General features: G+C 35.2%; 60 protein-coding genes, 1 tRNA gene and 1 pseudogene (1 of these 62 running past the window's edge). 37 read left to right on the forward strand and 25 right to left on the reverse strand.

Annotated elements, in window-relative coordinates; genetic code table 11:
- Together ACQUQZ_RS22080 and ACQUQZ_RS22085 are read left to right on the forward strand one after the other, a co-directional pair.
- Positions 1–5, forward strand: partial view of a BamA/TamA family outer membrane protein gene (locus tag ACQUQZ_RS22080; protein WP_435357264.1) — the 3' portion only. It extends 1132 nt beyond the left edge of the window; 5 of the gene's 1137 nt are visible here — the last part of the coding sequence; its start codon lies beyond the left edge, outside the window; it ends in the stop codon at positions 3–5.
- A 425-nt stretch (positions 6–430) separates the two neighbouring features.
- Positions 431–1336: a prohibitin family protein gene (locus ACQUQZ_RS22085; RefSeq protein WP_435357265.1), complete on the forward strand. Its 906-nt coding sequence runs from the start codon at positions 431–433 to the stop codon at positions 1334–1336.
- Between the two features lie 78 nt (positions 1337–1414).
- Here ACQUQZ_RS22085 and ACQUQZ_RS22090 read toward each other — a convergent pair whose 3' ends face one another.
- The 4 genes from ACQUQZ_RS22090 to ACQUQZ_RS22105 form a co-directional block, all read right to left on the reverse strand.
- Positions 1415–2431, reverse strand: coding sequence for a WD40/YVTN/BNR-like repeat-containing protein (locus ACQUQZ_RS22090; protein ID WP_435357266.1), 1017 nt, complete (start codon positions 2429–2431; stop codon positions 1415–1417).
- 233 nt (positions 2432–2664) lie between these two features.
- Positions 2665–3408, reverse strand: coding sequence for a ribonuclease III (rnc, locus tag ACQUQZ_RS22095; protein WP_435357267.1), 744 nt, complete (start codon positions 3406–3408; stop codon positions 2665–2667).
- Positions 3409–3417: 9 nt separating this feature from the next.
- Complete coding sequence (gene fabF / locus ACQUQZ_RS22100) at positions 3418–4665, reverse strand: beta-ketoacyl-ACP synthase II (RefSeq protein WP_435357268.1); 1248 nt, start codon at positions 4663–4665, stop codon at positions 3418–3420.
- Between the two features lie 139 nt (positions 4666–4804).
- Positions 4805–5041 (reverse strand): acyl carrier protein, encoded by a 237-nt coding sequence (locus ACQUQZ_RS22105; RefSeq protein WP_394990996.1) that lies wholly within the window; start codon positions 5039–5041, stop codon positions 4805–4807.
- Between the two features lie 240 nt (positions 5042–5281).
- Between ACQUQZ_RS22105 and kdsA the strand changes: the two genes are divergently transcribed.
- Entirely contained in the window at positions 5282–6091 is an 810-nt protein-coding gene (gene kdsA, locus ACQUQZ_RS22110) for a 3-deoxy-8-phosphooctulonate synthase (protein WP_435357674.1), read from the forward strand.
- A gap of 196 nt (positions 6092–6287) precedes the next feature.
- On the forward strand, positions 6288–6617 hold the full coding sequence (locus tag ACQUQZ_RS22115; RefSeq protein WP_435357675.1) for a DUF3467 domain-containing protein: 330 nt from the start codon (positions 6288–6290) through the stop codon (positions 6615–6617).
- Between the two features lie 96 nt (positions 6618–6713).
- Here ACQUQZ_RS22115 and ACQUQZ_RS22120 read toward each other — a convergent pair whose 3' ends face one another.
- Positions 6714–7214 carry a dihydrofolate reductase gene (locus tag ACQUQZ_RS22120; RefSeq protein WP_435357269.1) on the reverse strand — a complete coding sequence of 167 codons (501 nt, stop codon included), beginning with the start codon at positions 7212–7214 and terminating at the stop codon, positions 6714–6716.
- Between the two features lie 312 nt (positions 7215–7526).
- On the opposite strand from ACQUQZ_RS22120, the gene ACQUQZ_RS22125 reads away from it, so the two are divergent.
- The 9 genes and pseudogenes from ACQUQZ_RS22125 to ACQUQZ_RS22165 all read left to right on the forward strand — a co-directional run bounded on the left by ACQUQZ_RS22125 (position 7527) and on the right by ACQUQZ_RS22165 (position 13487).
- Positions 7527–7715, forward strand: coding sequence for a hypothetical protein (locus tag ACQUQZ_RS22125; RefSeq protein WP_435357270.1), 189 nt, complete (start codon positions 7527–7529; stop codon positions 7713–7715).
- Between the two features lie 16 nt (positions 7716–7731).
- On the forward strand, positions 7732–8811 hold the full coding sequence (locus ACQUQZ_RS22130) for a hypothetical protein (RefSeq protein WP_435357271.1): 1080 nt from the start codon (positions 7732–7734) through the stop codon (positions 8809–8811).
- Positions 8811–8969 (forward strand): annotated as a pseudogene (locus tag ACQUQZ_RS22135) (pentapeptide repeat-containing protein); the annotation flags it as partial. The gene ACQUQZ_RS22130 and the pseudogene ACQUQZ_RS22135, both read left to right, overlap by 1 nt.
- 162 nt (positions 8970–9131) lie before the next feature.
- The gene (locus ACQUQZ_RS22140) at positions 9132–9383 is read left to right on the forward strand and encodes a pentapeptide repeat-containing protein (RefSeq protein WP_435357676.1); all 252 of its coding nucleotides are present in this window, start codon (positions 9132–9134) and stop codon (positions 9381–9383) included.
- A 78-nt stretch (positions 9384–9461) separates the two neighbouring features.
- Positions 9462–10859: a hypothetical protein gene (locus ACQUQZ_RS22145; protein WP_435357272.1), complete on the forward strand. Its 1398-nt coding sequence runs from the start codon at positions 9462–9464 to the stop codon at positions 10857–10859.
- Positions 10860–11042: 183 nt separating this feature from the next.
- Positions 11043–11480 (forward strand): isoamylase early set domain-containing protein, encoded by a 438-nt coding sequence (locus tag ACQUQZ_RS22150; protein WP_435357273.1) that lies wholly within the window; start codon positions 11043–11045, stop codon positions 11478–11480.
- A 196-nt stretch (positions 11481–11676) separates the two neighbouring features.
- The gene (locus ACQUQZ_RS22155; protein ID WP_435357274.1) at positions 11677–12147 is read left to right on the forward strand and encodes a hypothetical protein; all 471 of its coding nucleotides are present in this window, start codon (positions 11677–11679) and stop codon (positions 12145–12147) included.
- Complete coding sequence (locus ACQUQZ_RS22160) at positions 12140–12763, forward strand: hypothetical protein (RefSeq protein WP_435357275.1); 624 nt, start codon at positions 12140–12142, stop codon at positions 12761–12763. The genes ACQUQZ_RS22155 and ACQUQZ_RS22160 overlap by 8 nt, the downstream gene beginning before the upstream one ends.
- 49 nt (positions 12764–12812) lie before the next feature.
- Positions 12813–13487, forward strand: a complete 675-nt coding sequence (locus ACQUQZ_RS22165; RefSeq protein WP_435357276.1) for a TVP38/TMEM64 family protein — start codon at positions 12813–12815, stop codon at positions 13485–13487.
- Positions 13488–13561: 74 nt separating this feature from the next.
- Here ACQUQZ_RS22165 and tpiA read toward each other — a convergent pair whose 3' ends face one another.
- The 5 genes from tpiA to ACQUQZ_RS22190 all read right to left on the reverse strand — a co-directional run bounded on the left by tpiA (position 13562) and on the right by ACQUQZ_RS22190 (position 17513).
- A complete protein-coding gene (tpiA, locus tag ACQUQZ_RS22170; protein WP_435357277.1) occupies positions 13562–14323 on the reverse strand; it encodes a triose-phosphate isomerase in 762 nt (253 codons plus the stop codon).
- Between the two features lie 128 nt (positions 14324–14451).
- Positions 14452–14922 carry a GNAT family N-acetyltransferase gene (locus ACQUQZ_RS22175; protein WP_435357278.1) on the reverse strand — a complete coding sequence of 157 codons (471 nt, stop codon included), beginning with the start codon at positions 14920–14922 and terminating at the stop codon, positions 14452–14454.
- 126 nt (positions 14923–15048) lie between these two features.
- The gene (locus ACQUQZ_RS22180) at positions 15049–16491 is read right to left on the reverse strand and encodes a pyridoxal phosphate-dependent decarboxylase family protein (protein ID WP_435357279.1); all 1443 of its coding nucleotides are present in this window, start codon (positions 16489–16491) and stop codon (positions 15049–15051) included.
- 7 nt (positions 16492–16498) lie between these two features.
- Positions 16499–16990, reverse strand: coding sequence for a GNAT family N-acetyltransferase (locus ACQUQZ_RS22185; protein WP_435357280.1), 492 nt, complete (start codon positions 16988–16990; stop codon positions 16499–16501).
- 31 nt (positions 16991–17021) lie between these two features.
- Positions 17022–17513 (reverse strand): MarR family winged helix-turn-helix transcriptional regulator, encoded by a 492-nt coding sequence (locus ACQUQZ_RS22190; protein ID WP_435357281.1) that lies wholly within the window; start codon positions 17511–17513, stop codon positions 17022–17024.
- Positions 17514–17684: 171 nt separating this feature from the next.
- Between ACQUQZ_RS22190 and ACQUQZ_RS22195 the strand changes: the two genes are divergently transcribed.
- Entirely contained in the window at positions 17685–18377 is a 693-nt protein-coding gene (locus ACQUQZ_RS22195) for a 2OG-Fe(II) oxygenase (protein ID WP_435357282.1), read from the forward strand.
- Positions 18378–18392: 15 nt separating this feature from the next.
- Here the strand turns inward: ACQUQZ_RS22195 and ACQUQZ_RS22200 are convergent, their stop codons facing one another.
- The 9 genes from ACQUQZ_RS22200 to ACQUQZ_RS22240 form a co-directional block, all read right to left on the reverse strand.
- Complete coding sequence (locus ACQUQZ_RS22200; protein ID WP_435357283.1) at positions 18393–18935, reverse strand: hypothetical protein; 543 nt, start codon at positions 18933–18935, stop codon at positions 18393–18395.
- A 12-nt stretch (positions 18936–18947) separates the two neighbouring features.
- Positions 18948–19793: a hypothetical protein gene (locus ACQUQZ_RS22205; protein ID WP_435357284.1), complete on the reverse strand. Its 846-nt coding sequence runs from the start codon at positions 19791–19793 to the stop codon at positions 18948–18950.
- A 4-nt stretch (positions 19794–19797) separates the two neighbouring features.
- Complete coding sequence (locus tag ACQUQZ_RS22210; RefSeq protein WP_435357285.1) at positions 19798–21495, reverse strand: hypothetical protein; 1698 nt, start codon at positions 21493–21495, stop codon at positions 19798–19800.
- Positions 21496–21666: 171 nt separating this feature from the next.
- Positions 21667–22077 carry a hypothetical protein gene (locus tag ACQUQZ_RS22215; RefSeq protein WP_435357286.1) on the reverse strand — a complete coding sequence of 137 codons (411 nt, stop codon included), beginning with the start codon at positions 22075–22077 and terminating at the stop codon, positions 21667–21669.
- 39 nt (positions 22078–22116) lie between these two features.
- A complete protein-coding gene (locus tag ACQUQZ_RS22220) occupies positions 22117–22548 on the reverse strand; it encodes a hypothetical protein (protein ID WP_435357287.1) in 432 nt (143 codons plus the stop codon).
- A gap of 63 nt (positions 22549–22611) precedes the next feature.
- Positions 22612–23049, reverse strand: a complete 438-nt coding sequence (locus tag ACQUQZ_RS22225) for a hypothetical protein (RefSeq protein ID WP_435357288.1) — start codon at positions 23047–23049, stop codon at positions 22612–22614.
- 58 nt (positions 23050–23107) lie between these two features.
- Complete coding sequence (locus tag ACQUQZ_RS22230) at positions 23108–23536, reverse strand: hypothetical protein (RefSeq protein ID WP_435357289.1); 429 nt, start codon at positions 23534–23536, stop codon at positions 23108–23110.
- 67 nt (positions 23537–23603) lie between these two features.
- The gene (locus tag ACQUQZ_RS22235) at positions 23604–24014 is read right to left on the reverse strand and encodes a hypothetical protein (protein ID WP_435357290.1); all 411 of its coding nucleotides are present in this window, start codon (positions 24012–24014) and stop codon (positions 23604–23606) included.
- Positions 24015–24112: 98 nt separating this feature from the next.
- A complete protein-coding gene (locus tag ACQUQZ_RS22240; RefSeq protein ID WP_435357291.1) occupies positions 24113–24493 on the reverse strand; it encodes a hypothetical protein in 381 nt (126 codons plus the stop codon).
- Between the two features lie 240 nt (positions 24494–24733).
- On the opposite strand from ACQUQZ_RS22240, the gene ACQUQZ_RS22245 reads away from it, so the two are divergent.
- The 13 genes from ACQUQZ_RS22245 to ACQUQZ_RS22305 all read left to right on the forward strand — a co-directional run bounded on the left by ACQUQZ_RS22245 (position 24734) and on the right by ACQUQZ_RS22305 (position 40075).
- The gene (locus ACQUQZ_RS22245) at positions 24734–26632 is read left to right on the forward strand and encodes a sensor histidine kinase (RefSeq protein WP_435357292.1); all 1899 of its coding nucleotides are present in this window, start codon (positions 24734–24736) and stop codon (positions 26630–26632) included.
- Positions 26629–28488, forward strand: a complete 1860-nt coding sequence (locus ACQUQZ_RS22250; RefSeq protein WP_435357293.1) for a sensor histidine kinase — start codon at positions 26629–26631, stop codon at positions 28486–28488. The genes ACQUQZ_RS22245 and ACQUQZ_RS22250 overlap by 4 nt, the downstream gene beginning before the upstream one ends.
- Positions 28489–28625: 137 nt before the next feature.
- The gene (locus ACQUQZ_RS22255; RefSeq protein ID WP_435357294.1) at positions 28626–30401 is read left to right on the forward strand and encodes a sensor histidine kinase; all 1776 of its coding nucleotides are present in this window, start codon (positions 28626–28628) and stop codon (positions 30399–30401) included.
- A 124-nt stretch (positions 30402–30525) separates the two neighbouring features.
- Positions 30526–31155: a response regulator gene (locus tag ACQUQZ_RS22260; RefSeq protein WP_435357295.1), complete on the forward strand. Its 630-nt coding sequence runs from the start codon at positions 30526–30528 to the stop codon at positions 31153–31155.
- 38 nt (positions 31156–31193) lie between these two features.
- The gene (locus ACQUQZ_RS22265) at positions 31194–32147 is read left to right on the forward strand and encodes a D-2-hydroxyacid dehydrogenase (protein ID WP_435357296.1); all 954 of its coding nucleotides are present in this window, start codon (positions 31194–31196) and stop codon (positions 32145–32147) included.
- A gap of 76 nt (positions 32148–32223) precedes the next feature.
- On the forward strand, positions 32224–34560 hold the full coding sequence (locus tag ACQUQZ_RS22270; RefSeq protein ID WP_435357297.1) for a DUF5916 domain-containing protein: 2337 nt from the start codon (positions 32224–32226) through the stop codon (positions 34558–34560).
- A 111-nt stretch (positions 34561–34671) separates the two neighbouring features.
- A complete protein-coding gene (locus ACQUQZ_RS22275) occupies positions 34672–35205 on the forward strand; it encodes a hypothetical protein (RefSeq protein ID WP_435357298.1) in 534 nt (177 codons plus the stop codon).
- 288 nt (positions 35206–35493) lie between these two features.
- The gene (gene typA / locus ACQUQZ_RS22280; RefSeq protein ID WP_435357299.1) at positions 35494–37314 is read left to right on the forward strand and encodes a translational GTPase TypA; all 1821 of its coding nucleotides are present in this window, start codon (positions 35494–35496) and stop codon (positions 37312–37314) included.
- 99 nt (positions 37315–37413) lie between these two features.
- On the forward strand, positions 37414–37719 hold the full coding sequence (locus ACQUQZ_RS22285) for a hypothetical protein (RefSeq protein WP_435357300.1): 306 nt from the start codon (positions 37414–37416) through the stop codon (positions 37717–37719).
- Between the two features lie 63 nt (positions 37720–37782).
- Positions 37783–38052 (forward strand): toxin-antitoxin system TumE family protein, encoded by a 270-nt coding sequence (locus ACQUQZ_RS22290; RefSeq protein ID WP_435357677.1) that lies wholly within the window; start codon positions 37783–37785, stop codon positions 38050–38052.
- An 84-nt stretch (positions 38053–38136) separates the two neighbouring features.
- Complete coding sequence (gene proB / locus ACQUQZ_RS22295) at positions 38137–39174, forward strand: glutamate 5-kinase (protein ID WP_435357301.1); 1038 nt, start codon at positions 38137–38139, stop codon at positions 39172–39174.
- Between the two features lie 32 nt (positions 39175–39206).
- Complete coding sequence (locus ACQUQZ_RS22300; protein WP_435357302.1) at positions 39207–39584, forward strand: hypothetical protein; 378 nt, start codon at positions 39207–39209, stop codon at positions 39582–39584.
- Between the two features lie 44 nt (positions 39585–39628).
- Positions 39629–40075 (forward strand): GlcG/HbpS family heme-binding protein, encoded by a 447-nt coding sequence (locus ACQUQZ_RS22305; protein WP_435357303.1) that lies wholly within the window; start codon positions 39629–39631, stop codon positions 40073–40075.
- Positions 40076–40156: 81 nt separating this feature from the next.
- Here ACQUQZ_RS22305 and rpsA read toward each other — a convergent pair whose 3' ends face one another.
- Positions 40157–41992: a 30S ribosomal protein S1 gene (gene rpsA, locus ACQUQZ_RS22310; RefSeq protein ID WP_435357304.1), complete on the reverse strand. Its 1836-nt coding sequence runs from the start codon at positions 41990–41992 to the stop codon at positions 40157–40159.
- A gap of 372 nt (positions 41993–42364) precedes the next feature.
- Between rpsA and ACQUQZ_RS22315 the strand changes: the two genes are divergently transcribed.
- From ACQUQZ_RS22315 to ACQUQZ_RS22325, 3 genes are all read left to right on the forward strand, one after another.
- Positions 42365–42823, forward strand: a complete 459-nt coding sequence (locus tag ACQUQZ_RS22315; protein ID WP_435357305.1) for a RidA family protein — start codon at positions 42365–42367, stop codon at positions 42821–42823.
- Positions 42824–43014: 191 nt separating this feature from the next.
- Positions 43015–45429, forward strand: coding sequence for a M1 family metallopeptidase (locus ACQUQZ_RS22320; RefSeq protein WP_435357306.1), 2415 nt, complete (start codon positions 43015–43017; stop codon positions 45427–45429).
- 400 nt (positions 45430–45829) lie between these two features.
- The gene (locus ACQUQZ_RS22325) at positions 45830–46753 is read left to right on the forward strand and encodes a helix-turn-helix domain-containing protein (protein ID WP_435357307.1); all 924 of its coding nucleotides are present in this window, start codon (positions 45830–45832) and stop codon (positions 46751–46753) included.
- A 65-nt stretch (positions 46754–46818) separates the two neighbouring features.
- Here ACQUQZ_RS22325 and ACQUQZ_RS22330 read toward each other — a convergent pair whose 3' ends face one another.
- From ACQUQZ_RS22330 to ACQUQZ_RS22340, 3 genes are all read right to left on the reverse strand, one after another.
- Positions 46819–47634, reverse strand: coding sequence for a sterol desaturase family protein (locus ACQUQZ_RS22330; RefSeq protein WP_435357308.1), 816 nt, complete (start codon positions 47632–47634; stop codon positions 46819–46821).
- A 23-nt stretch (positions 47635–47657) separates the two neighbouring features.
- On the reverse strand, positions 47658–48116 hold the full coding sequence (locus ACQUQZ_RS22335; protein ID WP_435357309.1) for a DUF2147 domain-containing protein: 459 nt from the start codon (positions 48114–48116) through the stop codon (positions 47658–47660).
- Between the two features lie 102 nt (positions 48117–48218).
- Positions 48219–49424 carry a hypothetical protein gene (locus tag ACQUQZ_RS22340; protein ID WP_435357310.1) on the reverse strand — a complete coding sequence of 402 codons (1206 nt, stop codon included), beginning with the start codon at positions 49422–49424 and terminating at the stop codon, positions 48219–48221.
- A 220-nt stretch (positions 49425–49644) separates the two neighbouring features.
- On the opposite strand from ACQUQZ_RS22340, the gene ACQUQZ_RS22345 reads away from it, so the two are divergent.
- The 7 genes from ACQUQZ_RS22345 (at position 49645) to ACQUQZ_RS22375 (ending at position 56856) form a co-directional block, all read left to right on the forward strand.
- Complete coding sequence (locus tag ACQUQZ_RS22345) at positions 49645–50460, forward strand: exonuclease domain-containing protein (RefSeq protein ID WP_435357311.1); 816 nt, start codon at positions 49645–49647, stop codon at positions 50458–50460.
- Between the two features lie 139 nt (positions 50461–50599).
- Positions 50600–50932, forward strand: coding sequence for an NADH-quinone oxidoreductase subunit NuoK (gene nuoK / locus ACQUQZ_RS22350; RefSeq protein WP_435357312.1), 333 nt, complete (start codon positions 50600–50602; stop codon positions 50930–50932).
- Positions 50933–51030: 98 nt separating this feature from the next.
- The gene (nuoL, locus tag ACQUQZ_RS22355) at positions 51031–52983 is read left to right on the forward strand and encodes an NADH-quinone oxidoreductase subunit L (RefSeq protein WP_435357313.1); all 1953 of its coding nucleotides are present in this window, start codon (positions 51031–51033) and stop codon (positions 52981–52983) included.
- Positions 52984–53046: 63 nt separating this feature from the next.
- Positions 53047–54498, forward strand: coding sequence for a complex I subunit 4 family protein (locus tag ACQUQZ_RS22360; RefSeq protein ID WP_435357314.1), 1452 nt, complete (start codon positions 53047–53049; stop codon positions 54496–54498).
- A 73-nt stretch (positions 54499–54571) separates the two neighbouring features.
- Positions 54572–55966 carry an NADH-quinone oxidoreductase subunit N gene (locus ACQUQZ_RS22365; protein WP_435357315.1) on the forward strand — a complete coding sequence of 465 codons (1395 nt, stop codon included), beginning with the start codon at positions 54572–54574 and terminating at the stop codon, positions 55964–55966.
- A gap of 28 nt (positions 55967–55994) precedes the next feature.
- Positions 55995–56531 (forward strand): GtrA family protein, encoded by a 537-nt coding sequence (locus ACQUQZ_RS22370; RefSeq protein WP_435357316.1) that lies wholly within the window; start codon positions 55995–55997, stop codon positions 56529–56531.
- A 145-nt stretch (positions 56532–56676) separates the two neighbouring features.
- Entirely contained in the window at positions 56677–56856 is a 180-nt protein-coding gene (locus tag ACQUQZ_RS22375) for a hypothetical protein (RefSeq protein WP_435357317.1), read from the forward strand.
- Between the two features lie 64 nt (positions 56857–56920).
- Here the strand turns inward: ACQUQZ_RS22375 and ACQUQZ_RS22380 are convergent, their stop codons facing one another.
- Both ACQUQZ_RS22380 and ACQUQZ_RS22385 read right to left on the reverse strand, forming a co-directional pair.
- Positions 56921–57451 (reverse strand): NADPH-dependent FMN reductase, encoded by a 531-nt coding sequence (locus tag ACQUQZ_RS22380; RefSeq protein ID WP_435357318.1) that lies wholly within the window; start codon positions 57449–57451, stop codon positions 56921–56923.
- An 83-nt stretch (positions 57452–57534) separates the two neighbouring features.
- Positions 57535–57605 (reverse strand) — tRNA-Gln (locus tag ACQUQZ_RS22385).
- Positions 57606–57671: the final 66 nt, after the last annotated feature.

Genomic DNA, 57671 nt, shown 5'->3' on the forward strand with positions numbered 1-57671 from the left:
TTTAGCTTATATGAGGTTATTTTCTGAAGATTTAGGCAAAAAAAAGACCGAGCTATCTAAAGATTGATAGCTCGGTACTTGCTATTCATTGAAAACAAGAAAGCACGATATTTTTTGGAATATGAAAAAATATACTAAATCAATATATTCTAAAAAATGTACCAGTTTTGAGATAAAACACGTTTTCAACATCAAAAAATTATCAAATGGATACATTTGTGGATAAGTAAAAAACCTCTTCAAAAAAGGTTCAATATTTAACAATTCCATTTCGGAAATTCATCACTAAAAATCCCCTATATAAACTTAAAAAAAAACCTTTTATGTAAATATTGGATAATTACTCGCACCTTGCTGTACGTTTGCTCCGCTTTTGAACCAATACCTATTTTGTTAAGAAGCTAAACAATATCTAAACCAATATAAAACCATGTTTTTTTTAACAATCGGTGTTATCATCTTGATAGTTGGATTTGCTATCAACACCCCTTCTTTACAGTTTTCTCGTTTTTCTCGCCCGCTCAAAGTAGTGGGTATTATTTTGATTGCTATTGGACTTGCATTTTCTACTGTCAAACAAATTGATGCTGGTCGAGTAGGTGTTCAGTCGCTTTTTGGTAATGTCCAAGAAGGTACACTTACAAGTGGACTTAACTTTGTAAACCCATTAGTTGAAGTCACAGAGTTTGATACTCGTACCCAAAACTACACCATGTCGGGTGTACATGACGAGGGTAAACAAGCAGGTGATGATGCCATTCGTGTTCTTTCTTCTGATGGGTTGGAGGTTGTCATTGACCTAACAGTTCTTTACAGAGTACAACCAGATCAAGCTCCCACAATTTTGAAAAAAATCGGAGCAAATTATGAAGATGTAATTGTTCGTCCGATTACCCGCACTCGTATTCGTGATATTGCTGCTTATTATGAAGCTGTAGCCTTATATTCAACAAAAAGAGATGAATTTCAAGGAAAAATATTCAAAGCCATCGAAGTTGATTTTAAAACAAGAGGCTTGGTTTTAGAGCAATTATTGGTCAGAAACATCAATTTACCAGAATCGGTTAAGAAAACCATTGAGTCGAAAATCAATGCGGAGCAAGAGGCACAAAAGATGCAGTTTGTCTTACAAAAAGAAAAACAAGAAGCCGAACGCAAGCGTGTTGAAGCTCAAGGTATTTCGGACTATCAAAGAATCATTACCACAACTTTGACAGATAAACAATTACAATATGAGATGATTAAAGCTCAAAAAGAAATTGCAACCTCGCCTAATACGAAGATAATTATTATGGGTGGAAAAGGAAATACTCCAATGATTTTAAACGATAAGTAGGGTATTAATTGAAAATGTATAATGATAAAGTTTCACTGAGGTTTTCCTTATCGGACTGCCTAGTGAAACTTTTCAATTTCAAGGACGCTCTAATTGAGCAAAATTACTTTCAGTGATGATTTTTATGAGTAGAATAGTTCTTGCACTTCCAATAGCAATGGCGGTAGTAGGCGAAGTAAAAACGGTTTCATAGATATTAAAAGCCTTATTGAGTTTTTCTCCAAATACTTTATAATTTCCTGATTTATCTCCCAGTACAATTTTTCCATCACAAGCAGAATAAATATCATACTGACCATTGGAAACCCTTCCCCAAATTAAACCTGATTTGGGAATTGTTAGTTTTTGATTATTGTGGTGAATGCGGCCATTCTTTCCCATCCATCCACCCATTGTTACAAAATCTTTTTCGTTTTCAAATTGTATTTCATGAAAAATACTGTTGCCAAGTTTTTGCTCCTTTTGCCATTTTTCTTGACTAAAGCTATACAAATGTGTTCTATTGGGGGTGTACATCAGTGCATAAACCTTTTTGTTGAAAGGATTATATTTTACGCACCAAACCATTTTGAATGCATTATGATAAACTCGCTTCCATGTAAGTCCCCTATCTACCGTTTTCAAAATAAAACCAAAAGGAACAGTTTTCTCAGAGTGAGCAATAGAAGATTTTCCACCACAAATAAATGCTGTTGAATCATTAACAACAGTCAAATTATAAAAACAAGCTTTTTCATAGCCTTTTATCTTGATTGTTTCCCACGTTTTACTAATTAAATTGTGCTTGTAGATAACACCTTTATCTCCACCAAGTATTAAGGTTTGCTCATCAAGATGATCAATCTTATAAATATCAACATTTTCACTTGGGTAAGATATATTTGAGAGAGAACCAACCGAATCAATCAATTTTAGTGTGCCATATTTGCCACCAATCCAAAATTTATCACCAACGGGTACAATATCATAATAGGACGAATCCGAGTAGGATGTTCCTTGTTGTAAAACTTGGATAGCTACTTTTTGGGAGTAGGATATCCCACAGCTTAGTAATACTAAAATTCCGAATACTATTTTAGGTAAAAGTTTCAACAAATGGCAGTGTAATAGGTGTTGAGTCGAACTATATCATTTTACAAAAATAGATACTTGGCACTATTATACAAATTTTTTTGAATCATTTTACTAAAATTGCAGTAAGCTATCGATTTTTCGATCGTTGATATTTATAAAAAAAAGGTTTCTAAGAAACCTTTCATAAGTATCAAATAAATGAAAAATGTAGAAAGAAGGAAACCACTAACTAAAAACCCATAGTTGGAAGTTTTTTACTTTATTTCTAAAGCTTCACACGCACGTCGGGCTGCTTCTTGCTCAGCTTTTTTCTTGTTCCAACCACCACCTTTGCTTACAGCTTCGCCATTGACCGAAACTTGAGCAACAAATTCTTTGTGGTGGTGTTTGCCATTTTCTTGTACTATCTCGAAGGTCACTCGTTTACCTTCTTGCTGCGACCAGCTTAATAGAATACTTTTGTAGTTTGTATTTGTTTGAATGACTGTATCAAGGTCAAAGTAGTTGGCAATTAATTTTTTCAGAATAAATTTTCTTGTAAAACGAAAACCCTTATCTAAATAAATCGCACCTATAAGAGCTTCCATTGCATCACCGTACATAGATGTTCGGTTATGGGCAATTCGCTGACCATCAAACTCAATGAGGCGTTCTAAGCCAATCTTACGAGCAAGAATATTCAATGATTCTCGATTAACAATTCGAGAACGAATTTCTGTAAGAAAACCTTCGTCTTTAAATGGATATTTTTTGAAGAGATACTCGGCCACAATCATACCAAGCACCGAATCTCCAAGATACTCTAACCTTTCATTAGATTCTCGGAAGCCACCAATACTGGTTTCTTTCGATGCAGAGGTATGCCTAAAAGCCAACTGGTAGAGCAAAGGATTACTCGGTTTTTCTCCGATAATCTGCTCTACTGATTTTCTAAAACTGCGTTCCTTGGAATCAGATTTGAAAAACCCCCAAAAAGAATTGCTAACTACCGACAACACGTTTCGAAATTAAATTTTCTTAAATATCAATGTAGCATTATGACCGCCAAACCCAAAACAATTACTCAAAACTACATCTATTTTTCGAGCTTTCGCTACATTTGGTGTTAAATCTATTCGAGGATCGATGCTTTCATCAATATTAAAGAGATTGATGGTTGGTGGAACAACTTGGTGTTGAATTGCAAGGACAGCGGCAACTGACTCTACAGCACCTGCTGCACCGAGTAAATGCCCAGTCATAGATTTAGTTGAGCTAATACTCATTTTGTAGGTATGCTCACCAAATAATCTCTCGATTGCCTTAATTTCTTGTGGATCACCCAATGGTGTTGAAGTGCCGTGTGTATTGATATAATCAATTTCTTCTGGCTTCATTCCTGCATCATCAAGAGCATCGACCATAGATAAATAAGCACCTTCGCCTTCTGGGTGTGGGGCAGTAATATGGTAAGCATCTGACGAAAATCCACCACCCACTATTTCGCAATATATTTTTGCTCCACGAGCTACTGCGTGTTCGTATTCCTCTAAAATAAGGGCAGCACCACCATCTCCTAAAATAAATCCATCTCTGTCTTTATCATAAGGACGAGAAGCTGTTGCTGGGTCATCGTTACGTTCTGACATGGCACGTAAGCCATTAAACCCACCGATGCCTGCTTGTGTAATCGCAGCTTCAGAGCCTCCTGAAATACAAAGATTGATTCTACCTAAACGAATATAATTGAAGGCATCAATAATTGCATTGTTGGTAGAAGCACATGCCGAAACAGTAATGTAGTTAGGTCCTCGGAAACCATATTTTATAGAAATTTGCCCCGAAGCACTATCAGCAATCATTTTAGGAATGAAAAAAGGGTTAAACTTTGGTGTTCCGTCGCCACCAGCAAAATTAATAACCTCCTCTTCAAAAGTTTTTAATCCGCCAATACCCGAACCCCAAATAACCCCTGCTTTATTTTTATTGATACTTTCTAAATCAAGCCCAGAATCTTTTATTGCCTCATCAGCAACAACCATTGCATACTGGGTGAATAAGTCCATCTTACGGGCGTCTTGGCGAGGAATAAACTGCGTAACGTCAAAGTTTTTTACTTCACAGGCAAACTTCGTGCGAAATTTGCTGGCATCGAACTTGGTAATGGTCGCTGCACCGCTTACGCCGTTCGACAGCCCATGCCAATATTCTTCCACTGTGTTTCCGATGGGCGTTAATGCCCCTAATCCTGTTACAACTACTCGTTTGAATGCCATAAAGTGTAATTTTGTTCAAAGTAAAATACTTAATTAAATATTTTAAGTGTCGAGTTCTGAGTGGTATAAATAAGATTTTAAGAAAACTTTTTAAAGTTTTACTTCTTAAATTATTACTCTGAACTCGACAAAAAAATACTTATTTAGAATTTTCTTCCAAGTAAGTGATAGCCTGACCTACGGTCTGGATATTTTCTGCTTGGTCATCTGGAATAGAGACGTTAAATTCTTTTTCAAATTCCATTATCAATTCTACGGTGTCTAATGAATCCGCTCCTAAATCATTTGTGAATGATGCTTCTGGAGTTACTTCTGACTCATCTACTCCGAGTTTCTCTACGATAATTTTCGTTACTTTTGTTGCAATTGCTGACATTTTGAACTGTAGTTTGGTGAAAAACGACTGCAAAGAAAACGCTTTTAAACGAAAACAACAAAATACAGGAAATTTTTTTGATGTCAGATTTGTTTCCACCTTTGCATGGTTTTCTCCTGAATGGCTCATTAACTCTAATTTTTAGCCAAAAAAGGCTCAAAAAGGCCATTCTAAGGAGAAAAAAATAAAATATTTAGTAATAAAATAATTATTATAAAAACTTTAAAAACTGATAAAGTGCTGAAAATCAATCGTTTAAAAAATCAAAATTCTGGGAATTTTGTACTCATTGCTGGCCCTTGTGTGGTTGAAGGACGAGATATGGCTTTAGAAATTGCCGAAAAGGTAAAAGCTATCACCGACCGTTTACAGATTCCTTATATTTTTAAAGCTTCTTATCGAAAAGCTAATCGTACAAAATTAGACTCTTTTACAGGTATCGGTGATGAACTCGCTTTGGGTATTCTGAAAGAAGTTGGCGAAACTTTTGATTTACCAACTGTCACTGATATTCATGAGTCACATGAAGCTGCATTGGCTGCACAATACGTAGATGTTTTACAAATTCCAGCATTTTTATGCCGCCAAACCGAGCTCTTGGTAGCTGCGGCTCAAACAGGTAAAGCCGTAAATGTAAAAAAAGGGCAATTCATGCACGGTTCAGGAATGGGCTTTGCTGTTGAGAAAGTAAAAGCGATTAATCCTAATGCAGAAGTGATGTTGACTGACAGAGGCAATTCATTTGGCTATTCTGATATTGTTGTAGATTATCGAAATATCATCGAAATGAAAGCGTTTGATGTACCAGTAATCATGGATTGCACACATTCGCTGCAACAACCCAATCAATCTTCAGGTGTAACAGGCGGCAAACCTGCTTTGATAGAAACCATTGCTAAAGCTGCTATTGCAGTAGGTGCTGATGGAATTTTTATTGAAACGCATCCAAATCCTTCGGTAGCCAAATCTGACGGAGCAAATATGCTTGCTTTAGATAAGTTAGAGGGGCTTTTAGAAAAATTATTAAGAATTAGAGAAGCTATTGTTTAATTCAACGTTAGTATGTTCAATAGCTTGAAATGTAATGCAATTTTCCAAATTGCCAACAATTCGGAAAATTGTTTTACAGTTATTTTTGCCGTAAAATAACAAATCAAGCAGGTATTTCTTTTTTTCAAAAAAGCTATTTACCTTTGGCTAATTTACTACGACGATGACTCCCAACCACCAAACAGTTTTTGTACACATGGCAAAAAGAAAAGACATTCAGGAAGAACCTGAACAACAAATCAATATCGAATTATCAGAAGAAATGGCGGAAGGTGTTTATGCAAATTTAGCTATGATTGCACATTCAAATACCGAATTTGTCATTGACTTCATTCGTTTAATGCCTGGCGTACCGAAGGCAAAAGTAAAATCTCGGGTAATTTTAACACCTGAACACGCTCAACGTTTGTTGACAGCCTTGCAGGATAATATTTCAAAATATGAAGATAATTTTGGCACAATTCGACAGACGAGCGAGCCAATGCCATTTCCAATGAACTTTGGTGGCCCAATGGGCGAAGCATAATTTTTGAAAAATGACGAGTTACGAATGACGATTTACGAATATAAGGTTGATAAATAAGCATTTATTCTTTTTTAAGAATTCGTCATTCGTAACTCATCATTCGTAAATTCTTTCCAGTTCTACAAACTCAAAATCGTACTCATTTTTTTCGTCTTTGTTGTGCGAAACTCTTGAAATTTCTTTCCATTTTTTTTTATCTAACTCAGGAAAAAAAGCATCTCCTCCCATATTTGCTTGTACTTCTGTCAAGTAAATTTTATCAGTAATGTCCAAAGCTTGTTGATAGACATTGCCACCACCAATAATAAAAATTTCTTCATTCCCTTCCGCATTTTTAGCCATTTCAATTGCTTTTTCTAAAGATTCTGCTTGAAAAACTCCTATAGGTAAATCCAAGTTTTTTTGTCGAGAAATAACAATGTTTGTTCTGTTGGGCAAAGCCTTTCCTATCGACTCAAAAGTTTTTCGACCCATAATAACAGCGTGACCTGTAGTCAAAATCCTGAATTGCTTCAAGTCTGCCGAAAGTCGCCAAAGCAATTGATTGTCTTTTCCTATCACACTATTTGAGGTCTTTGCTACTATTATTGAAATCATTTTATTTAGGATTTAGAGATTAAGAATTAGGTGTTAGGAATTAGAAATTTTGGGTAAAATTAAGAAAGTTTTTTTTGATTTTAAACCAATTAAACCTCTCCCATCCCCTACCTACATTTCACTAACCCCTAATTTCTAAATCCTAAATCCTAAAACCTAACCCCTAAATCCTATAAAGCTACCTCCTAACTCCAAAAAAAGCCCTTTCTCACTTTTATTTTTTTTTAATCAAAATATTTTTCCCAATTTCGAGTTAATATGGCATTGTGGTTGCATAAGTGATAAGCAAACACTAAACAACCTCAACCATATATGAAGATTCGTAACCACCGAGAGTACACTATTGCGTATGAAAAAGCAGCTATTATGATAGATGCTGGTTTTGGAGGAAGTTTTGAGCGTGAAAAATGTTTTCGTGAAATAATCAATGCAATTATTGCGTACGAAAATGAAACGCCAACACTTGTATTGCAATCCAAAACAGTAGGCATAAGTGCTTAAAAATAAGCTTTAACCCATGTCTTTTTTTGACCGAGTAAAAAATTTATTTAGTTCAAAACCAACAAGTGTTTTGCAAACATCGCCTGACGATGACGCATTGGTTTTGTCTAATGAAAACACCATTGCCTCGAATGAGGCGAGTGGTGTTCCTACCACTGAAGTAAGCCATTTCTCTTCCGAAATGGACAATATCCCATTTTGGCTTGAAAATGAAGATGCTTTGCGAGATGAAGGCGTAATTTTCGGTCTTTCAGAGTCAAAAGCTGAAGAAAAAATAGGTGCAATTCGCAATTATTTTGCCCATCAAACTGCTGAATTAGAAAAAACCGTTGAATATCACTCTGAAAAAATTGGAGAGTTAAATCTTTTTATTGAACAAAAAGAAAGCCGCATTAACGAACTTACAGAAAAGTCTCTTTCACTCGAAAATCGTGAACGTTCTGAGCATCAACTACCTAGAACTTTTATCGGAATCGTTCTTTCGCTGGCCATGTGTATAGGGAATTATTACCTTATTGATGAATCTATCTTGCCAAATTTCCCACAAAATCACTTTGTAATTGCATTAGGAATCTTCTTGGCTGGAATGTTCAATTTGTTTAATCCAAAGTCACTTTTTCATGAAAAAGACTCTTCAATTTCGTGGAGACAATTGCTCGAAGAAATAGGAATGCCTTTGGCTGCTTCGATTTTTGTTTTTGTACAATCAATTGATAATCAATCACTTATTCGCTCATTTGCTTTATTTCTCTTTGTATTTTTCTTGTTTCTTTTCGCAGGAAAATTACTTTTGAGCAATCTGACTGTACTAAAAACCGATTCAAGTTTGTGGTATGATAACCTCCGTTTACAAAAAGAAAAAGTAAATAAAACCCAAGCATGGGAAGAAGAAGTGGCAAAACTCAAAGCCGAAATAGACGGACATAGGATTGAAAAATGGAAAATTATTGATATCTTAAAATCACCAGAAGCCGAACTCAAACGCCTCAATGAAAGACGAGAAATGCTTGTAAAATTATTTGAAAGTGAATTTAATTTGGCAAGAAGCTACCGTGAAAAATTGACAGGTAAACAAATAAGCGAGATTTTGAAATAATGCTTAAACCAATAATAGAAGAACAAAATTTTCATGGAATAACCTTCACCAATGACAGTTTTATCAAAGGGGAATATGAAAATTGTCATTTTAGCAATTGTATTTTCTCGGATGTCAATTTGTCAAACGTTGATTTTGTCGAATGCACTTTTGATAATTGCAATTTGAGCTTGGTAAAAGTTCGCAATTCTTCCATGAAAACAGTGAAGTTTAAGCATTGCAAACTTTTAGGTTTAAATTTCAGTGAATGTAACCCTTTTTTGTTTTCAGTGAGTTTTGAAGATTGTTTTCTAAATTTAGCAACTTTCTATAAACTCAAAATGAAAGCTACAAAATTCAAAAATTGTAAGCTTCATGAGGCTGATTTTAATGAAACAGACTTGACGGCTGCCATTTTTGAAAATTGTGATTTGGCAGGAGCAATTTTTGAAAAAACAATCTTGGAAAAGGCTGATTTCAGAACAGCATTCAATTTTTCTATCGACCCAGAATTGAATCGTATAAAAAAAGCAAAGTTCTCATTGACAAGTATCAAAGGACTTTTAGATAAATATAATCTTGAAATAACATAGTAATACGCATTAGGCTGTAAGCAATACGCTTTTCAAAAAAGCATACAGCCTAATGCCTACCGCTTAAAGCAGAAATATATGGAAAATCCAGAAAATTATTATAATTCTGACTTTCAGCACGGTTATTTAATCGGCGTTGAAAATATCAGAAAAGACAAAGACAAAGAAGAAGATCCTTATGAAGGATATTTGTCGAGTCATATTTCTTATGAATGGTATCAAGAACGAATTGGCGAAAAAAAACTGGAAGTTGCCAAGATTGATACCCAAATTGCCGAAACGAAAGAAAAACAAAAAACGTCTTTCGATAAGCTACAGGAGCATGTGATGGGTGTAAGTACACACTCAAGAAAAGCTAATTTTATACAACAACAAATTGACGATAACGCATTAAATATCAAGAGATTAGAAGGCAAAAGAAATCGAAATGAATCGCCATACTCTTTATTGGCAGGTATCTTATATTTATTTGCTGGAATCGCTTTTGTAACGGGTGATTTGATTATTTCGCATGAAATTGTAGCGTATGCTCTCAATATCCGAAATAATTATGAAGCGTGGGCATTCGCAATTGGCTTGGCGATGCTCTCAGTGCTTTTGAAACCTGCTTATGACCGTTTAGTTGAACAACCATATTTGACCGAGTATTCTCCAAAAACAAAAAAAACTTATGCTATTTTCCAAGGTTTTTTGTTAGTTTTTTCGGTAGCTACTATGTTTATTTTGGGTTGGTTTCGCTATGAAGCCTACAAGACCGACAAACTAAAGGAAAGTATCAATAAGCAAATCAAATCAATGCAGTTGAATAGTCAACCGATTGATCCGACGGCAATTCAAGCGACTGATAATCAAGCGATTATTCAGAAAATGGATGAGCAGTTGAAGGCTTATGATAAATTGAATGTTGATTTGGTAAATAGTCCTTGGGCATTGATGTCATTTGTTTTGAGTGGAATTTTATTTGCGATTGCAGGTGCAATTTGTTTGGGAATTGCCTTTCCGATTCTACAAGCCTATTGGCATAACTGGCTACAAGCAGGGCCAACGATGAGGCGAATCAAAAAGCGAAACTTAAAGTTAATTGAAGAACTAAAGTTAGCTGAAGGTGATGTAGCTCAACAGATTGTTCAGAAAAGTATTTTGGAGAATGATTTGGCATTATTGCCAAATTTAGAAGAATTAAAAGCGGAAAGAAAAGAAATTTTAGCTGAAATCGCCGATTTACTTGAACGCTCACGTATAGCAGATCAAGACCGTCGCATCAATACATTTGACGATGGTTTAGAAAAAGGGAAAGCCAATCGTGAGGACATGACTGATGATGAATATGAAGAATTTAGAAGCACTTCTGTTCGACAAATGCGTAATGCACAAGATACAAAAACCGATGCTGGACCGAAAGTTTATCGCAATAATGGATTGCGTCCACACCAAGCCCTTCGCAAGGTAATTACTGAGCAATTTAACCAAAATTAAGGCCTCGTAAGTGATTGATAATAAGCGATTTAAGTTAAAAATTTAGCTTAAATCGCTTTCTTTTTTATACCATTCTGTCAAAAAATTGTATTTTATAAAGAATTTTTGCACTTTTCTGTGATTTTCTTGCAAAAGCTGCATTTTTATTAAGAAATTTGCATCGTAATCAAACGAAAATACATTATGTCAAGTAAAAAAATTGATTTTCTTATTCCTGCTGAAGTAGCTGCTGGTGCAACTTCTGGTATCCTTTTGGGTGAGTTTAATAACTGGGACTCGAGCAAAGGAGTAGCGTTAAAGCAACAAAAAGATGGCTCATTGAAAGCATCACTTAGCTTACAAGCGGGTTCGTACGAATATCGTTATTTGTTGAACGATGGCCGTTGGGTAAATGACACACAAGCTTCAAAATATAGTTATAATCCAGAATTCGCAATCGAAAACTGTGTAATCGAAGTAGTAGCAGAAGTAGCTCCAGCTAAAGCTGTTAAAGCAAAAGCAACTGTTGAGCCAGTAGCTGAAAAAACAAAAGCTCCAGCAAAAACTACAAAAGCGAAAACAGTAGCTGAACCAAAAGTTGAAGCAAAAGCAACAAAAACTGTAAAAGCTAAAAAAGCATAATTTCATTACTGAAATTAGCTTAAAAAATATTAAATAAAAGGTCTCTTGAGTTTTTCAAGAGACCTTTTTGTGTAAATTTGTTTAATAAAATAAAAAATCAGAACAAAATTATTCAAATAAAGGTTAAATGTGAAGAATCATTCATTCTAAATTCTTAATCGCACGGGCGACCCCGTCTACATTCTACATTTGAAAAATGGCACAAGCAAAAATTGAAGTTATCGAAGCTCTTCGTCGTACTGCAAAAAAATTAGATGCTGGTACTCAATATATGTGGGGACACATGGGTAGTTGTAATTGCGGAAACCTTGCTCAGGAGGTTACTAAGCGAACAAAAGCCGAAATCCATGCTTATGCTATGCAAGGTCATGGGGACTGGAATGAGCAACTAAATGACTATTGTGAAACAAGCGTAATGCCTATTGATTTAATCATTTTTGAATTGCTAACATCTGGTTTTAGTTTAGAAGATTTACAAAATTTAGAAAAATTATCAGATAAGAAAATTTTAATGCGATTGCCTGTCGAAAATCGCTACCTTCGCCACAATGTTAGAGCCGATGTTGTCGTTTATCTAACAGAGTGGGCAAATATGCTCGAAGAACAACTCTTAGAGAGCATCAAGCTGCCCAATTTTTTACAGGAAAAAGTATTAGAATATGCGTAAGATTATTTTAAGTATTGCTTTGATTATTAGCACATTTAGTGTTTTTGCACAAGAACAAATCCCAACTTCGGGTGATAGTGATAAGCCAACCCAAGTTTATTTTGAAAAACCAAGACCTGAGTGGAAAGATAAAATTCGCTATGGCGGAAATTTTTGGTTGGGTTTTTTCGGGGCTTTTTATATTGATGCCTCACCAATGGTCGGGTATGAATTAAATGAAAAAGGAACTGTTGCTGGAGTCGGCAGTACTTTTATTTTTCAAGGCACATTCAATAGAAATAGTACTACAAATACCAATAATTTTGTTTATGGGCCTAAAATTTTTGTAAGACAGCAGGTTTTTAAAAGGTTTTTTGCTCATGCCGAGTACGAATTTATCAATGCTCGTGCCGACCAGTTTTATTCATACATTGATACAAACACCGATCCTTCAAAAAAACACTGGGGAAGTTCACCACTCATTGGTGCTGGCTTTTATCAAGGTGGTGATGGCCAAAGAGGTAGCTTTATTTCATTGATGTATAATTTAGGCTTTCCAAATAGAGGTTTTATTAGTCCGCAAAGCTTGCTCGGAAGTCAGACACCAATAACCCTCCGTTATGGTTTTTTCTTTTAAAAATTCTTCACTCAAGCTCTCTAAAGAAGAGGTAGATAATTAAAATTTATTGAAAAGTCTAAATAAATACTCATATACCCTCATTTCTTCTATTTTTCTGACAGTTGTCCCGCTGATTTTTAGCTCGGTTCTTACAGTTACTGTTATTTCACATGAAAAAGAAGTTGCATTATTTAATTGGCAAGATTGGTTTTTAATTACGTTTATTAGTTGTTTCACCTCCACTTTCGCCTTTACACCACCCACCCTTTTGGCTATGATTTTTGGCTATTTCATCGGTTGGCATGCTATTTTACCAGTTTTTGCCATGAATATGGCAGCTATTTTTTTGGTAAATATCATTACCAAAATGCTTAATGGTGAACAATTCAGAAGCTATTTATCTGATAATAAGAATGTTAGTTTGATTTTAGAAAATATTCGAAAGCAAGAATTAAAGTTTATTTTCTTTACAAAACTTTCCCCGATAATGCCATTTGCTTTGACCAATTTTGTATTTGCATTGTCAGGAGCTAAGTTAAAAAATATTCTTATCGGAGGCTTTTTCGGGATGATTCCACGCACATTATTAGCTATTTGGACTGGCTCACAAGCAAAAGAAATCAAGCGATTATTGGAAAATCCGAATGAAGGAAACTTACAGAAAATTTTGATAATTATATTAATTATAATATCTGTAGGAGGAATTTTATATTTTATTCTGCCTAAAAAAGTTAATCCATAAAAAAACCTTACAGGAATAAAACGAGTGTGATGACTCGCTATCCTGCAAGGTTTTGACCTTCAATCTAGATCTGATTAAAATGATTTTGCAATATTTGTAAATTCTCTTGATTTCAATGAAGCTCCACCAACTAAACCACCATCTACATCAGGACAAGCGAAAAGTTCTTGAGCATTGGCTCCGTTGACGCTTCCACCGTAAAGAATAGAAATCTCGTCTGCAACTTCTTGACCGTATTTTGTTGCCAAATGGTCTCTCAAAACTTTGTGCATTTCTTGTGCTTGGTCATTTGACGCTGTTACGCCTGTGCCGATTGCCCAAATTGGCTCATAAGCAATGACCGTTTTTTGTAATTCCTCTGCTGAAAGATGAAAAAGACTGTTAGTGATTTGGCCACGAACAAAATCGAAGTGAATGCCTTCGTTGCGTTGTTCTAAAGTTTCGCCACAACAGAAGATTGGTGTTAAACCACCCGCTAAAGTTGCATCAACTTTTTCTGCCAAAAATGCATCTGATTCGTTGAAATACTGGCGACGTTCGCTATGTCCGATAATTACATGACCAACACCTACTGATTTCAACATCGGAATCGAAACTTCTCCCGTATATGCACCAGAAGCTTTTGGATAACAGTTTTGAGCTCCTAAAGAAACTTTATCGGTGTCTATTAATTTTCCGAATGTACTTAAATATGGGAATGGTACACAAAGCACAACCTGCACATTAGGGTTTACAACTTCGTCTTTAACCATATTTACAACTTCTGAAAGTAGGATTAAACCTTCTTCAAAAGTTTTGTTCATTTTCCAGTTACCAGCGGCAATTTTTTTTCTCATTTTTCTTAGAATCTTTGTTTTAAAAGCCTAAAGGTACGAGTTTTTCTGTACTCTGACAATTGGTATTGTAGAACAATTTTCCAAATTGTTCTATATAGATAAGTATAATTTGGAAAATTGTTCTACATTTAAAACCACATTTCCATAGCCACATCGGCACGTTGATAAGAAGATGAGAAATTTTCTATACGCCTGAAACCTAATTTTTCATAAAGAGTAAGTGCAGGCGTAAGGCTTGAATTTGTTTCTAAATATAACCTTTTTGCTCCTAACTCTTTGGCTTTTTCGACGGCTGCTTCGCCAATTAACCCGCCAATGCCTAAGCCACGTGCCGATTCAGTGACACCCATTTTACAAAGCTCATAAGCATCATTGCCTATTGGTTTGAGTGCAGAAGTTCCTAAATACTCTTCTCCCCGGCGAGCTAATAAAACGGCTCCACCAGTTGCCAAAAAGTATTTTTCAGGATTTTCGAGTGAATCTAAATCGCCTTTTTCTACTTTGAAGTATTTATTAATCCACTCATAATTGATTTGCTTAAAAGCCAATTTTTGAGCTTCATTTTGTGGGTCGAGGTCGATGATTTCTATTTTTTGCATATTTTAAAATATTTAAATCGTCTGTAAGGCTAAAATTGTCCTTAAATTGTCTGTGAGGACACAGACAATGGCTCTTTTTGATGTGTCGTTGTGCCGTGCTGTTGTCTGTGTCCTCACAGACAACGACTACAAACCCGAAGCCACATCTCGAATCGTATCCAGCAAATACTCAGTCGAAGTTTCGGTTTTTCGATGATTAATGAGACATGCTCGCAATACAAACTCACCATTTAACTTAGTGCTTGTAATAAATACTCTTCCATCAGCTTCGAGAGCGGGTATAAGCTTTTGATTCAGATCAGCAATTGCTTCATCATCGCTTAAATTTCCCTTGTAACGAAAACACGCCACTGCCAACTCAGCTTTTGATTTCAGTTCAAAATCACTTGATTTTTCAATGAGTTGTATCAAATAGTTGGTCAAATCTATGTCTTTTTGAATCATAGCCCTAATTCGGTCAAAACCATAAGCCTTTACCGAGAGCCAAACTTTGAAGGCTTTTGCATTACGAGACAATTGAAAATAATGTTCATTAAATTCCAAGCGAGCATTGACATTTACTTGTAATTCAGTTGCCAAGTAATCAGCCCCTTTGAAATACGTTTCTTTCATTTTCCCCCAATCTTGCACCAAAACACAACCAATCTCAAAAGGTTGGTAAAGCCATTTATGAAAATCCAAAGCAATCGAATCGGCTTTTTCTAAACCTGCATATTTATGCTTCAATGAAGGCAAAGCCGAAGCTAATCCTCCATAAGCACCATCAACGTGAAACCACATCTCATATTTCTTAGCAATTGCCGAAAGTGCTAACAAATCATCAATAGCCCCAGTGTTTACTGTTCCTGCATTACCAACCACACAAAATGGCATAAAACCATAGGCAATATCCACTTGAATTTGTTCTTCTAAAGCCCCTATATTAATGGTTAAATCATCATTTGTGCCAATTTTTCGAAGCTGATTTGTACCTATTCCTAACAAAGACAAACTCTTATCAGTACAATTATGCGTTTCTTTTGAGCAATAAACTGTAAATGGCTTCAAACCAAAAAGTCCATTTTGTTTAACATCAAATTTCTTGAAAAATATATTCCGTGCAACTGTCAAACCAGCCAAATTTGCTTCCGAACCACCACTAACCATCGCACCACCCGCATTTGGTGTATAATCAATCATCTCGGCAGTCCATTTAATCACCCGCTTTTCGATTTCGGTCATGGCAGGTGCTAAATGCCACTTTGTGTTATTTTGGTTAATGGTTGATAGCAATAACTCAGCAATCGTTGACATCTGGTTTCCTCCCGACATCACGTAGGCGTACATATTCTTTCCTAAATTGCCCGTTGCACTATCCAGAACTTTTGTTTTTGCTTCTTGCAATAATTCCAAACTATCTTTCCCATGCAGTGGAAGAGGCTCATCGAACCAACTTTCGACTTCTTCTTGTGAGTTTACGTTGAATCCTTTAATGGCATCCAAATTTGCATATTTTTCAAGAATCATTTCTGAAGTTTTATTGAGAATATCTTGAAATTCTTCTTGGGTATAATCTAAAGTATTATTCATTTGTTAATTAATTTAATGTCAATCGGTAAATTTTAAGGCCAGCAATTTGAGCAAGTTTATAACCTGTAGGTACACTTTCTCGTGGCATTAATTCAAAGCCATTTCGCTCATAAAATCGATGAGCAGCGTGAGCGGGTGGAGGCGTATCCAGCCATATTTCTTGGTAGTCTTTTTCTTTAGCATATTGAAGTAGGGTTTCAAAAAGATGCTGGGCTAAGTTTATATCCTTATTTCCTCGCATTGATTTATCAAGAAACATTTTTCTTAAAACAGCTTGTTTTTCATTTAGTGGTTCTAAACCAATCGTACCCATGACTTGGTTTTCTTCGTTTAACGCTACCCAAAAGCGACCATTTTTATAAAATTCTGCAATGTTAGGTAAATCAGGTTGGTCTTGTGCAGTTAACCCAAGCAAAAATTCATCATTTTGAATGCCCAAAACTAAGTTTTCAACTTGTTTTTGATAAATGTCGGAGTATGTTTGTATTGAAATTTTCATACCTAAAAAAATTAATTGTTTTTTACGTGGACTATTTCTTCTTTGTTTCTTGGAATGCCTTCATAAGCTCGGTATAAGATTTTGAGGCAAAAAATGCTTCCATTTCCTCTAAAGCATTCAATATATTGGTAGATTGTGCATCAACTACTTGTCGGTTTACTTCTCGAATATCGTCCCAAATTAATTGTAATTGAGGTAAGAGGTTCAAGCCTTTTTTACTTAATTTCAATAACCTTTTTCGGGCATCTTCTTTAGATTTTGTGGAACTTATCCAACCTTTTTTTTCTAATTCTTTGGCCAATTGAATCACTGCTGGGTGTGAAATATTCAATTTTTGAGCAATATCCATTATACCTAGTTCTTTTTCTTGCGAAAGTAAGTAGTAGAGCGGAAACCATTTTGGCTCAAATTCGATACCATTACTTCGGTAAAACTCTGCTCCCGCACGCATGATATAATCGCTCATGCGTTTAAGCCGACTGGCGATGATTAATGGCCCCAATTTTGAAAAAACATCTTGCATTGTGTAATTAGTTACGTAATTGATTACGCAAATAAAAATAGATTTTTTTTGTAATGCAAGTTTTTAATTTGCTCTTTTATTTGAACACAATTTGGAGAATTGTGTTACAAAGCAAGATTCGGTTTGATTGAAAGAGGAAAATGAGCAATTTTTGTAGAAAAACAATAGAAAATGCTTGAAAATATAGATTTTAAAACATATTTAGAAAACCTTGACCAAAATGGTTACGTAGTTTTACCTCAAATAATTTCTGATGCGAATTGTGACGAATTAGCAAAATCTTACGAAAATCAGTCAGATTTTAGAAGTGTAATTAATATGAAACGCTACCAATTTGGGAGTGGGGAATATAAATATTTCAAGTATCCATTACCCAATATTATAGAGGAATTACGTCATGCTTTGTACCCACATTTGGCACAAATTGCTAATGATTGGATGATAAAATTGGGTATTGAAAAGACTTTCCCGAAGCAATTAGATGAGTTATTGGAAATTTGTCATCAAAGCGGTCAAAATCGCTCAACGCCTTTGATTCTAAAATATGAAAAAGGCGATTGGAATGCCTTACACCAAGATTTATACGGCGAAATATTTTTCCCTTTTCAAGTAGTTATTTTCTTGACTCAACCGAATGTAGATTATACAGGCGGAGAATTTATAATGGTTGAAAATCGCCCTCGGATGCAGTCGAAAGGTGTTGTTTTACAACCAAATAAAGGTGAAGCGGTTATTTTTACGACTAATTTTAGACCAACTTTAGGCGGTCGAGGTTATTACAGAACTTCGATGCGACATGGCGTAAGCGAAGTCCGAAGTGGTAAAAGAATTAACCTGGGTATCATTTTCCATGATGCAAAATGATACCCTAATTTTCGATTATTTTTTTCTCAAGGCATTTACACCCCACATGACCAAACTTATCAAGACTACTATTACGGTTATACCAGCGAATACCCATTTTACCATTCCTAAATTGGAAGAGAAATTTGCCCAAAAATCGGCTTTTTCTGGAAAAGCATTGAGCATTTTTATAATGCCAAGGTTTTCGCATAAATCAAATACTAGACAACCTAAAGGAAGTAGATTTAGCGAACCGAGATTCCAACTATTCTTTTTGAATAAAAAACTCAAAAGCAATATAAAAGCTGTGGTATAAGTAAGTGGATAAACGATGTCAACAAATGATTCGACAAAAAGGTAAACTTCACGCCCTTTTTCGCCGTAGCTTTCAAGAATACTAAAGGCTTTTTCGGGGGTAAAGCCGAAACTCAAGTCAAGCAAACCACGATTAAGTTCGGGGTCGAATTGCTTTTGAAAGTAAGGCAAAATTGCACCCGAAAATGTAAATTGTGCTGCTAAAAAGCCTAAAACAAGGTAGCCATTGGCTTTACTGTAGAAGAAATCAGAGAGTTTTTTCATGGGTTTGGTTGGTTATTTGCAGGTAAATGTTGTTACTAAACTATGGCCTTCGTTTAAAAATACGACTTTTTTCTCAGCATCTGAAGCAGTTATTCTCACGGCGTATTTTTTATTAGGTTTCAATATCGGCATATTATTGCCATAAATTAATGTGGTTGAGCGAATATTTTTTTGCTGATATATCGGAATCGTTACCGACTCAATGTAAGCATTAGCATTTACTTCCACATCGGGCAGTTCCACCAATTTGAAATCAAAGTTTACGCTTTTTATGAAGCCAATGACATTCGACCAATTGAACATAATAGGGCGATGAGTGTCAATGCTGATAATATCTTCGTCTTTTGGGAAAATTATGACTGGCGGTTCGACATATCTAATATTAATTGGATTACTACAACCCAATGGCTCGTCGAATGATAAGACTGAATTTGTCGCAAAATCTAAGGCACGAATACAAATATTATATGTTCCTTCGGGGAAACTATTTCGTGCAATGACTTCGGGGTTAATTTCAGAATACTCTACATTATTTCCATCAAAAAAATCTTGTAATTCTTGCCAGTTTTTAAAGATTTTTATCTCATTCGGATTTAAGATAATTGGTTTTGTAGGTTGAAAATTTGGCTTTGTTTTAACCCAAAATCCGTTATCGCCAGTAATACTACCAAGCAATTTTATTTGCTGGATCTGTCGGGTGTTATTCTTGATTTGAATGGTTGTTTTTCCTGTCGCAAAGATATAGTCGAGCAAGTATGGTGTATAGGGGGGAGCCACCGAAACATTGACCGAAACTTGTTGTGCGAAAGAAAAATTAACAATTAAAGTGCTGATTATGAGTAAGATGTGTTTTTTCATGGCTTTAAAAATTTAATTGATATTCGATTGTTCCTCTGTTTTCAGAGAATGATTGTACACCTTTGCTTTTTATCAAGCTCCAATTGAGCGATAAGGTATGTTTCTTGAAAAATGTATAAGATATATCAGAGGAGGCATTTAAAACATTGCCTTTTTCGGCATAATCATAGATTTTTTGTTGGCTAAACATATAGCCCAAATTGGAGGTCAAAACCAAATTGTTTTCTTTCAAGAAACGCTTACTGATACTTGCAGTTGGGCCGTGAAAAACGCTTTCGATGTCAAGAGCTTTGGTGAGCGTATAAGAATAATTAATGCTCAAATCAAGGTTTGAAAGTAGGTTTTGATAAGAATAACTGGCGTTATAATTCCAATTTTGATTTTCATTAAAAATGGCTGTTCGGCTATTCAAATCTTGTAACTCTTGGTAAATAGCCGAAAGCATAAAAGTTTGCATAGTGCTTTCACCAATACGCATATACATCGAATTGAGCGAAAGCGTTTTGTTATTTTGAGCAATTTTTAGTGTATCAATTAAAGGCAAATAACCGGCTTTTTGTGTGATTCCGTAATTAGAATAGAGAAAATCGGTTGAAAAATTTTCATTTGGAGCATAAACGATTGCTGCCGAGCCAATCAAGCGATTGGTTTGTACTTTTTTCTGATTCAAGAGATTGTCATGCTGTAAACCAATGCTCGTATTGAATTTCAATTTACTTTTAAATAAACTCACGTTTGGATTAAAAGTATAGCTTTCTATATCGTTTTGAAAATAATAGGCACCCATAGTTTTGAACTCAGGTTCGATGCGTTTGTATTGAATTTTGGTATTGAAAATCTTTGATTTATAGCCAATAGCAGACTGAAAAGCCGTTGAAAGTTGGGTCGAAACTCGTGGAATAAATACTTTATGTATAGCATCCAAAGCCTTAATATTGATAAATTCTCCGATGGCTTCCGTGCGAATATCTCTTGTGTAGGCACTCGCCGAGCCATCCAGCTCAAAAGTGAATTTCTTTTTAATTTTTAATCTCGAACTGATGCCAAAAGCCAAGTTTTCGGCAGGCTTAATATATTGATAATCAGGCGATAAACTAATCGAGTTTACATCATCGGCTACTTTCAAAACTATCAAATCTACATAATTTGTTTTTGTTCCCACGCCGATGCGAGAAGCAAAACCAGTACGTTTAAAGAATGGTATGCGGTCGGGCTCGGCAAAATTATTTTCGATGGCACGATTGAATTTTCCATAAATAAAGCCAAATCTGAATTTTTTAGGATTCAGTTCAATGCCTGTTCCCAGAAAAGTATGACCTGCTAATGTGAACGGTGAAAAATATACGTTACGATAACCACCATGCAAAACTAACCAGTTTTTATACAAAGGACTTGCTCCAACTTGGTTATATGGTTGTCTGAATCGGTTGTTTTGGCTGCTATAAATCATTGTTACGGGTACAAACCAGCCATTAGAAGTTTTGAAATTGATTTTTCCGTTTATTCCCCACGGATTGAATTGTCCACGAGGGGCGTCCAAACCATTCATTTTATAGTAACCCGTCGAGATACTCAAATTTCCTGAGACAGTCAATTTTGGTACAACAATTTTGACTGAATCAACCTTTGTTTTGGTTGAATCATTAGCAAAAATTTGTGTATAAATAGAGATGAAAATAATTGTAAGTATGATAGTTTTCATGGCTAAAATCTATATCAGATTGATGATACAAATTTGCATTTTTTTGATGCCTGAAATCAATACAAACTTGTTTGTATTTTTGTGTAATTGTTTGATTATTAGTTATTTAAAACACAAAAAGAGCTTCTTTAAAGAAAGCTCTCTTTGTAATTATTACCAAGTGATGATGTTTCAATTTCCTGCATTCGGGCTATTGTTATCATCCAATTTCCAAACGATGCGAGTCAAATCTCCTGATGGAATAAATGGAAGTCCTGGAGCTGGACAAGGAATACATTCGGCCCATCCTTCGGTGATAACTTTAATGCCACATTCACAATCTAAACCACCGTTTGTGCTACCATCATGGTTACCTAATGCTAATTGTTTGAGATTATTTTGGCATTTCATTCTAACCATTACGGTTTTTCCACCTCTTCGTGTGATATAAAGTGTTCCAACTTTTCCAAAATCGACGGTGTTATTTCCTTCTACTAACCTTACACTTTTTTCAACAGTGTTTTCAAGAGGATTTTGTGCAAAAAGGGCGGTACTTAAACTTGAAATAATAAGAGTTACGATTATGAGCATTTTAGTTTTCATGATATTTTGAATTTATTTAAAGAGTTGATAATGAGTAAATTATAATCTTGATGCTGCTTCTCTTACTTTCTGAACGGCTGGCAATAAAAGCCCGATATTCCATTCATTTTGACCGTTCGATAAATCGCAAGGTTTACACATACACATTCCGATATTTTTGTTGGCTGTGCCAAAACACGCATCTGGTACTGGACATTTACAAGGAATTGTTGGAGCACCTTCGACTGTACCATCGCTTGGATTTAGTCGCACGATTTTCCCAGCGGCATCTTGGAAAATCACATTTGAGAAAGTTTCTCCACGCTTCACAAATCTGATTGTTCCTCTTCCGTTTGGAATCTGAACTGCGTTAGTTCCTTCAGTCATTTTGATAGAACTTATCAAAACATTTTCTAATTCATAACTTTGAGCTGAAACTTTGCCTACCAAAGTTACTACTAAAAAGGCGAATACTACGATTGATTTTTTCATGGCTTGTTTTGTTTGTAAATATTGCTCGGCGATACGCCATAGCTGTTTGGTTAAAAGTTAGATTTAATTTTGTTTGTGAATAATAATTTCTAAACGACTTGGTTTGGTAGTTTCAGTAGAATTTGCTCCTGCCGAAATCGTGTTACCAGTACAACCGTAGCAACAATATCCTTCTATACAAATTTTATGGCATCCACCTTTGCAGTTATCACAATTACTCTCGCAACCGGGCACTTGGGCAGTAGGGTCGCCTGTTGGACCACCCAAACCAAGTTTATAAATTTTACCCGTAGCATCTTGAAAATTAGCATTTTGTACTTGTCCGCCTCGATACAAGAAACGAACTGTACCTGTACCATTAGGCACTTGAACGGTATTTATTCCTTCTTGAAATCTTACACTAAAGTCATGTGTACTTACTTTGCCAGCACCATGTTGTGCCGAAACTTTGCCAACTAAGGCTAATATTAATAATACGAAAACTAAGATTGATTTTTTCATGGCTGTTTTTGTTTTGATTGTTAAAAAGATGATTTGATAATAAAAATGATATTAATTGTTACTGTCTGGCGGCATTTTTAAAATAGATGGTTGATGTTGAAGGCTCACTATTTGAAGACGAACTCGAAGATTTGAGCGGCTTACATGCCATGCAGCCAAACCCACCATTGCCTTTGTCATCGTTCCAAGTGAAGGCAATGTATTTGTATTTTCCACAAGTACCACAATCGTCTCTTCCTCCCGATTGAGGTTCAACATTGCCTTTAATGATGCTTCCCGTTTCTGTTTGTTGCATTACCTGTGCTACTTCACCGTTTCTAACAATGATTCGTAGAGTAGATTTTGATTTTGGAATCGGGATACTATTTAATCCATTCACTAATCGAACTTCAATTGAGCTGTCATGCTCTGGCTCTGACTGTGCTGACGCTGAAAATGTTATTACAGAAAGTAATAAAAATGTGACTGTTAAAAAATTAGATTTCATGGTTTCTTTTTGTTTTTATTATTGATAGTTGTTTTTACTAAATACTTGATAATAAGGATATTAGTTCTTATTCGGATTCGCCATCGATACCATCAAATCGCAAAAAATGATTTCCGCCACCTCCGCCACTACTTTTGCAAACACAAATACTCATTTGTTGTTCTTCATCTTCCCAGCAAGACACGCCATTAGGACAGTCCATATTTCCTGAGGTTTGACCATCGGTTTTAGTTTTAAATCTTTTAATTTTTCCAGATACTTTTTTTAGACTCAAATTAAAAATATTACCTTCACGCACAAGAATTAGCAAAGTCCCTTTGTTCTTTTCTAAGTTTACAGTATTCATCCCTTCTTGTAATCGAACCGATTGTCTGAATGACAAATCCGATAGGCTTACTTTGCCTGCTCCTTGTGCTAAAACTACGTTTGCGATTGTTGAGAGAATAAAAAATGTGATAATAAGTGTTTTCGTTTTCATGGCTGTTTTGGTTTTATTTATAGGACTATTTTGATGCTACAATTTGGCAGATTCGCTACCCCGATTTCAATACTAACTTGTTTGTAATTTTAAGGTTTTTAATCATTTCCCATCTTTCTGCAAGACAATTTTGCACTTTTGAGAGAGGTTGGTTGGTCTTTACATATACATATACTCATTGTTTGGTCATAATCTTCCCAGCATAAATTTCCATTCGGGCAGTCTGATAATGATTCAATATTATCTGTAGGTTTGAACCTATTTGCTTTACCAGAAACATTTTGGTAAACCAAACTGAAAATTTTATTATCACGTACAAGTATTGATAAGCTACCTTTGTCTTTTTCTAATTTCACAGAGTTGTTGCCTTCTCGTAAAGAAATTTCTTGAGAGAAAGATGTTGATGAAAATGGGTTTTGAGCAAAACTTAAGGTGCAAGCAAATATTAATAGAGCGATTACGATTTTGATAGTTTTCATGGCTTTTTAAAATTTATAGGTTTTCAATGCTATTGTTTTGATGATGCAAAGTTGGCAGATTTGCTACCCCGATTTCAATACTAACTTGTTTGTATTTTTGAAATTCGTCCAAAAGAGTTTTAAAATTTGATTCCCTTTCAACGATGCAAAGTTGGCTGATTCGCCTCCTCAGTTTCAATACTAACTTGTTTGTATTTTCGGTTTTCTCTGCTTATTTTTGAGGAACACTTGCCCGACTCCATGAAAAACTATTTACTTTTTTTTATTTTATTAGTATTTTCTCATGCAGCTATCGGGCAGAAGTTATTGGAAATAAACACTACTGACGAACTTCCTCTCAAAGATTATTTGTATCACCTCGAAGATGCTAAAGGAGATGTTGATATTCTACAAGCCATCAAATTAGCCCAAACAGGTAAATTTACTTTTGCAAAAAGTGCTACCAGCCGACAAGATTTTGGCTATAATACTTCTTCAAAACATTGGCTTTATTTTGAATTAGCATCTAAGCAAAAAAAAGAATTGATGCTCGAAATTGAATATGCCAACATCGACCATCTCGAACTTTTTGAAGTAAAAAATGGCAATATTCGCTCGTTGGGCTTTTCGGGCGATATTTATAAATATGCACAAAGGCCTTATTACAACAATAATTACATCTTTTTACTGCGATTAGCTCCCAATCAAAAAACGCAATATTTCCTGCACGTCAATCAACCAAATGCGATTTTGTCATTTGCGATTAGGCTTTTTCAGTACGATTATTTTAAGCAAACCGATAGGCGTGAGTATATACTTTGGGGAATTTACATTGGTATTATCATGATTTTATTGGTAGTCAATTTGGTGATGTTGATTACGATAAAAGACTGGATATATTTTTGGTACATTCTTTATCAGCATTGCATTACGATGCACCTTTTTTCGGATGCAGGTTTGGGCTTTCAGTACCTTTGGCATGATTACCCGCAGTTCAATATTTACGACCCTGTTTACCTTTATATTTGGGGAGCAATGATTGCTCAATTGACATTTATGCAGTATTTTATTCACCAAAACCGACACAATAGTAAGGTTTTTAAGTGGATAATGGGTTTTAAAATCTTCCTCACTTTTGCTTTGGTTTTGGCAATTGGTATTCATTTTTTTGAAATAAAAGGCAAGGAATTATACATGTACAAAGCAGTTGCTACGGCAACCTCAATTTTTGTATTAATCATGTGCATCCTAACTGTTGTGAGTCTTTATGAAAAGCGAAGTGCCAAAGAAAAATTAGTAAAATACTACGCTTATGCCTTAGTTTTCCAGTTTTTAGGCTACATAATTGTCACTTTATTGAATCTTAGCCAATCGAAAGGTTTGAATTTGCCTTTTGATATCGAAACCTACGTGGTGATGGGAGTTGTGGTGGTCATTGATATATTTTTCTTTTCGTATGGATTGGTTTATCGTTTTGAAAGTTATAAGCGATTGAATCAAAAACTTGAACTTAATATTTTAAATACGAAGCAAGAAAGTCAAAAACGAATCATCGAGTCGCTGGAAGAAGAAAGAAGGAGAATTTCGCAGGATTTGCACGATGATATTGGTGCTACATTGGCAACGGCAAAAGGTTATTTATCGGTTTTAGGACGAGATAAAAAATCACAAGAATTGATTAATTCTCAAAACTTAATTGATAGTGCCGCAGAAGAACTACGCACGATTTCGCATACTTTAATGCCTAAAAACTTCAATAAAATTGCTCTTTCGAGAACGATTGATGAAAGTATCAGAAAAATAAATTCAGATAAAACACAGTTTAAATTTATTACCATTGGCCAACAAAAGAAACTTTCTGAATCGAAAGAATTGCTCATTTTTAGAATGCTGACCGAGTTGCTCATGAATATTCAGAAACACTCGGAAGCCACCGAAGCAACGGTGCAATTGATTTATCACGAAGAGTTTCTGAACCTAATTGTGGAAGATAATGGCAAAGGTTTTGGTGAAAATATGCACGACGGCAAAGGTTTCCGCAACCTTTATGCACGTGCCGAATACCTAAAAGGAGAATTATTGATCGATTCGAACGAGTATGGGACTTCCGTGATTTTGACAGTACCAACCAAAGAAAGCATAAACTTGGAAACTCAATGATACGAAATCTTCTCATACTACTTTTGCTGGTTATTGCGTCAATCTTTGGGTTCTCGTGGTATCATTATCATTCTGTGAAAAATATCAATTCTTTAACCCTTGAAATTGAACATTTTGAAGACCTCCAAAATATTAATGACCCTAACAAATTAATTCAGAGCGATTTGTTCAAGAAACTACCGCAATCGCAAAGCAATTTTGGCAATATCAAAACAATTCAATGGTTTAGATTTAAGTTGGAAGCGGGACTTGTGCCGAGAGAATTATCGCTTGAAATTACGAATCATACTATCAATGAACTTGAATTATTTGAGTTAAAAAATGACACTTTAATTTCACTTGGAAAAACAGGCGACTGGTATAAATTTAGTCAAAGGCCGTCTCCAACCAAGAACTTTGTTTATCCTATCAACTTAGATTCTTATCAAAAAGCTACTTATTTGCTTAAAGTTGACAAAAAAGACGAAAATTTGATAACCGAAATCTTACTATGGAATACCAATGATTTTGAGAATAGCGACCAGCGAACATATTTTTTATGGGGCTTTTTTGTCGGCATTGTGCTGTTGATTGTTATGCTAAGTATGATTTTTGGATGGCTTACTAAAGACCCTGTTTATATTTGGTTTACACTTTATATTCTCGGTTTATCTCTCCGACAATTGACTGACTCTGGACTTGGATTTCAATATATTTGGTACGATTTTCCTATTTTTAATCGCCCAAATCCTCTTTTGCAAGCTCTTTGGTTATTTTTGCCTACAATGCTTCAGTTTCAACAATACTTTTTTGAACTAAAGAAGTATCATAAAAAACTGTATTATTTAGCTGAATTCTTCAAGTATTTTTTTATAAGCTTATTTTGTGTTTTTCTAATATTGCAACTATCAGGATATGTATTAAATCATAACCTATACGTTCTAAGTGCCAAGATTCATTCAATCTCTTCTTCTTTAGGTACTTGTGTCTTTTTATTGATTGCGATTGTTCACTTAAGGTCTAAAGATATTCTCAAACGTTTCTTTGCCATAGCCATTTTAGTGCAATTATTGGGTTTTATACTTGTAATTGTGAAAAATCTGCTACAACAATACCAAGAAAAGAACCTAATCATGCCCGAGTCACATATCATTTATTTGTGGATATTTTTGATTGATATGATTTTGTTTACCTACATTTTATCTGTCCGATACCGCAGTTCGTATAACAAAAATCAACAGTTACAAATAGGATTAATCCAAGTACAGCAAGAGGTAAATCAAGGCGTAATTGACTCTCTTGAATCGGAAAGAGAACAAATAAATTTGATGCTACAAAGTGGAGTTGGCGATAAATTAATCGAAGCCCAAAATCAGATTAAAAACCTTGAAAATACGCCATTATTAAGCGATTCTTTAAAATTGATTGATAAAGCCAATCAAGATTTAAGTAAAATCTCCAAGAATTTATTACCAATAGAATTTGCTGAAAAAGGGCTTGTTCAGACTGTCCAAGAACTAATTTTGAAACTCAATCAAACCCAAAAAATCACTTTCAATTACACTGTAAAAGGCAACGAAACTCGACTTAGCACTCAAAAAGAAGTACAGATTTATCGAATTATTAGTGAATTGATAAATAATATTCTGAAACACTCGGCTGCATCTATAGCCCAAATTTCATTCAATTATGAGAATCAAAAATTAATTGTTTTAACAGAAGATAATGGTAAAGGGTTTGAAATCAGCAAGTTAGATGCAAGTACAAGTGGAATTGGCGTAAAAAACTTGTATTCAAGGGTAAGTTATTTGAAAGGAGAAATCAAAATTGATTCAGGAAATGAAGGTACTAAAATCACGATTGAAATTCCGACTTGATAAAAAATACAAACTTGTTTGTATTTTTTAATTAATACTGTTGTCCTATTTTGCGAGTTCAAACCATAATGATGTTCAAAAAAATACTAAATACTCTTTTTGCTGTACTAATTTTCAATTCAGTATGGTCGCAGGAAATGACAAAAACGCTTGAAATCAAGCCTAATAATTCATTTTCTTTGAAGGGATATTTGTATCGTTTTGAAGATAAAACCAACCAGCTCAACGAAAAAACAATTCAACAAAAAAACTTTGAATTGCTGAAAAATGAAAAAGTAAATGTAGGTATTACCTCTTCCAATCATTGGGTAAAATTTAAGATCAAAAACACTGATAGTCAATTAATTACATATTTTGTAGAAGTAGTAAATCCAAGAATTAATCATTTGGATATTTATGAATTTCGAGCAGATTCTAGTACGAAAAACACCTTAACTGGCGATGCTTTGAAATTTGAAAGCAGAGGATTCCCCAACCGAAATTTTGTTTGTCAACGTTCGCTCAAACCAAACGAAGAAGCGATTTATTATATCATGGCCGAAAAACGCTACGAAGTTTTGAATTTTAAGGTTCAACTTTGGGAGGCAGATGAATTTGAGACAAACGACCGAAAAGATTATTTGAGTTGGGGCATTTTATTTGGACTTACTTTGATTGTTTTGTTGCTCAATGCCGTTGTTTGGTTTGCCACCAAAGACTCAGTTTATGGCTGGTTTATGATGATTATTTTGGCAGGGGCATTTAATATTGGAGCAGCTACGGGACTAAGTTTTCAATATTTATGGCCGAATCATCCTGATATAAATTCTTATTATCCACAGACATTTTCATCGTGGTTGGTGGTATTGTTTCAGTTGTATTTTATGCAACAATTCATTGGTCAAACGGCCCAAAACAGTCGTATTTTTCATTTTGTCAAGAAATTTCAACGCTTCATCATTGGCACTTTGATTGTAAGTATTATTGTGCTGATTTTAGGTTTGATTCCAAAACATTACTTCGGAATCATGCTTATTTTGTCGCTTCTTTTCGACTTTATGGTCATCCCGTTAGGAATTATCAGTGTCATTGAACGTATCAAAAAGCGTGAAAAAATCATCTTGTTTTTAGGAGCAGTAACAATTTTTAAATCATTAGTAGTTTTGATTTACCTTGTAAATGTTGCTTTACAACTCTTTGAATTTGATAGCTTATCGGTAGTTTTATATGATTTTTTGTTTGATTTAATCATCCTTTCGTTGGGTGTTTTGTATTTTGGATTTAGTAAATTCCGTAGTCAAAATGAAGAATTATTAACAGCACTTCACCAAAACGTACAAGCACAATCTCAGCAAGTAATTGATGCTCTCGAAATCGAACGAAACCGAATTGCCGAAGACCTTTATGACGATGTTGGAGCAATTCTCTCAACGGCTATTGGTTATATTTCGAGCGTGATGCGAAAAGCAGAAATCAAGGAAAAGTATCCGATAATTCCTGAAGCACGAAAACTCTTGGAACGAGCAGTAGAAAATCTTAGAAATGTTTCTCATAACCTGATGCCGAAAAATTTTGCTCAATTGGGTTTGTCAAAATCTCTTGCCGAAACGATTGATAAAGTGTCAGAAACCAGCGATATTCAATTTGAATATTTGGTCATTGGTAAAGAGAAAAGGCTTAGTTCTTCTGTCGAAATTCAAGTTTTTAGAATTGCTTCTGAACTTATCAACGATATTTTGAAAAATTCTTTTGCCACAAAAGCTACTTTGCAATTGGCTTATAATGAAGACAATTTAACACTTATTTCGGAAGATGATGGCAAAGGCACACCGATTTATAATAATCTCGAATCAAAAGTGAATTTTATCAACGGAACGCTTAATTTAGACATCAATGATGATGGCGTTACGGTAATTGTTGAGATTCCTTATTAGCAACTGGCTTTTAGCAGTTTGTCGAAAAACATAATATACTTATTATCAATTAGTTACAAGTATTTGACAAGAAATTATAAAAGGCTAATTGCTAACAGCTAATAGCCAAAAGCTGAATAAAACTATGACAAAAATACTAATAGCCGACGACCATCAATTATTTAATGATGGAATAAAAATGATGCTTTCGCCGGAAGATAACCTCCAAATAGTAGGGCAAGTTTTCACAGGAAAAGATGTCATGGATGCTATACATCGACTATCGCCTGATGTGGTTTTGCTTGATATAAATATGCCTCATTTGAATGGGTTGGATGTGGCAGCTCAAATCATGCAGCATCATCAAAGCGTAAAAGTAATTATTCTGACGATGTATAACGACCGAAAATTTGTTGAAGATTGTCAGAAAATGGGCGTTCAAGGTTATATTTTGAAAAATTCCGGCGTTGATGAAGTCATTATGGCCATTGAGGCGGTGGTTGCCAATAAAAAATATTACGACCCAAAACTTACCAAAAGCACTACAAATAATCAGCATACGGATGATTTTTTCATGAAGCAATTTCAGTTAACCAAGCGTGAAATTGAAATCATTGGACTCATCGGAAAAAGTTATACGAATGAAGAAATTGCCGATAAATTATTTTTGAGCATTGCCACCGTCAAAACTCACCGCAATAATATTAACCTCAAACTCGGCATCAATAAACCCGCTGATTTGGTTAAATTTGCCCTCGAAAATGGACTGGCTTAAAAACAGTGCATCGCTCTAAAAATTAACCCCATTATAAAATGAAAATCGTTTTTCTTGATGCTTATACGCTAAATCCTTTGAATGATTTAGATTTATCCATATTACATACACTCGGTGATGTAACGCTTTACGACCGCACTGCACCTGAGCAAATCATTGAGCGAGCGAAAGATGCCGAGATTATTTTGACAAATAAATGTCCACTTAATGCAGTCAGTATCAGTCAGTTGCCTAATCTAAAATATATTGGAGTTGTTGCCACGGGCTATAATATTATTGACATTGATGCTGCCAAATCACGAGGAATAACCGTTGCCAATGTGCGTGGGTATAGCTCCGCCTCAGTTGCTCAATTGGTATTTTCAATGATTTTAAGTTTCACAAATCGAGTTGTGGAACACGCCGAAAACATTGAAAACACATGGACATCTTGCCCTGATTTTTGTTTTTATCATTCACCTTTAGTGGAACTGGACGGGAAAACTTTGGGTATTATTGGCTTGGGCGATATTGGTAAAAAAGTAGCAAAAATTGGCTTAGGTTTTGGTATGAAAATATTGGCAACCAAACGAAACCCTGCCACTGGTGGAATGGACGATGTAGAAATTTGTGGCCAAGAAAAAGTCTTTTCTGAAAGTGATTTTATTACGCTTCATTGTCCGCTAAATATTGATAATCAACAAGTTATCAACATATCCACATTGGCACAAATGAAGGCTTCTGCGATTCTTATTAATACTTCTCGTGGTGGCTTAATTAACGAATCTGATTTAGCAAATGCCCTTAATGAAGGCAAAATTGCAGGAGCTGGACTTGATGTACTTTCGGTTGAGCCACCAAGCAAAAGCAACCCACTTTTGACTGCAAAAAATACGATTATCACCCCCCATATTGCTTGGGCAGGAGTAAATGCAAGAAAGGAATTATTAAAGGGGGTAGTCGAAAATATTCTTGCTTTTCAGCAAGGGAATCACCCAAAAGGGGTGATTTAAAGCCCTTTTTACAAAATACTGCAACTTTTTACAATCAATCTTTGTATAAAGATTAGTACGTACATCAACATTTTTTATGAAAAAACTATACTTTACTGCCATTGGAGCAATCCTATGGGGGATAAACACGCTTTCAGCACAAGACAGTCAAACACAAGAAGAAGACAAGTACAGCATCCACATTAAAAAGTCAAAAACACCCATCAAATTAGATGGTTTACTTGATGAAGATACTTGGAAGTCGGCAGATGTTGCCAAAGATTTTTTCCTCAATCGCCCTTATGATTCTTCCTTTGCAAAACTCCAAACAGAAGTAAAAGTTCTCTTTGATGATAATTTTATCTATGTTGGTGCCATTTGCTACGAGCCTCGCAATTTATATACAGTTGCCTCTCTAAAAAGAGATTTTGCTGGTGGAACAAGTGATGTTTTTACAGTTAATATTGACACCTTCAAAGACCGCTTGAATGGTTTTCAATTTGCGATTAATCCTTATGGTGTGCAGCGTGAAGGGCTAATTTTCAATGGAGGTGAATCTTCTAATTTTTGGGACAATAAGTGGTATTCGCAAGTAAAAAACTATGACGATTATTGGGTAGTTGAAATGGCGATTCCTTTCAAAACGCTTCGCTATAAAGTTGCCGAAGGACAAAATACTTGGCGAGCCAATTTTGGTAGAAACGTCTTACAAAAAAACGAAATTTCTACATGGCGACCTGTTCCACGTAATTTTCCTCCAGCCAATTTGGCTTTTGCTGGAACACTCATTTGGGACGAAAATCCACCAAAATCTGGTGCAAATGTGTCAGTAATTCCGTTTGTATCATTGGCAACGCAAAAAGATTTTCCTAGAAATGAAGAAGATTTAAAAGCACTTCCTACAAGTTCCGAATTTCCTAAAGGAATAGGAATGGATGCCAAGATTGCAGTTACACCTTCCTTGAATTTAGATTTGACAGTAAATCCTGATTTTTCGCAAGTAGAAGTTGATAAACAAGTTACAAATTTGAGCCGTTTTGAACTGTTTTTTCCTGAAAGAAGGCAGTTTTTTCTTGAAAATAATGACCTTTTAGGCAACTTTGGTTTTCCAGATACTCGCCCGTTTTTCTCACGCCGCATTGGAATTACTCGAAACCCCAATACTGGCAATACACAAAGAGTTCCGATTTTGGTCGGAGCAAGACTCAGCGGAAAGCTCAATGACGATTGGCGAATTGGTGTAATGAATATGCAAACCCGCAAAGTAGATTTTGGTAATGAAAAAATCCTTCCTGCTGCAAACTATTCAGTAGCAGTGGTGCAGCGAAAACTATTGAATCGCTCAACTTTAGGGGGTATTTTTGTCAATAAAGAGAATAGCTTTGGTAGCCTAACAGCCGACCAAACCAAAGGCTATCGTCAATTCAACAGAGTTGGGGGATTAGAATTTAATTTTTACTCAAAAGATAACAAATTTCAATCTGAGACTTATTATCATCAATCTTTTTCGCCTGATGGCAATAAAGATGCGGCGAGTATTGCTCATTTTATGGGTTATAACCATCCACATCTTGAGTTGAATTTAGGGCTGCAGCGAATTGGAGAAAATTTCCGTGCTGATGTAGGTTTTGTACCTCGCACAGGAATTTGGCAAATTTATCGACCCTTCACCATTATACTAAACCCTAAAAATCCAAGCATTACGAAATACATCAATGCTTATGGATTTGGGAGTGAAGGGAGTGATGTTTTTGACTTAAAAGGCAATCGACTTGATAGCCAAACCAATCTTTTTGTGTTTGCTAATAGCCCCACAGGTGCCGAAGGTTATATTGCCTATGGTTCAAGTTTTACACATTTATTTTATACTTTCGATCCAACCAATGCTAGCGACAATCCAAACCCTGATACATATAAAAATGTAGTCGAATTACCCATTGGTGATTATCGTTCAAGAACTTTTAATTTGGGTTTTACCAGTAGTCGTAGAAATAATTTTAACGGAGAATTTGATTTTTCGACAGGCTCTTATTTTTCAAATAAAGAGGCAAATATTGATGGTAAATCGACTAATTTTAGTGGCAGCATAGGTTATCGCTATCAACCTTATGGTGTATTCTCGTTGGATTGCAATTATACCAAAATTGATATGCCTAAGCCTTATAATAGCGTAGAATATTGGTTATTGGGGCCACGTGCCGAGCTGTCGTTTTCAAAAAGTGTATTTTTTAGTACATTTTTTCAGTACAATACGCAAACCAATAATGTCAATATCAACTCACGTTTGCAGTGGCGTTTCCGACCAGTGTCAGATATGTTTTTGGTTTATACCGATAATTATTTTGCTGAAAATATTCCCAATTATTATATCAATGCTTGGACTCCTAAGAACCGAGCTTTGATTTTGAAAATGACTTATTGGTTGAATATTTAGACACTGCATAGGGGCAAAAGGTTTCTCATTTGTCTTTAGATGAAATTTCAGTACCTAATACAACTTTTGGTTTTGAAATTTCATCTTTACTAAAAATAAACAAATGAAATCATGAAACGAAATACCTTTATTCTGCTTTTCATTGTAGGGCTATTCTCAATCACTGAAATAAATGCCCAATATCGGCATCATGATGGGCGAAGATACAGATATGCTCCTCGCCCGTATATTCGTGTCATTCCTCGAATCGTTGTACCACGCGTAATTATTCCAACGCCTTCTTTTGGTTTTTCATGGGGTTATGGTAGTTCTCAAATTTACATTGCCCCACCACCGATTATTATAGGAGGAGGCAGAGGTTGGAGACATTATCATCGTCATGGACATACTTGTAATGACCGTTGCCATCGCTGGAGTGATGATAATTATTATAGAAATCAAGACCGTAGGTATTATGATGACGACAGAAGATACAACGATGATAGAGACCGCAGATATTATGAACAACGTGAAGATAATAACCGCCGCTATGAAGATAATGATCGATATTACAATCGTTTAGATACCAAACCATCAGATAGTCAGCCTCAGCAAAAGACATATAATACTGACGAAGATTATTATGAGGACGAGAGCAATACTTGATCAAATTTTTTGGAAAATAATAAAAAGCGAGGGAGAAACCCCTCGCTTTTTTGTGTAAAATGGCAATGATATTGGTCATTATATTTTTAGGATTGTTGTTATTTCAAAAAATAATTGTACTATTCTTATTAACAATTTGATAATCAGGTGATTATCTGATTTTGGTAAGGTTTTCTCATTTATTTTTCATAATTTTGCGGTTTATTTCAGAAAGGTGTTGTCCGTCTTTGTTTATCAGTTGTGTATATGGTAAATGTTGATGCACAACGAAATTAACAATTACATTTAATGAATAATATCAGAAACATTGCCATCATTGCCCACGTTGACCACGGTAAAACGACATTGGTTGACAAAATCATTCATGCTTCAAAACTATTTAGAGAAAACCAAGAATTTGGCGACCTAATTCTTGACAATAACGACCTTGAGCGTGAGCGTGGAATTACCATCGTTTCAAAAAACGTGTCGGTTCGTTACAATGGCGTAAAAATTAACATTATTGATACCCCTGGTCACTCTGACTTTGGTGGTGAAGTGGAACGTGTATTGAAATTAGCCGATGGCGTAATTTTATTAGTAGATGCTTTTGAAGGACCAATGCCACAAACACGTTTTGTGTTAGGAAAAGCCCTTGCGTTAGGTTTAAAACCAATCGTTGTTGTAAATAAAGTTGATAAAGAAAACTGTCGCCCTGACGAAGTGCATGAGCAAGTTTTCGATTTGATGTTTAACCTTGATGCAACTGAAGACCAATTAGACTTCCCTTGTCTTTATGGTTCATCAAAACAAGGTTGGATGAGTACAGATTGGCAAAAACCAACAACTGACATCGTTCCGTTGTTAGATGCGATTATCGCCAATATTCCTGCTTCTCCAGTAGTTGATGGAACAGCTCAAATGCAAATCACTTCATTAGATTATTCATCTTTTGTGGGTCGTATTGCTATCGGACGTGTTGCAAGAGGCGTTTTGAAAGAAGGTATGCAAATTGCTCTTTGTAAAGCTGATGGCTCAATCAAGAGAAATAAAATCAAAGAATTACAAGTTTTTGAAGGCTTAGGTAAAGTGAAAGTTTCAGAAGTTGGTTCAGGAGAAATTTGTGCAGTAACAGGTATCGAAGATTTTGAAATTGGTGATACACTCGCTGATATGGAAAATCCAGAGCCTCTTCCACGTATTTCAATTGACGAGCCTACAATGAATATGTTGTTTACGATTAATAACTCTCCTTTCTTCGGAAAAGAAGGTAAATTCGTAACATCTCGTCACTTGCGTGACCGTTTGATGAAAGAAATTGAAAAAAATCTTGCATTAAGAGTGGAAACTGGTGATACTGAAGATAAATTCTTAGTATTTGGACGTGGGATTCTTCACTTGTCTGTTCTTATCGAAACGATGCGTCGTGAAGGGTATGAATTGCAAGTTGGTCAGCCACAAGTTTTATACAAAGAAGATGAAAATGGTCGTCGTTTAGAGCCAATCGAAACATTGGTGGTTGACGTACCAGAAGAAACTGCTGGAAAAGTTATCGAATTAGCAACCCAACGTAAAGGCGAGTTGTTGATTATGGAGCCAAAAGGTGATTTACAACACCTTGAGTTCAATATTCCTTCACGTGGTTTGATTGGCTTACGTTCAAGCGTATTGACAGCCACTTACGGAGAAGCAATCATGAACCACCGTTTCAAGGCTTATGAGCCATTCAAAGGTGCTATTCCTGGCCGTGTAAATGGTTCGTTGATTGCCAGTGGTAATGGCCCTGCAACACCTTATTCAATTGATAAATTACAAGATAGAGGTGTATTCTTTATTGACCCGAACGAAGATATTTACATGGGTATGGTAATTGGCGAGCATAATCGCCAAAACGATATTGTTGTAAACGTACAGACGGCAAAACAATTAACGAATATGCGTGCATCAGGTACTGACAATAACGTGAAGATTGCTCCAAAAATCAACTTCTCGTTGGAAGATGCGATGGAATATATTCAAAAAGACGAATATTTGGAAATTACTCCAAAATCAATTCGTATGCGTAAAATTTATCTTGACGAAAACGAGCGTAAACGTGCAGAAAGCAAAAATGCTTTTGCAGGAGCTTAATTTCTGAAAACATAATAAGAGCCTTGATAGTCGAAAGATTATCAAGGCTTTTTTTGTATAAATTAGATTTATTACATTTGTATAAAACTCAAAATTACTATGGTAGAAGTAGCAAATACTCAAGAAACTTTAACCCAATTGATACATTCTTTGGGTTATTCGAGCGTGATTGACTTTGCACGAGAGCAAGCCAAAGGAATTCTTCAACAAAAAATAGCTTATTACAGAAGTCGTATTGATTTCTTTGAACAAAAATACGGAATGACTTTTGATGCTTTCTGCCAAAGCTTTGAGCAAATAAAACAACATAGTGTTTTTGAGAAAGAAGATGATAGTATCGTGTGGGAGAGTTCGCTTGACGTAGTAAATGCCTATCAAAAAGACCTTTTAACATTGAATCAATGATGGAAGAAATATTGGAAAAATACCAATCTATCATTAATTTTATTAGACCGGAAGGATAGTCAAATCTCCGAATTTAAAGCAAGACTTACTTTCAAAGATAGTTCAATCTTAGAGTTTTCGGAAGTTATTATCTTTAGTATTGCGAAGCGTAAATATTCGTATCAATGGATGGATAGTAATTTTGAGCTAAAGATTCGATGGGATAATGCCTTACATCATCGCCATATTGCGACATTTCCCCACCATAAGCATGTGGAAGATGAAAATAAAATAGAAGAATCAGAAGAAATGACCTTAGAAGTAGTGCTAAGTTTTATTGAAAAGTCTTTCTAAATTTTTGAGATATATAAGAGCCTTGATAATCGAAAGATTATTAAGGCTTTTTTTGTGTAGTTTGAAAACTGTATCTTTGCCATTATGAATCAAAAACCTATCCTCATCTTAAAATTCGGAACGGCTTCCATCACACAAAAAAATGGAGAGCCTGACGAAACAATTATTGCCGAAATTGCTCGCCAAGTAGCTACTTTACATGCTGACTATCAGATCGTTATGGTTTCTTCGGGAGCAGTGGGTGCTGGTAAACATTTTATTAAAAATTATTCGGGAGAAATCGCTGAACGAAAAGCTGCTGCAGCCATCGGAAATCCACTTTTGCTAAATATCTACGCCAAATATTTCTCAAAATACAATATCCAGATTGCCCAAAGTTTGTGCGAACGCCAGCACTTTGGTAATCGTGAACAATTTTTGCAATTAAAAGAAACATACCAAGAATTGTGGGAAAACGACATTATCCCAATTGCCAACGAAAACGATGTTGTGAGTAATCGTGAGCTAAAGTTTTCTGACAATGACGAACTCGCCACACTCATAGCCACTGGTTTTGGTGCAGAAACTATGATGATTTGCACCTCTGTTGGCGGGCTTTTGGACAAAGAGAAAAACGTTATCAGAAAAATAGAAAACATTGATAATCAAATACTTAGCTTGGTTGACAACTCAAAATCGGCTTTAGGTTCGGGTGGAATGGCTTCTAAATTGACATTTACAAAGTTGGCTACTCGCATGGGAATCAAAGTGATTATTTTTGGAATGAAAGAAACAGATGGCATTTTAAAAGCGATTCGTGGCGAAGCAGGAAGTGAATTCTCGGCACATGAAGTCAATCTTTCTTCAAGAAATAAATGGTTAGCAAGCGGAAGTTTAACAGTCGGAACTTTGCAAATTGATGCAGGAGCAGCCAAAGCACTTCAAAAACGAAATAGTTTGCTGGCAGTAGGAATCAAGAAAGTAAAAGGAGATTTTGAAATGGGTGAAGTTGTTGAGATAGTTGATAATCAGGGTATTATGTTAGCTGTTGCACGCACAAAAGTTTCTTCGGTTGAATTGGCAGAAAATCTAAAAACCTTGAATTATGAAGTTGCAAATGCCAATGATATTGTGTTGATTTGAAGAAATATTCAGTCTTAACATACCCTACAAACATGAATAAGATATACCTGCTTTATTTATTTATTGTTATATTAGCCTTTATCTTCGATTTTATTTTTGTTACCAATAGTTCTCTAAGCGATGCTCAAACACCTTTAGTACCATTTGTACAATTGATTTTTGGTATCCCATTAATTCTTATTAGCTCAATTGTTTTCTATTTTACCAAAAATACATACTTTGCCCTAAATTACAACTGGGTTTATTTATTGATACCATTTCTATTAGAAATCATTTTTTTTGCTGTCACCAAAGAGCTTTTTACCTTCTTCAAACCCGAGGCCGTTTTACTTAGATGTTTTGTATATGCAATAGGATTGGCTACCATTGTTGTGTACTTTTTTAATTGGCTTTATGCCAAAATTTTCTAATAAATTTAACCAAACACTTATCCTTTTCAAATCATCTACTCAAAATGACAAATCAAAAACTCCAACAGGTAGTCAATCAAATGTTTGAAAGCATTACTGCACAAATACCAACCTATAAAGATAGTCCAGCAGATTGGAACATTTCTAATGGGAATGTGGCTGTCTGTATCATTGATGATGCTGGAAATATTTATGGTAAAATTTGGGGTACTGATAAACTTAGAGGACGTAGCTATTATGATGTTGCTTATAGAAAAGCCTCTCAAGTTTGGATAACTGGCTACAAAACAGGCGAATTTGAGCGTTTAGTATTTACAGACAAATTGAATTATAGAGATTTTGGCATAGAGTTACCTGACCTGATGGGTTGGGAAGGCGGACAACCCATTCAATTAGATGATGAAACCCGAATCTCATGCGGATTTAGTGGTTTTAAAGGCATCAATGATTTAGCCATTGTAAAAAATGCTGCTGAGGAAGCAATGAAATAAAACTAACAGACAGTATTAATATAAAAAGGCTTCTCTTTCGAGAAGCCTCTTTTAATATATTTCAATAAGAAACGAAACTAATTAAGCTTCTGGAGTTTCTTCAGCAACTGCTGCTGAATCTTTTTTCTTAGAAAGTTTCTTTTTCTCGCCTTCTACCATTGCATCTTTCAAAGCTGAAAGTGCTGATAAGTCACCAAGAGTGGCTTTATCATCATTGTTTGATGATGTAGAAGCGGTTGCTTCTTTTCCACCTTTTTTCTTAGCTTCTTTTTTCTCTTCTTCTTTAGGAGCTTCCCAAGTTTTAGAGTGTGAAAGCATGATTTTCTTTTCTTCTTTGTGGAATTCCAATACTTGGAATGTCAAACGCTCACCAGCTTCAGCAACAGTGCCATCAGCTTTAGTCAAATGTTTCAACAAAGCGTAACCTTCGATTCCATAAGGAAGCTCAAGAGTTGCTTGTTTGTCATTTTTAGAGATGATTGTACATTCTTGGTCAGAACCTACAGTGAAGATATGCTCAAACGTATCCCAAGGATTTTCTTCTAAGTGTTTGTGGCTCAAAGCTAAACGACGATTTTCGCCATCTAATTCTAATACCAATACTTCAAGAGCATCACCAACTTTTACGAAGTCAGATGGATGTTTGATTTTCTTAGTCCAAGACAAGTCAGAAACGTGAACCAAACCATCAATACCTTCTTCTAATTCTAAGAAAATACCGAAGTTAGTCATGTTACGCACAGTACCAGTGTGTTTTGTACCTACACCATACTTAGCGATAAGATCTTGTTTTGTCCAAGGGTCTTCAGTTAATTGTTTGATACCTAATGACATTTTACGTTCTTCACGGTCAAGTGTCAATACAACGGCATCAATTTCGTCACCGATTTTCAAGAAATCTGATGGGTTACGCAAGTGTTGCGACCATGACATTTCTGAAACGTGAATTAAACCTTCAACACCTGGTTTCAATTCTAAGAAAGCACCGTAATCAGCAATGTTTACGATTTTACCTCTTACTTTCGAACCGATTGATAATTCAGCAGCCAAAGAATCCCAAGGATGTGATTCTAATTGCTTCATACCAAGTGAAATACGTTTTTTATCTTCATCAAAGTCTAAAACTACAACTTTGATACGTTGATCCAATTTCAACAATTCGTTTGGATGGTTGATACGTCCCCACGAAATATCAGTGATGTGCAATAGACCATCTACGCCACCAAGGTCGATGAATACACCGAAGTTAGTGATGTTTTTAACAACACCTTCCAATACTTGTCCTTTTTCAAGGTTAGTAAGGATAACTTGGCGTTGTGTTTCGAGGTCTTTTTCGATAAGAATTTTGTGTGAAACTACTACGTTGTCGTTAGTGTGGTTGATTTTCACAACTTTCACTTCCATTTTCTTTCCAACGAAAATATCAAAGTCACGAATTGGTTTCACGTCAATTTGCGAACCTGGCAAGAATGCCTCAATTCCATAAATATCTACAATCAAACCACCTTTTGTACGGCGTTTTACCAAAGCGTCGATAATCGCATCTTCAGTAAATGATTTCTCGATGTTGCTCCAAGCGGTCAATACTCTTGCTTTTTTGCGAGAGATAACCAATTGTCCCATTGCATCTTCTTGTTTTTCGATGAAAACTTCCACTTGGTCACCTACTGCGAGGTTAGGAAGGTCACGGAACTCAGAAATCGAAACTAAACCGTCTGATTTAAAACCAATGTTTAGTAATACCTCACGGTCAGTGATACCCACAACCGTTGCCATTACTACGTCTTTTTCTGCAACTTTAGCAAGAGTTTCGCTATAAAGTGCTTCTAATGATGCTTTTTCGGCTGCTGAATAGCCTCCGCCAATACCTTTTTTTGTGACCTTATCCCAGTCAAAATCTGCAATTGATGCTGCCATAATAGATTGATAACCAGTCCTTTGTACATCAACTTATCGGACAATGTAAGTTGAAATTGGGTGAAATTATTGAATTCCTTAGCAAAAAGGAGTGCAAAGGTACGTTTTTTTTATTAGAAAACAATAATTTCGAATGAAAGAAAGACAAAAAGCATAGAATTTAGACAAAATTGCGTTAATCACCCTTAAAAGCATTAAAACTTATAAAATCTATTTAACTCACATAATAAATTAGTGTAGCTGAGATATTTAAATTGTTAGTCAAGTTTTAAAATTTGAAAGAGGAAGTAAAATAAGAGATGGGAGAATTTTAAAATTATTTACCTTATTTTGCATAAACTAATCTTCAAACTCAAATCTCCAATCTGAAAGATGAAAAAACTTCTTTTTACTTCTATTGCTATATGTATTAGCTGTTTTTGTCTTGCTCAACACAAAGAAATTGTCAAGACCGACAAAGCACCTGTGCCTATTGCTCCATATAGTCAAGGTGTTAAATCAAATGGTTTACTTTTTGTGGCTGGACAAATTGGTCTAGACCCTATTACCAAAAAATTAGTCGAAGGGGGCTTTGAAGCAGAAACAGTACAAATCATGGCGAATATCAAAGCAGTTGTTGAAGCGGCTGGCTCAACAATGGACGACATCGTAAACACGACTATCTATATCAAAGACATCAACAATTTTGCCAAAGTAAATGAAATTTATGGCAAATATTTTAAAGGTGATTTCCCTGCACGAACAACAATCGGTGTAGCAAATTTGCCTGGTGGTGCCAATATCGAAATTGCAGTGGTGGCAGCTTTGGTTTTTAAGCCTCGTCGAAAATAATAAGCTCTTTATCTCAAAATTTCATAAAAATGCCTTGTTGCAAAATACACTTGGCATTTTTTCATATATTTGCTACTAAATAAGTGGAAGAGCTAATGTATAGATTTAATCCAAAATCATGCTACATGCTAACGGTTCGCCGCAGCGATTCTACATTCTTAATTCTCCAAACCCTTCATCATTTCATTTCAATGGAAAAACTACGATTTTCAAAAACTCTGTATGGCTTATTCCTAATGTTTTTCATGACGTTAGTTACTTTTGCCCAGCAACCAGCTACAACTCAGTACAATGCTAATACTCGTTTTGAGCAAATGGGAACAGAGTTGCCAACGCCAAACACCTATCGCACTGCCTCTGGTGCTCCTGGGAAAGATTATTGGCAACAAAAAGCTGATTATGACATCAAAGTTGAATTAGATGATGTCAACCAAAAAATCATCGGCACAGAAGTAATCACTTATACAAATAAATCGCCTGATGAATTGCGTTATTTGTGGCTACAACTTGACCAAAATTTATTTGAAAAAAACTCTATCAACGCCCTCACCAAGACTGGTGGTGTTGATTCACAAGGAATGTCATTTAATGCCCTTCGCAATGTTGACGCTCCGTCTTCAGTTTTTGGCGGCATTACAGGCGAAAAACAATACGGTTATAAAATAACAGTTGTGAAAGATGCCAAAACTGGCACCGATTTAAAATATACCATCAATAATACTATGATGCGTATTGAAGTACCAGTAGCTTTGAAACCAGGTCTTTCTTACTCATTCCGTATTGATTGGAATTATTTTATTACTGATTATTATGGCCGTTCAGGCATGGAGTTTTTTGCTAAAGATGGCAACTATAACTATTTCATTGCACACTGGTTTCCTCGCATGGCTGTTTATGACGATGTAAATGGCTGGCAACACAAACAATTTTTAGGTCAAGGCGAATTTACTTTACCTTTTGGTGACTATAAAGTAGAAATCACTGCTCCAAACGACCACGTGGTAGGTGCTACAGGCGAATGCCAAAATTATGATAAAGTCCTTACGCCTACTCAAGCAAAGCGTTTGCAACAAGCAGCCAATTCAAAAACCCCTGTGGTAATTGTTACACAAGAAGAAGCAATTGCTGCCGAAAATGCAAAACCAACGGGCAAAAAAACTTGGATTTTCAAGGCAAACAATGTACGTGATTTTGCGTTTACTTCTTCTCGAAAATTTATTTGGGATGCCATGCAAACTGACGTTTATAATAATGGACGTAAGATTTGGTCAATGTCATATTATTCTAAAGAAGGAAACCCTCTTTGGGGAAAATATTCAACTCGTGTAGTTGAACATACACTTCGCTCTTATGGTAATCGTACCGTACAATATCCTTATCCAGTAGCTATTTCTTGCCATGCAACTGCTGGTGGTGGTATGGAGTACCCTATGATTTCATTCAATGGTGGTCGCCCAGAAGCTGACGGAACATATTCTGAGCAAACAAAAGCAGGTATGATTGGTGTAATTATCCATGAAGTGGGACACAACTTTTTCCCAATGATTGTTAATACTGACGAACGTCAATGGTCGTGGATGGATGAAGGTTTGAATACTTTCTGCCAATATTTAGCAGAACAAGAGTGGGACAGAGATTTCCCTTCACGCCGTGGTGAGCCACAAAATATTGTGCCTTATATGAGAACAGAAAAATCTCAACAAGTGCCGATCATGTCAAGTTCAGATAATATCATGGCATTCGGGCCCAATGCTTATGCAAAACCTGCTACAGGCTTGAATATTTTGCGTGAAACTGTCATGGGTCGTGAATTATTCGACTATGCTTTCAAAGAATATGCTCGCCGTTGGGCATTCAAATCACCAACACCAGCAGACTTTTTCCGCACAATGGAAGACGCTTCGGGAGTTGATTTAGATTGGTTCTGGAAAGGTTGGTTCTATGGTGTTGAGCCTTCCGACCAAGATTTAGCAGAAGTACAATGGTTTGGAATTGATAGCCAAGATGCCACTGCCAAAAAAGCTGCCGAAAAAGCAGATTTCGATGCAAAACGTGAAACTTTAAGTAATATTCGTAACAAGACTGACATTAAGCAAACTGTTGTTGAGGCAGATTCTTCAATGAGAGACTTCTATAACTCTTACAATAAATTTGCTGTTACAGATGCTGAGAAACAAAAATCAGAGCAATATAAATCAAGTTTGAGCGAAGATGAACGTAAGTTATTGGAGTCTGGTATGAATTATTACGTGGTAAACATCAAAAATAAAGGTGGTTTACCAATGCCAGTGATTCTTAAATTGGATTTTGAAGATGGTACAAACGAAATCGTGAGAATTCCAGCAGAAATTTGGCGTTTGAATGATAAAGAAATCAAAAAGACCATTCCAACAAAGAAAAAGGTTGCCAAGTTTACGCTTGACCCATTCTATGAAATTGCTGATATAGATACCGAGAACAATTCGTTCCCTCGTGAGCCTCAGCAACCAACCAAATTCCAAGCATTCAAACAACAACGTCGTTTTGGGCCTCAAGGACTAAACCCTATGCAACAAGCTAATCAAAACAAACCTGCTGGTACGCAAACAAGTGGAGGCAGGAATTGATTAGTAGGGATTAGGATGTAGGTTTTAGGAGTTAGGTTCTATGGCTTTGAAATGAAAAAAATTAAGAGCAAAATACTTTTAATGTTAAAAACCTACATCCTAAAACCTATTTTTGAACAAAACGAATAAAACGTTGTACTAAAAAAGGCTCTATTTGAGCCTTTTTTTATGCAGAATAGCGGAATTTTACTACTAAACACAATAAAACCAATAGTAAATATGTTTAATAAAAATTAGATTATTTTTAGAAAATTGGTCTAATTTTTGCCAAAGTGTATGACGAAAGGAACATTCTTTTATTTTTATTTGTTAAAAAAAAATACGGAAATTATTAGATTTGTCCAAATTTGTTAATACATTGCACATAATATTCTAAGCATCAACGAAAATTTCTTTCACCATGGAAGACTATAATAAAATTATCGAATCACTGGGCGTGAAGTTTGCCAAAGCCCGTCACATCAGAATCTTGCAAACTATCAAAATCAAGAATGTTTATGATGTAGAAAATCAAATTCTGGTTTTGTATAACGGTGAAGTTAAATTAGCTGGTAACGAAGAAAAAGTAATGCCAGGCGATTTACTCTTCATTCCAGGAGGGAAAGCAGCTACACTCACTTATGGAGAAGGTGAGCCAAAAAATATTTCTTACGAAGAATTTATGACTCGTAGAGAAAGTTATTTTGAATCAATGACTGATCCAAATACAATCGGGCAAATACCAAACTCTTTTGGTTTGATTGCATTTGAAGCAAAAGTTTTTGACTCAGTAAACTTCTTTACTTCTTTAGATATTCCACCGTTTTTCATCAAAGCTCATACAAAATTAGCTTCTTTGATTCACGATATTTTGAAAGAAGATTTCTCCGACGATGCAGGTCGTGGACGAGTGATCAGAAATAAAACTGAAGAAATTGTTATTGAAATTGTTCGTCATATCTTGAAAAATAGAATGTTTGTTGAGCAATTAGCTACTAATAGCACTTATTTCAAAGATCCTCGTTTGATTGACATTTTCACTTATATCAAAAATAGCCTTCCTGGTGATTTATCTAACAAACAATTGGCCAATGTTGCCAATGTTTCGGAAGACTATGTTGGTCAATATTTCAAAATGTTGACGGGTATCAATCCACAAGATTATATCGAATACCAACGCATGGAATCGGCAGTTACTTTGCTTCGTACTTCTAAGAAAAGTATTCGTGCTATCGGGCATGAAGTAGGCTATAAAGATACCGCTTATTTCTGTCGTCGTTTCAAGATGATGTTCGGAATTCCAGCAGGAAAAATGCGTAGAAGAGAATCTTTAATGATTGGATAATTTCTAATTTTAATACAAAGTCAGCATAGCCTACTATGCTGACTTTTTTTTGCCATCACACACACTTATTTTCCTCGATATTTACCCAAAGGCATCAAAACCAAGTTTTTAACATTCTCATTCTCCTCTGCTTTTAAATGGGTATCAACCCCAAAAACTGTATTTTTTGCATCTAATTCCATAAAAGTCCCGAAAACCCTATCCCAAATACTTAATACATCTCCATAATTACTATCTGTATAAGGCACTACATAGTGATGGTGTACATGATGTAAATTAGGCGTAATAAAAAGCCAACCTACGATTTTATCAACTTTGTTTGGTAAACGAAAATTAGCATGGGCAAAAACATTTGAAGCAATTTGAATAAATTGACGAAAAATCAAAGCCCAAAATGATGCTCCCGACAAGAAAACCCATAGGACTAAAAAAGACAAACGAATAAATGTTTCACCTGGATGCTCACGAAGTGTTGTTGAAACATCAACTACTGTATCACTATGGTGAACCAGATGAAATTTCCAAAGCATTTTTACATGGTGCATCAGCACATGATAGGCGTATTCACAAAAATCTAAAAATACGAATGTAATAAGGAACGAATAAATAGAGTTATGGATAGATGGAAGCCAATTTATCAATCCAAAATGATGTATTTTATCGAAACTAATCGTTTTCAACAAAATATAACCCAAAAGTAATTGCACCGGAATAGCTGGAATTGTAAAAAAAGCATTGGTTAATGCGTGTTTCCACCTTTTATAATTTTTTGTAACACCAAAGAAGTTCTCAATGTTCCAACAAATAAAAATACTTGCAGTCAGTAACACAACCCGATGCCAATCAGGGGCATCGGAAAAATAATTGATTAGGTTTCTCATTTTATAAATAAAGGTTAGTGTTTCTAATTTACTCGGTGAAATTCGAGATTTTTACCAAACAGTTCAATTCCCCAATAGCCTCGGACTATCAAAGTATTAGGATCTTTTAAACGAACAACAGCACTATAGGTTCTTCCTGAATTTGGGTCATAAATTGTTCCATTTTCCCAAGTACTTTTGCCATTATATATCAGGTTTTCAACGACTTCCAATCCAAGCCACTTTCTACTTCTAAGTTTAGGGTTAGGGTTTTCAGTGTCTTTGAAATCTTCCATATTTGGAGTTTCAGGAATACATGCAAACCAAATAACCTTACCAAAATAAAAGTTATTCTTTTTATACATTTCAACTTTTAAATCATGCTCTTCGGAGAGCCATTTCCCAATTATTTTATCGGAGGCTGAATTGTCAACTATTCTAAGAGGTTTAGAATAGTTTTGTACATTTATAAGCAAAAAACTAATAAACAGCAGTGTTTTCATTGTGGTTACGTCAAAAAAAATATCTTTTTTGCGAATATACTTTTGTTATTTTAAACTTATATTGGATGCAAAATTCTTTAATTAAACTTTAATTTGAATACATCAAAAGACCTCTCCCAAATTAAAAAAGAAGCCCTTTGCACCGCCTGTTCCAGCACCATAAGAAAGAATAAAATAAACATTTGATTTTTTATTAACTTTGATTCTTAAGCTTCCACCATAGCCCAGTAATAGCTTTGAAAATTGCTGATTGCTAAAACTTGTAAAACTTTGTGTATTTGCAAAAACGGCTCCGCCTAAAAGTTCATTTCTGAGGATATTAAAGCGATATTCTGTTTCAAAATAAATCATACTTTTCCCTCTGAACCTTCCTTGAATAAATGTTCTCCCTGCGTTATCGTAAGTATCCCAAAGGGTACTTGGCAAGTCAAAATAAGGAGCATTACCGTTAAAAGTTAGCCAGTTCAAATTCCAAAAGGCTAAGATATTTTTTGAGTTTTTGGGGAAAGATACATAATGCCGAAAATCAACATAGATAGATTTATAATTGGAGCTACTTTTGAGTAATTTGATATTTTGGGTAAAATAAAAATTGGCATACCAACCATCAGCGACAGGACTATTTTCATTTCTTCGGGTATCAAATAAGGCATTCAAAACTATCCCTGAAGATACTGCTGAAGTAGAGATTCCATAATCAGACGCATTTGTCACTAATTGATCATCAATAGATTTTACTTTAAAATGCTTATCAAAATTATACCCAACTCCTATTAATAAATCAGAGGCTACTGCCTTGAGCAAAACTTGGTGTAATCGAATAAAATTATAGCTAAAATGATTGTAAACGTCCTCTGAAGTTTGCCCTCCCAAACCAAAATCTCGAAGAGTGTAGTTATAAAATCGCCAATCCGAAACAAAATTATAGCGATTATCTTTACTCCAAATACTCGTTGTCAATATTGGAGTAAATTGCTTGTTCTGAGCATATTCAGGTGTGATTTTAATAACCGAGAGATTGGTATTTTTATACGTATAAAATGAAATATTAGCGTCAACCAAGACAGTAAAACCTGTTAATTGGCTATATCCAAAACCAGGCAAAATTGTTAGTAGAGGCACACCGATTTTCGTCTTTGTGGTATCAATCTGATAACTTTTACTTTTAATCTTATGCCAAACATCGCCAACATCCATCAAAACAGTTTTATTAGAATCTAACTTTTGACAAAAAGCAGTCTCAACCAACCCCATTTGAAGAAAAGTTAAAATCAATATAAGTTGCTTATACATTTCAGTTAGTTTCATAATGCCACATTCTATTTGTCTCTACGCAAGCTTTCTACGAATGGTTGGGTAAAATTCTCATGAATCAATATTTTAATTTAGGCTTTAACAAACAGCAATTTTTATGTTTATTAGCTCGTTTTTCTTTATTCAAATTATTCCTTTCTCCAAATCATTGATAATACCGCTGAAATTCTGATATAATTTATAACTTTGCACCACCGAAATAAAAATTACCCAAATGCTCACTCATTCACTTAAACTCCGTAAACCTTTAGCTGTTATCGACCTCGAAACTACTGGAGTTAATGTTGCCAAAGATAAAATTGTAGAATTATGTATTGCCAAAGCAAAAATTGATGGCACGGTAGAAGTCAAAACAAAACTGATTAATCCTGGTATTCCTATTCCTTTGGAAACAAGCTTGATTCATGGAATTTATGACGATGATGTGAAAGACGCTCCGACTTTTAAGCAGATTGGCAAAGCTTTGGCACAATTTCTTGAAGGTTGTGATTTAGCTGGCTTTAATAGCAATCGTTTTGACGTACCGATGTTGGTTGAAGAATTTTTAAGAGTTGATATAGATTTTGACACTAAAAACCGAAAATTGATTGATGCCCAACGCATTTTCCATTTGATGGAACCTCGTACGCTTTCGGCAGCTTATAAATTTTTCTGTCATAAAAACCTCGAAAATGCTCACAGTGCAGAAGTAGATACTTTGGCAACATTAGAGGTACTATGTTCGCAAGTAGAAAAGTACGAAGGTGTCAAACTCAAAAATGATAAGGGAGAAGAATACGAACCTGTCAAAAATGATATGGATGTGCTACACCAACTTACTTCTGCCAATATTGTAGATTTTGCACAAAGAATGATTATGAACGAAAGAGGCGAAATATTATTTAATTTTGGAAAACACAACAAAAAGCCTGTAAAATTAGTCTTAAAGCAAGAGCCACAATATTATGATTGGATGATCAATGGAGATTTCCCTTTAGATACAAAAAGAAAACTAACAGAGATAAAGTTGAAAATGATGTTGGATAAATAATATTTCTCTATTCTTGAACAACAATTTTCTCTAAAAAGCACACGATAAATTGATTATTTCCTATTTTTGCAGAAATGTTTGGGAAAACATCTCTTATTAAAATTAATAAAAGACTTGATAACTGTTAATCGATAAAGTAATGCAAAGTCAAATACCTGATATTATTCAGAAAGTTCCGTTGATAAACTATGTTTTGTTGGCAAGTATTTTGTTCATCATTGGTATAGTAGGTGTGCTTATTCGCCGCAATGCCATCATTATATTTATGTCAGTTGAATTGATGCTCAATGCTGTGAATTTATTATTAGTTACATTCTCAGCTTATCGTTCTGACCCAGCTGGACAAGTTTTTGTTTTTTTCATTATGGCAGTAGCCGCTGCCGAAGTAGCTGTTGGCTTAGCAATTATCGTAATGATCTACCGAAATATTCGCTCAATTGATGTCGGTCTTTTGGATAAATTGAAATGGTAAATTTAAAGCTGAATTAATATTTAAGCATGTATTTTAAAATCGATAACGATATTTTAAAAGCTATAAATAGCTGAGCATTCGTAAATCGTAAATCGTAAATGACACTTATGTTAGCAATCAAACTTATACCTTTATTTCCACTCATCGGATTTCTAATCAATGGGCTTGGTTTTCGTAAAATATCTAAAAGTTTGGCAGGTTCAATAGGCGTTGGAGCTTCTTTTCTTTCGTTTATTTGTGCATTTTTAGCATATCAGCAATTTTCAGAAACCAGTCAACCAATAATTGTTCAAGTTTTTGACTGGATCACTGTTGGAACATTAAACATTAATCTTTCTTTTCAGATTGATCAATTATCAATTTTGATGCTATTTGTTGTAACTGGCGTAGGTACCCTTATCCATGTTTATTCGATGGGTTACATGCACGACGATGAAGGCTATGGCAAATTCTTTGCGTTTCTTAACCTTTTCTTATTTTCGATGTTGTTGCTCGTGATGGGTTCAAACTATATCGTTATGTTTATCGGCTGGGAAGGCGTTGGACTTTGTTCATATTTATTGATTGGTTTTTGGAATAAAAACTTTGAATATGGCAATGCGGCTCGCAAAGCATTTATCATGAACCGTGTTGGTGATTTAGGCTTTTTGATCGGTATATTCTTAATAATCAATCATTTCGGAACTGTAGAATACCTTGAAGTTTTTGAAAAGGCCAAAGGGTTTTCGGTAGGAGATGCAACCATTGTTGCCATTACAGCATTTTTGTTTATTGGTGCAATGGGGAAATCAGCTCAAATTCCTCTTTATACATGGTTGCCTGATGCGATGGCAGGTCCAACACCTGTTTCGGCTTTGATTCACGCCGCTACGATGGTCACTTCTGGGCTTTACATGATTGTTCGTTCAAATATTCTTTATACGCTCGCACCTCAAACACTCGAATTTGTTGGTTGGATTGGACTGGCAACTGCTTTATTTGCCGCTACAATCGGTATTTTCCAAAACGATATTAAGAAGGTTTTGGCATACTCAACTGTCAGTCAGTTAGGTTATATGTTTATGGCAATGGGCGTGATGGCTTATACTTCAGGTTTTTTCCATGTTGTTACGCACGCATTTTTCAAAGCATTATTGTTCTTAGGAGCAGGTAGTGTGATTCACGCAATGGGCGGAGAGCAAGATATTCGCCGTATGGGTGGACTTTGGGGGAAAATTAAAATCACAGCGATAACTTTCTTGATAGGCACAATTGCTATTTCAGGAATTCCTCCATTTGCTGGTTTTTTCTCAAAAGATGAAATTTTAGCTCATGTTTATGAACATAACAAGTTGATGTGGGCTATTGCAGTGCTTACTTCTATGATGACTGCATTCTATATGTTCCGTCTTTTCTTCTTGACATTTACAGGAAAATTCAGAGGAACGCACGAACAAGAGCATCATTTGCATGAATCGCCTTCAAGCATGACTATTCCCTTGATGGCTTTAGCAGCACTTTCAGTAGTTGGTGGTTTTATCGGGATGCCAGAAATTTTTCATTTCCCTCATGCTTTAGCTGATTTCTTAAATCCAATTTATGTTGGTTCAAAAGCTGTAAATCCTGAATTTGGAGCAGCCACAGTTGACCATTCAACAGAATGGATGTTGATGGGCATCTCAGTTGCTGCAGCAGCTATTTCGATATTCTATGCTTATACTAAATTTGGCAATAGCAAAAACATACCTGTGGAAGATTCAGAAATCAGTGGCTTGCAAAAGACAATTTATAACAAATACTATATTGACGAAGCTTATTGGGCAACTTTTGTAAATCCTGTGAAGCGATTATCAAATTTATTTGCCAATGTTTTTGAGCCAAAAGGATTTGATGGCGTAGTAAACGGCATTGGTGGATTTGTCAATAATTTCAGTGGCGTAGCCAGAAAATTGCAAGCAGGTGGAACAGGTTTTTATTTATTTGCTATGGTTATAGGTATCGCTGTAATCTTGGGAATGAATCTTGGTTATCAGGTTTTGGAAACAATCAAAGCTTTTGTTGGCATTAAGTAAAATAGATTTTGTATCATCAGTTACAATCAATTCGATTAGGTAACAACATAAAAATAATTTCGAATGTTAGCACTAACACTCATACTTATACCCTTTATTGGTAGTATTCTGCTATTTTTATTGAAAGGAAGTAACGTCAGTACATCCAAAAATGTAGCTCTTTTTTCATCTTTAATAACGTTTGCGGTAGCAATTTATACTTTTGCTACTTTCAATCCACTTGTTCCGATTGAAGCAAAATACACTTGGATGAAAGATTTGAATATCAACTTTCATATTGGTATTGATGGAATCAGTTTATTAATGATTGCTCTTACAACATTTTTAGTGCCAATCATTATACTTTCAACCTACAAATTCAGCTATAAAAACCATGCTACTTTCTACATGCTCATACTTCTAACCGAAGTTGCGTTGTTAGGTGTTTTCATGGCTAAAGATATTTTCTTGTTTTATTTCTTCTTTGAAGCTGCTTTGATTCCAGTCTATTTCTTAGCGGCAATTTGGGGAGGAAAAGATGCTCCACGTATTACTTTCAAGATGTTTGTTTATACCATTTTTGGAAGTTTATTTATGTTGGTTGCCATCGTTTATTTGTATATTCAAGGTGCTACTGTCAATATTCAAGAACTTTATACAACTGGTAAGCTTATTTCGCCTACCAATCAAAATTTATTATTCTGGGCATTCTTTATTGCTTTCGCTATCAAAATGCCTGTTTTACCATTTCATACTTGGCAACCTGATGCTTATTCTGAATCGCCAACACCAGCTACTATGTTACTTTCTGGTTTGCTTTCAAAAATGGGCGTTTATGGATTGATACGTATTTTATTACCACTTGCTCCAATAGGTGTCACCAATTGGGGTTTTTTCGGAATGATACTTTCTGTGATTGGTTTAATTTACGGTTCTATCATAGCTATCCAACAAAATAATATCAAACGTCTTATCGCCTACTCTTCATTTGCTCACATGGGTTTAATGGCAGCAGGTGTACTTTCTGGAACGCTAAGTGGTATTCAAGGGGCATTATTACAAATGGTTGCTCATGGTATCAATGCAGTTGGATTATTCTTTATTATTAAGATCATTTATGACCGTACCAATACCAGAGAATTAAGTGCTTTAGGGGGTATCACTCAAAAAACACCAGCTCTAAGTATTTACTTCATGATCATTATGCTTGGAAGTGTGGCATTGCCTTTAACTAACGGTTTTGTTGGAGAATTTTTATTGTTGAAAAGTGTCTATGACAAAAATGTTTGGCTTGGAGCGATTGCTGGTTTGACTATTATTTTAGGAGCTGTGTATATGCTTCGTTTGATGCAACGCTCAATGTTTGGCGAAAGTAATCAAGTAACAGCTAAATTTAAAGACGTAAGCGGAACAGAAGTTGCTGTCTTATTACCTTTGGCGATTTTAGTTGTTTTGATGGGTGTTTTCCCAAATATATTCTTAAAAATTACTGAACCTGCTGTCAATAGCATTTTACAGATAATTAGTAGCAAGTAGTTATTATAAAATTTTATTTTATCACCCCTCATAAGGTGGCAGCTTTGCTGACTTGGGGGTTATCAATTTTATTATGTATCCGATACTCGTACTCTCATTTTCTGGACTCGTTACATTGTTTTTAGGTTTCCTAAAATCAAAGAAAATACTTTTACCTGCATCATTGTTTTTTGTGGCACTTGCTTTCGTTTCTAACTTCATTGATTGGAATAAACCTGGCCTTTATTTCAGCAATATGCTTGAAGCAAGTAACCTATCTATCATTTTTACTTCAATCATCTTGCTTTCAGCATTTTTGATAATGGCATTATCGAAAGGTTTTATAGATGATGATCAAGCTCATCCAGCCGAATATTTTGCTATTTTGCAGTTTTCTCTCGTTGGAGCGATAATGATGACAAATTATCAAAACCTGATAATGCTTTTTATTGGTGTTGAAATCCTTTCAGTATCAATGTATGTACTTACAGGTAGTGATAAAAGAAATATCCGTGGGAATGAAGCTGCCCTTAAATATTTCTTAATGGGAGCTTTTGCTACTGGAATCATGCTTTTTGGTATCGCAATGCTTTATGGAGCTAATTATTCATTCAATATTAGCGATGCTCACTCATGGTTGGCACAAACGCAAATAGCAAGTCGTCCAGTTTTTCTTTATGTGGGTGTAACCTTCTTGCTCATAGGTTTACTTTTCAAAGTTTCGGCAGCACCATTTCACTTTTGGACACCAGATGTTTATGAAGGTGCTCCAACAATTTTTACGACCTTTATGTCAACTATCGTAAAAACTGCTGGATTTGCTGCTATATATCGTATTCTTGAGGTATCTTACTCTCCATTATATAATTTTTGGTGGGTAATGATCATCGTAATGGCTGTTTTAAGTTTATTAATTAGCAATATTACGGCTGTTGCTCAAAGTAGTTTCAAAAGAATGTTGGCCTTTTCAAGCATATCTCATGCAGGATATATGTTGATAGCAATTGTAGGTTTAAGCAATAAAACCGATGCTTCCATCGTATTCTATTCATTAGCATATTCTTTAGCAACTATTAGTGCCTTTGGTGTATTGATAATTGTCTCAAAAGAAAAATTAGTAGATGGCCGTCCTGATGAAAACATTACTGTTTTGAATGGTCTTGCAAAGAAAAATCCATTCTTAGCGTTTGTTTTAGCGGTATCAATGTTTTCATTAGCTGGAATCCCTTTAACAGCTGGTTTCTGGGGAAAATTCTATGTTTTTGCTGATGCTGCATATCGTGGGCATATCTGGTTATTAGTTGTGGCAATCTTGATGTCGGCTGTTGGTATTTACTATTATTTTAAACCAATTATAGCAGCTTACATGAAAGAAGGGGACGGTGAAAGCATTCAATTATCATCATTTTATAAAATAATCCTTGGTTTTACTACGGTTGGTTCCCTTATACTTGGTCTATTTCCGAGTTTGATACGCGACTTACTATGATTTACCAACTATAAAGTAATCATAGCAGATGAATACTCTTTTAAAATTTTCTGGACTAAACTTATTTGTGGAATTACTTAACAAAATAAAAAACAAGGAATTAAGAAGCTTTCTCTCATTTTTTCTAACAGCTATTTTGGGGGCAGGAACTAATTTTTTCACAAGGATTTTATATAAACCCGTTTTTGTGAGCTTTGGCTTTGCAGATAAGCCTGCTTTTCAACTAAGTATCTTTGCTGGATACATGACGGCAACAATTGTAACCTTTATCCCTAATAAAGTTTTTGCATTTTCTGCCAAAGAATCCGGTAATACTAAACGAGAATCTGTCAAATTTGTTATCATTGCAGTGGTAGCATTAGGAATTCAATTAGGTCTTTCTTCCTTGACATTTGATTTTGTAGCTAATAAATACTTTACCGATTATTCATTAACTTTAAGAGAAACTTTTTCTCATATTGTAGGAATGGGTTTTAGTTTTCTTGCCAATTTTTATGGTCATAAGTTCTTGACTTTCAGAAGTACAGGTATTTATGACAAAATTAAGACCCGCTCCACCCCATAATATTGTACAAATCCAAGGAATTATTGTTTCTTAAAAAGTATTTAAGAAAATTTTAAATTTTTTTTAAGAAAAACTTGCATCTTATCTTAAAATTGTCTTAAATTTGCATTGCGTTTCAAACCTTAAAACACCGCAAACAAAGACAATGAAAAAAGTAATCGCAATCTTATTCGTAGCATGTGTAGCTTCTTTAGCTGCTTGTACTTCTAAAACTGCTGAAACAGCTGTTGATTCAACTGCTGCTGTAGCTGTAGATACTACTGCAACTGCTGCTGCTGCTGTTGACACAACTGCTGCTGCTGCTGCTGACACAACTAAAAAATAATTTTTTTAGTTGCTGCATAAGAGAGCCTTATTCGTTAAACGAGCAAGGCTTTTTTTTATGCTCTTTAGATTATCAACTCATTCAGAGATGCTATCAATTGCTTTAGTTTAAGCACCGTTTCTTCATCAGTAATGTTATCTCCTTCTAACTTCCCTTTTACTCCTTGAATTAATACTTGTGTTTGTTGATTAAACGTTGCACCAAGTGTTCGCATGATTAACTTTAAATCTTCGTGAGCTTTTTCTCCTGATGCTGAAGCGGTAATTAAAGCTGTTGGCTTATGAGTAAAGGCAATTGTCGAAACAGTCCATTCAAGGGCATTTTTTAGGCTTCCAGGCAGGCTAAAAACGTATTCTGGTGTGCAGATGATAATTCCATCTGCCTGCTCAATTTGGCTTCGAAAATCGGATATTTTCTTAGGAGGAACATTTGAATCCAAATCAGGATTAAAATGTGGTAGTTGTGCTATTTTATCATAAATATTAATTAAAAAAATTCCCCTCGACAATTCAGCAATCGCTTTTACAATTCGTAAATTCGAAGAATTCTCTCTTGTACTCCCAATAATTGCTAAAATCTTCTTTTGTTTTTTCATGGCTCAAAAACTTTTAAAATCTAAGTAGTTTAAAAACAAAAAGAGTAACTACTTGATAATCAAATAGTTACTCTTTATAGTTGTTGACCTACAAGGATTCGAACCTTGAATAACGGTACCAAAAACCGGTGTGTTACCATTACACTATAGGTCAATCCCGATTTTGTGAGTGCAAAAGTACGACTTTAAAGATAATTACGCAAGAGAGATTCAAAAAAAA

The sequence above is a fragment of the Emticicia sp. SJ17W-69 genome (assembly GCF_051209875.1).
GTDB lineage: Bacteria > Bacteroidota > Bacteroidia > Cytophagales > Spirosomataceae > Emticicia.

Bases quoted from the DNA above. Each gene is read 5' to 3' on its own strand.
- ACQUQZ_RS22365 (WP_435357315.1), top strand. From the start codon at position 54,572: ATGTATCCGATACTCGTACTCTCATTTTCTGGACTCGTTACATTGTTT.
- ACQUQZ_RS22105 (WP_394990996.1), bottom strand. From the start codon at position 5,041: ATGTCAGCAATTGCAACAAAAGTAACGAAAATTATCGTAGAGAAACTC.
- proB (WP_435357301.1), top strand. From the start codon at position 38,137: ATGAATCAAAAACCTATCCTCATCTTAAAATTCGGAACGGCTTCCATC.
- ACQUQZ_RS22250 (WP_435357293.1), top strand. From the start codon at position 26,629: ATGATACGAAATCTTCTCATACTACTTTTGCTGGTTATTGCGTCAATC.
- ACQUQZ_RS22275 (WP_435357298.1), top strand. From the start codon at position 34,672: ATGAAACGAAATACCTTTATTCTGCTTTTCATTGTAGGGCTATTCTCA.
- ACQUQZ_RS22325 (WP_435357307.1), top strand. From the start codon at position 45,830: ATGGAAGACTATAATAAAATTATCGAATCACTGGGCGTGAAGTTTGCC.
- ACQUQZ_RS22230 (WP_435357289.1), bottom strand. From the start codon at position 23,536: ATGAAATCTAATTTTTTAACAGTCACATTTTTATTACTTTCTGTAATA.
- ACQUQZ_RS22305 (WP_435357303.1), top strand. From the start codon at position 39,629: ATGACAAATCAAAAACTCCAACAGGTAGTCAATCAAATGTTTGAAAGC.
- typA (WP_435357299.1), top strand. From the start codon at position 35,494: ATGAATAATATCAGAAACATTGCCATCATTGCCCACGTTGACCACGGT.
- ACQUQZ_RS22140 (WP_435357676.1), top strand. From the start codon at position 9,132: ATGAAAGCTACAAAATTCAAAAATTGTAAGCTTCATGAGGCTGATTTT.
- ACQUQZ_RS22265 (WP_435357296.1), top strand. From the start codon at position 31,194: ATGAAAATCGTTTTTCTTGATGCTTATACGCTAAATCCTTTGAATGAT.
- ACQUQZ_RS22205 (WP_435357284.1), bottom strand. From the start codon at position 19,793: ATGAAAAAACACATCTTACTCATAATCAGCACTTTAATTGTTAATTTT.
- ACQUQZ_RS22085 (WP_435357265.1), top strand. From the start codon at position 431: ATGTTTTTTTTAACAATCGGTGTTATCATCTTGATAGTTGGATTTGCT.
- ACQUQZ_RS22190 (WP_435357281.1), bottom strand. From the start codon at position 17,513: ATGCAAGATGTTTTTTCAAAATTGGGGCCATTAATCATCGCCAGTCGG.
- ACQUQZ_RS22320 (WP_435357306.1), top strand. From the start codon at position 43,015: ATGGAAAAACTACGATTTTCAAAAACTCTGTATGGCTTATTCCTAATG.
- ACQUQZ_RS22255 (WP_435357294.1), top strand. From the start codon at position 28,626: ATGACAAAAACGCTTGAAATCAAGCCTAATAATTCATTTTCTTTGAAG.
- ACQUQZ_RS22195 (WP_435357282.1), top strand. From the start codon at position 17,685: ATGCTTGAAAATATAGATTTTAAAACATATTTAGAAAACCTTGACCAA.
- ACQUQZ_RS22215 (WP_435357286.1), bottom strand. From the start codon at position 22,077: ATGAAAACTAAAATGCTCATAATCGTAACTCTTATTATTTCAAGTTTA.
- ACQUQZ_RS22380 (WP_435357318.1), bottom strand. From the start codon at position 57,451: ATGAAAAAACAAAAGAAGATTTTAGCAATTATTGGGAGTACAAGAGAG.
- ACQUQZ_RS22285 (WP_435357300.1), top strand. From the start codon at position 37,414: ATGGTAGAAGTAGCAAATACTCAAGAAACTTTAACCCAATTGATACAT.
- ACQUQZ_RS22300 (WP_435357302.1), top strand. From the start codon at position 39,207: ATGAATAAGATATACCTGCTTTATTTATTTATTGTTATATTAGCCTTT.
- ACQUQZ_RS22360 (WP_435357314.1), top strand. From the start codon at position 53,047: ATGTTAGCACTAACACTCATACTTATACCCTTTATTGGTAGTATTCTG.
- ACQUQZ_RS22145 (WP_435357272.1), top strand. From the start codon at position 9,462: ATGGAAAATCCAGAAAATTATTATAATTCTGACTTTCAGCACGGTTAT.
- ACQUQZ_RS22130 (WP_435357271.1), top strand. From the start codon at position 7,732: ATGTCTTTTTTTGACCGAGTAAAAAATTTATTTAGTTCAAAACCAACA.
- ACQUQZ_RS22210 (WP_435357285.1), bottom strand. From the start codon at position 21,495: ATGAAAACTATCATACTTACAATTATTTTCATCTCTATTTATACACAA.
- ACQUQZ_RS22270 (WP_435357297.1), top strand. From the start codon at position 32,224: ATGAAAAAACTATACTTTACTGCCATTGGAGCAATCCTATGGGGGATA.
- ACQUQZ_RS22115 (WP_435357675.1), top strand. From the start codon at position 6,288: ATGGCAAAAAGAAAAGACATTCAGGAAGAACCTGAACAACAAATCAAT.
- ACQUQZ_RS22345 (WP_435357311.1), top strand. From the start codon at position 49,645: ATGCTCACTCATTCACTTAAACTCCGTAAACCTTTAGCTGTTATCGAC.
- nuoK (WP_435357312.1), top strand. From the start codon at position 50,600: ATGCAAAGTCAAATACCTGATATTATTCAGAAAGTTCCGTTGATAAAC.
- ACQUQZ_RS22240 (WP_435357291.1), bottom strand. From the start codon at position 24,493: ATGAAAACTATCAAAATCGTAATCGCTCTATTAATATTTGCTTGCACC.
- ACQUQZ_RS22315 (WP_435357305.1), top strand. From the start codon at position 42,365: ATGAAAAAACTTCTTTTTACTTCTATTGCTATATGTATTAGCTGTTTT.
- rpsA (WP_435357304.1), bottom strand. From the start codon at position 41,992: ATGGCAGCATCAATTGCAGATTTTGACTGGGATAAGGTCACAAAAAAA.
- ACQUQZ_RS22370 (WP_435357316.1), top strand. From the start codon at position 55,995: ATGAATACTCTTTTAAAATTTTCTGGACTAAACTTATTTGTGGAATTA.
- ACQUQZ_RS22175 (WP_435357278.1), bottom strand. From the start codon at position 14,922: ATGCAAAAAATAGAAATCATCGACCTCGACCCACAAAATGAAGCTCAA.
- ACQUQZ_RS22200 (WP_435357283.1), bottom strand. From the start codon at position 18,935: ATGAAAAAACTCTCTGATTTCTTCTACAGTAAAGCCAATGGCTACCTT.
- ACQUQZ_RS22330 (WP_435357308.1), bottom strand. From the start codon at position 47,634: ATGAGAAACCTAATCAATTATTTTTCCGATGCCCCTGATTGGCATCGG.
- ACQUQZ_RS22220 (WP_435357287.1), bottom strand. From the start codon at position 22,548: ATGAAAAAATCAATCGTAGTATTCGCCTTTTTAGTAGTAACTTTGGTA.
- ACQUQZ_RS22225 (WP_435357288.1), bottom strand. From the start codon at position 23,049: ATGAAAAAATCAATCTTAGTTTTCGTATTATTAATATTAGCCTTAGTT.
- ACQUQZ_RS22120 (WP_435357269.1), bottom strand. From the start codon at position 7,214: ATGATTTCAATAATAGTAGCAAAGACCTCAAATAGTGTGATAGGAAAA.
- ACQUQZ_RS22185 (WP_435357280.1), bottom strand. From the start codon at position 16,990: ATGAAAATTTCAATACAAACATACTCCGACATTTATCAAAAACAAGTT.
- ACQUQZ_RS22245 (WP_435357292.1), top strand. From the start codon at position 24,734: ATGAAAAACTATTTACTTTTTTTTATTTTATTAGTATTTTCTCATGCA.
- ACQUQZ_RS22375 (WP_435357317.1), top strand. From the start codon at position 56,677: ATGAAAAAAGTAATCGCAATCTTATTCGTAGCATGTGTAGCTTCTTTA.
- nuoL (WP_435357313.1), top strand. From the start codon at position 51,031: ATGACACTTATGTTAGCAATCAAACTTATACCTTTATTTCCACTCATC.
- fabF (WP_435357268.1), bottom strand. From the start codon at position 4,665: ATGGCATTCAAACGAGTAGTTGTAACAGGATTAGGGGCATTAACGCCC.
- ACQUQZ_RS22335 (WP_435357309.1), bottom strand. From the start codon at position 48,116: ATGAAAACACTGCTGTTTATTAGTTTTTTGCTTATAAATGTACAAAAC.
- ACQUQZ_RS22155 (WP_435357274.1), top strand. From the start codon at position 11,677: ATGGCACAAGCAAAAATTGAAGTTATCGAAGCTCTTCGTCGTACTGCA.
- ACQUQZ_RS22260 (WP_435357295.1), top strand. From the start codon at position 30,526: ATGACAAAAATACTAATAGCCGACGACCATCAATTATTTAATGATGGA.
- ACQUQZ_RS22180 (WP_435357279.1), bottom strand. From the start codon at position 16,491: ATGAATAATACTTTAGATTATACCCAAGAAGAATTTCAAGATATTCTC.
- ACQUQZ_RS22235 (WP_435357290.1), bottom strand. From the start codon at position 24,014: ATGAAAACGAAAACACTTATTATCACATTTTTTATTCTCTCAACAATC.
- ACQUQZ_RS22160 (WP_435357275.1), top strand. From the start codon at position 12,140: ATGCGTAAGATTATTTTAAGTATTGCTTTGATTATTAGCACATTTAGT.
- ACQUQZ_RS22340 (WP_435357310.1), bottom strand. From the start codon at position 49,424: ATGAAACTAACTGAAATGTATAAGCAACTTATATTGATTTTAACTTTT.
- ACQUQZ_RS22125 (WP_435357270.1), top strand. From the start codon at position 7,527: ATGAAGATTCGTAACCACCGAGAGTACACTATTGCGTATGAAAAAGCA.
- tpiA (WP_435357277.1), bottom strand. From the start codon at position 14,323: ATGAGAAAAAAAATTGCCGCTGGTAACTGGAAAATGAACAAAACTTTT.
- ACQUQZ_RS22150 (WP_435357273.1), top strand. From the start codon at position 11,043: ATGTCAAGTAAAAAAATTGATTTTCTTATTCCTGCTGAAGTAGCTGCT.